Consider the following 52,779-nt stretch of genomic DNA (forward strand, 5'->3'; position numbering starts at 1 on the left):
CCCTCCGGCGCGGTGGGGGGGGTGGGGCCCCCCCGCGCTGCGCGGGGGGGGGGCTTGCCGCCGGCGGCGGCCGTCCCCTTTCACCCCCCCCCCCCCCGACTCGGCCCGGATCGGTGAGACAGACCTGCCGAGTGGGCATCGTGGGGCGGGACAGTTGCGCCGAGTCGGCATGCTCGGGGCGGGTCTCTAGACTGGTGCCCATGAGCATCGACCTCGGCACCCCACGCCTGATCACCGACGACGAGAAGGCCGTCCTTCTCGCCGAGCCGCGCGGCTACTGCGCGGGGGTGGACCGGGCCGTGATCACGGTCGAGGAGGCGTTGGACCTCTACGGTGCGCCGGTCTACGTGCGCAAGGAGATCGTGCACAACAAGCACGTCGTCGACGACCTGCGCAACCGTGGCGCGATCTTCGTCAACGAGCTCGACGAGGTGCCCTCGGGTGCGACCGTCGTCTTCTCCGCCCACGGCGTCTCCCCGGCGGTCCACGCCGACGCCGCCGTGCGTGAGCTGAAGACGATCGACGCGACCTGCCCGCTGGTCACCAAGGTCCACCTGGAGGCCAAGCGGTTCGCCCGCGAGGGCTACAGCATCCTGCTGATCGGCCACGCCGGTCACGAGGAGGTCGAGGGCACCATGGGCGAGGCGCCGGAGGCGACCACGCTCGTCGAGGGCCCCGGTGACGTACCCGGCCTCGAGGTCGCCGACCCGTCCAAGGTCGTCTGGCTCTCCCAGACCACCCTCTCGGTCGACGAGACGATGGAGACGGTCGCCGCGCTCCGGGCGAAGTTCCCCGAGCTGCTCGACCCGCCCAGCGACGACATCTGCTACGCCACCCAGAACCGCCAGCAGGCGGTCAAGGAGATCGGCGGGGCCAGCGACCTGGTCATCGTCGTCGGCTCCGGCAACTCCTCCAACTCGGTCCGCCTGGTCGAGGTCGCCCTCGAGGCCGGCGCCAAGGCCGCCTACCGCGTCGACGACGCCAGCGAGATCGACGAGTCCTGGCTCGAAGGCGTACGCAGCGTCTCGGTCACCTCCGGAGCCAGCGTGCCCGAGAAGCTGGTCGAGGGTGTCGTCGGGTTCCTCAAGGACCGTGGCTTCCCCGACGCCAAGGCGCACAAGAGCGCCGAGGAGTCGCTGATCTTCGCGCTGCCCACCGAACTCCGCAAGGACCTGAAAGCCGCTGCCGCGAGGGGTTGATCCCAGCCCGCCCGGTGGCGTTAGGGTCGAGGGGTGGCCCGATTTCTCGACGTACACCCAGACAACCCGCAGCCCCGTCTGATCAGCCAGGTCGTCGATGCCCTGCGTGACGACCAGCTGATCGCGTACCCGACCGACTCCGGTTACGCGCTCGGCTCGCGGATCGGCAACAAGGACGGTCGCGACCGGATCCTCAAGATCCGTGGTCTCGACGACCGCCACCACTTCACGTTGATCTGCAAGGACTTCGCGCAGCTCGGCACGATGGTCCACGTCGACAACAGCGCCTTCCGGGCGATCAAGCACGCGACCCCGGGGCCCTACACGTTCATCCTCCCGGCGACGCCCGAGGTGCCGCGACGACTGATGCACCCGAAGAAGAAGACCGTCGGCGTACGCATCCCCGATCACGCAGTCGTGCAGGCCCTGCTCGAGGAGCTCGGTGAGCCGCTGCTGTCCTCGACGCTGATCCTGCCCGGCGAGACCGAGCCGGAGGTCTTCGGATGGAACGTCAAGGAGGCGCTCGACCACCAGGTCGACATCGTCATCGAGGCCGGTGAGACTCCGGCCGAGCCGACCACTGTCATCGACTGGTCCGACGGCGAGCCCGAGGTCATCCGTGAGGGTGCCGGCGACGTCTCCGGGTTCCTGGCGCTGGACTGAGTTGCTGGACTGATCAGGAGGCCAGGGCGCGTTCGCGCTCGACCTCGTCGCGGGTCTCGGTGCGCTGTTTCAGCACCCGGCGGCGCATCACCAGGCAGCCCAGGCACAGGGCGTAGCCGATGAAGAGGCTGATCGCGTGGTGTCCGAGGCCGCTGACCACGGCTTGGACGAAGCCGTCCCCGGCGTCGGCGATCGATCCGGGCTGGGTCGCGGCCAGCAGGATGAAGATGCCGAGCATGATCAGCGGCGGGAGCACGCCGACCACGAAGAAGTCGCTGGGTCTGACGATCAGCGCGAGCGTCAGCGCGATCGCCACGAAGGTGAAGTCGAAGAGCAGGCCGATCTGGTCGTCGATGAGCAGATCGACGAAGGTCACCGTCAGGGAGGTGGCGGATCCGAGCGCGACAACATGGCGGCCGGACTCGCGTCCTTCCTCCCAGATAGTGCGCTGACTCATGCCGTCGCCTCCGTAGCGCAGGCGCCATCATACGGACGCGACGGCATGACGCCTATGGTCGCTCGCTGGCGCTCGCTCATGGGGTCACGATCTCTCGTATGCAGCCTGTGTATCAGAACCCACGGTAGGGCCCGGCACACCGTCATTCTCGGCGGCGCGCCGATCATCTTCCCTTACGCTGCTGAGCCGCTCCACAGCGCGTATCTCCACCGGACGCGGCGTCTCGAGCTCATCGTCGGTTACCGATAATTCATTGAAACGACGGGCGGCCACCAGGACCCGGTTGTCGAGTGACCCGATCGCCTGGTTGTAGCGGGTCACCGCGGTGTTGAGGGAGCGCCCGATCCCATCCAGGTGGCTGGACATCGTGGAGAGGCGCTGGTGCAGGTCACGGCCGAGCCGGTGGATCTCCCGGGCCTGTTCGGCGAGCGCCTCGTGGGACCATCCGTGCGCCACCGTGCGCAGGAGCGCGATCAGCGTGGTCGGTGAGGCGAGCACGACCCGGCGCTCCGCGGCGTACTCGATCAGGCCGGGTTCGGTCTCCAGCGCCGCCGAGAGGAACGACTCCGCCGGCACGAAGAGCACGACGAACTCGGGCGACTCCTCCAGGAAGCGCCAGTAGGACTTCGAGGCCAGCTGGTCCACATGCGTACGCAGCTGGGCGGTGTGTCTGCGCAGGTGAGCTCGGTAGTCGTCCTCGTTGTCCGCCGCCGCGGCGTCGAGGTAGGCGTCGAGGGGGACCTTGGAGTCGACGACCAGCTCCTTGTTGCCGGACAGGTGCACCACCAGGTCGGGTCGCAGCCGGCCGTCCTCGAGATGGACCTGCTCGGAGAAGTCGCACTTGTCCACCAGGCCGGCGAGCTCCACCGCGCGGCGCAGGTGCATCTCGCCCCAGCGGCCCCTGACCTGGGGCTTCCGCAGCGCCGTCGACAGCGACCGGGTCTCGGTCTGGAGTCGCCCGACCTCCGTCTCGAACTGCCCCTGCCAGCGAGCCCGCTCGCGGTCGAGATGCTGCATCTGGTCGCTGAGCCGGTCGAGCCCCTGCATCACCTCGGCCTGGTCCACCATCCCCGCCGCGACCGTCCCCACGCTCCGGGCGCGCGCCCACAGCACCCCGAGCACGACGCCCAGGGCAAGACCGATCACCAGTCCGAGCACGAGGATCCAGATCTCCATACATCGATCCTCGCAGGGACCACCGACAATTTGTTCGGATGGGCACGGTCGGCGGTTCGTGGTTCCATGGAGGCATGGCCCACAACGTCGAGCTGGCCGAGCGAGTGCGGGACCTGATGCCCGCCGGCACCACCGAGGTGAAGATGTTCGGTGGTCTGGCATTCATGGTGAACGGCAACATGGCGTGCGCGGTCGGTGCCGACGACCTGCTCGTACGCACCGGCAAGTCGGCCTACGAGGCCGCCATCGCCGCAGGCGCAGAGCCGATGATCATGGGTGCCCGCACGATGTCCGGCTACGTCAACGTCGCCGCCGACCTGCTCAGCGGCGACGCGCTCGCCGGCTGGGTCGAGCGCGGTGTCGCCACCGCCGAGTCACTGCCACCGAAGTAGCGCGACCACCGGAAGGTGATCGCTCCCGGTGCGGTCCAACGGTCGTACGTCCTCGACCTCGGCGCCACGGGCGAAGACGTGGTCGATGCGGATGGCCGGGAGGGCTGCCGGGAAGGTGAATCCGAAGCGGTCCTGCGGTTCGCTGACCTGGGAGATGACCGCACGGAGTGCGCGGTCGCGCGCGTCTGCGTTGAAGTCGCCGGAGACGATCACGACCTCGGTGTCGTCGGCCCGCAGAGCGTCGGCGAGAAGCTCGATGCTCCCGTTGCGTGCCCTGACGTCCAGGCCGCGGACGCCCAGCCGGATCGAGGGCAGATGCACGGCATAGACCGCGATGACGGGGGCGTCGTCGGCAGGCCTGGTCTCGACCCGCAGCCCGCGTCTCCACGACGCGTCCACGCCCGCCGGGCGCAGATCGAGAGGTGTCGCGTTCTCCAGGGGGCGCGCCGACCAGACCCCGACGGTGCCGTACGTCTCGTGGTGCGGGAGGACATCGCCGAACGCCCGGCTGTAGTCGTCGACCCGCTCCGGAACCACCTCGTTCAGCGTCACGACGTCGGGTGAGGCCGCGAGGATCTCGCGGACTGTCCCGGTGATGTCCGTGTTCGTGTCGCTCACGTTGTGCTGGACGACGACCAGGTCGGGGCGCGACGCGGGAACGTCGGAGAGCTTGGGATGGAACGTCCAGCCCCAGGCCACGGCGGGCACGAGGAACGCGACGACCGCGGCGGCCGACCGTCGCGCCAGCCCGACGAGCAGGACCAGCACCGCCACGGCGCCGAGCCAGGGCAGGAACGTCTCCACGAGGCTGCCGATGCCGAGCGCCGACGGGAGATGGGCGTGGAAGACGATCGCGCCGCCGATGGCGAGCAGGAGGATCGCGCACACCGTTCCACGGGACCAGACCGTGCTCCGGCCCTCCCGGTTCACCTCATCGCGGTCAGTCGGCGAGATCGACGATCACCGGAGCGTGGTCGGAGGGGGAGCCGGTGCCGATCGCGGGGTTGCGCTCGTCGAGGTCGACGAACGCGCCCGTCACCCGCGAGGCGAACGTCGGGGAGCCGAGGACGAAGTCGATGCGGAGCCCGCGGTTGCGCTCGAAGCGCTGCCGGTAGTAGTCGAAGTAGGTGTAGGCCTCCGGACCGGGCACGAAGGGGCGTACGACGTCCTTGAAGTCCTTCTCGATGGCGAAGAAGGCGTCGCGCTCGGCGGGGGTGAGGTGGGTCTTGCCGACGAACTGCTTGGGGTCGAAGCAGTCCTCGTCGAAGGGGCAGACGTTCCAGTCGCCGACCATGGCCGAGGGGCCGTCGTGCCAGGCCTGCGAGGCCTTCTGCAGCGCCGCGAGCCACTCCAGCTTGTAGGCGTAGTGGGGATCGTCCGGCTTGCGGCCGTTGGGGACGTAGACCGATGTCACCCGTACGTCACCACAGGTAGCGGTTAGGGCGCGCGCCTCGGCGACGTCCTTGAACGACGGCATCCCCTCGAACCCGACCTGGATGTCGGTCAGCCCGACCCGGGAGATCAGCGCGACGCCGTTCCACTGGTCGTAGCCGACCGAGGCGACCTCGTAGCCACGGGCCTCCAGCCCCATCGTCGGGATCTGGTCGGGCTTGGCCTTGGTCTCCTGCAGCGCCAGCACGTCGATCGAGTGTCGCTCGACGAAGGCCTCGACGCGGTCGATGCGGGAGCGGATGGAGTTGATGTTCCAGGTGGCGATACGCACGCCCGTCAGACTATCCAGAGGACGTATTGGACTACCGTTTGAGGCGTGGGCAGAGCGACGATCGAGATGCACGGGGTCCGTCGTCTCTACGAGCAGGCCGATCTCGCCGAGCTGATCGCCCTCGACGACATCGACCTGACCATCGAGCCCGGCACGTTCGTGAGCATCATCGGGCCCTCGGGTTGCGGCAAGTCGACGCTGTTGCGGCTGATCAGCGGTCAGGAGTCGGCCGATGCCGGGAAGATCACGGTGTGCGGTCTGACGCCGAAGGAGGCGGCCGAGGCGAAGGCCTTCGGGTTCGTGCCGCAGTCTCCGGCGCTGCTGCCCTGGCTGAGCGTGCTCGGCAACGTGACCCTGCCGCACAAGGTGAATCGCCGCAGCGACCGTGGCCGGCCGGATCTCGAGGCGATGCTGCGCGAGGTCGGCCTGGGGGAGTCGCTCCACAAGCTCCCGGCCGAGCTGTCCGGCGGCATGAAGCAGCGGACCGCGATCGTACGCGCCTTCGGGCTGCGCCCCGACGTACTCCTTCTCGACGAGCCCTTCGGTGCGCTCGACGAGTTCACCCGCGAGGCACTCCAGGAGCAGCTGCTGGAGCTGTGGGAGCAGACCCGCGCTACGGTCGTCTTCGTCACCCACTCGATCTCCGAGGCGGTCAGGCTGTCCGACAAGGTCGTGGTGATGGCCCCGCGACCGGGCCGGATCACCGACGTCATCGACATCGACCTGCCCCGGCCGCGTCACCAGGAGCTGCTCACCTCGCCCGAGTTCCACGCCTACGAGCTCGCCCTCCGGGGCAGTCTGAGGGACGCATTCAGCCACGGAGAGGTGGTCTCGTGACCCTGGACTCAGGTACGCAGCCGGCCCCTCGGCCACATCTCGTCGTCCCCACCCCCGAGCAGCTCGCCGCGCGCCGCCTGCGCCGCCGCACGCGGCTGCTCCGCCCGCGCTACTGGCTCCCGTTCGTCCTCCTCGTCGTGGTGCTCGGGCTCGCCTGGGAGGTGGGCGCGCGGCGGATGCCCTACCTGTTCGCGCCGCTCGGCGACATCGCGAGCGTGCTGACCGAGGACCCCGGCTACTTCCTGAGCAACACCCTGGTCACGCTCAGCGAGGCGCTGGTGGGGCTCGGGATCGGCTTCGTCGCCGCCTTCGCCCTCGCCGTCGTGGTGAGCGAGATCGCGGTCGTGCGGCGTGCGGTGATGCCGGTGGCCGTCGTGCTCTCGGTGACACCGCTGGTGGCGATCGCGCCGCTGCTCGTGGTCGCGCTCGGGTTCGGGATGGGGCCGAAGGTCGTCCTGACCGCGCTGGTCTGCTTCTTTCCGATCCTGATCAACGTGGCGACCGGGCTGCGGGCGGTGCCCTCGCCTGTGCTGCAGGTCTACCGCACCGTGGCCGCGAGCCGGCTGGAGGTGCTGCGCTACCTGCGGGTGCCGGCCTCGCTGCCGTACGTCTTCGCGTCCCTGCGGATCGTCTTTCCGCTGTCGATGATCGGCGCCGTCGTGGCCGAGCTCTCCGCCGCGGGGTCGGCGGACGGCCTCGGCAGCGTGATACAGGTGGCCAGCTCGCAGAACAGACTGGCTACGGTGTGGGCAGCGATCTTCGTCCTCGCGGCGCTCGGGTCGCTGCTGTTCTGGCTCGTGACGCTCGCCGAGCGTCGAGTGCTCCACTGGCACGAGTCCTGATCCTCGAGTGAAGGAGCCCTTCATGTCTCGCGTACGTCCGATCGCTGCTGCCCTCACGTCGGCGGTCGTCCTGCTCGGTGCGCTGACCGCCTGCGGGTCCTCGCAGAACTCCGCCGGCGAGCAGGGGAGCGCAGTCTCGGCCGAGCGCTGCGAGCAGAACGAGAAGGCCGGGAAGATCACCTACATGTCGGGCTACTACTGGCAGGCGTCGGCCTCGATCATGGAGGCCATCGCCGCAGATCGGCTCGGTTACTTCACCGACCTCTGCCTCGACGTCGAGCTCCAGCCGGGCTCGGGCGACGTCTCCCAGAACGCCAAGCTGATCGCCGCCGGGAAGGTGCAGGTCGGGCCGCTGTCCGAGCAGGACATCATGACCTCCAACGCGAGCGGCCTGAAGGTGCTCGGCGTCTCGTCCTACTCCAACGCGGGTCTCGACGTGCTGATGACCGGCACCTCGATCACCGACCTGAAGCAGCTCGAGGGCAAGACGCTCGGCCACAAGGGCTGGGTGCCGGTCGGCGTACAGGCGATGCTCGCCGAGGCCGGCGTGGACATGACCAAGGTGAAGCAGGTCAAGGTCGGCTACGACCCCGGCGTGCTGCCGCGCGGCCAGGTCGACGCGCTGGTCGGGTTCGTCTCCAACGAGCCCAACCAGCTGAAGGAGGCCGGCGAGGAGGTCACGGTCTGGGAGCCGACCGACTTCGAGGTGCCCGGTTCCCTCGGCGCCTACTCCGTCAACCCCGCCTGGGCCGAGAAGCACCCCACCGCCGTCGAGGACTTCCTCCGGGCCGTCTTCAAGGCCTACACCTACTGCGCCTCCGCGGACCACGTCGAGGAGTGCATCGGCTACCAGCACGACCTGGCCGGCGCCGAGTCCGACGAGAAGCACGAGACCGCCATTTGGCGCACCGAGGTCGCGGTCGCGGCCGACAACCCGCTCCCGGGCAAGTTCGGCTCGGTCGACCCCGACAACGTCGCGGCGCTGGCCGGGGTCGTCACGGCGTACGCAGGGCAGAAGGTCACGCCCGAGCAGGCCGCGTCCTGGTTCGACACCTCCTTCGCGGACGCCGTCGTCGACGACAGCGACAAGGTGATCTGGCCCGCTCCGTGATGCGACCGGTGGCAAACGTATGAGTTTCATTCGAAACTTTTGCCTGCTCAATGGGAATTTGACCGAAGTTTCTATGCCGTATGCGGGGTCGTAACGCTTGAATCTCCTGTGGCCCTCGGGGTGCCCTATCTCGGGCGGCCGCTCACATTTCCAGGAGGAAGAGCTATGCGAGTTCGTATTCCCATGATGATCGCCGCGGCTGCGGGTGCCGCAGCGCTGACTGCGTCGATGGTTCCCGCATTCGCCGAGGAGGCGCCGAGCTACCAGGAGTTCGAGGCGTCCACATACGTCGACGTCGACGGTCAGTACATCGTCAACGGCGACGAGGTCGTCTCCAACCAGGGTGACCTGCACAAGTTCTACGAGTCGATGGTCTCGACGCCGAAGCACGTCCCGGAGGACGGCCTCATCGTCAACACCGTCAGCGGCAAGGACGACAAGTGGTCGGCCTCCCAGGCGCTCAACCTGACCTACTGCGTCTCGAACAAGTTCGGCACCAACAAGGCCGGCATCGTCTCGGCGATGGACCAGGGTGCCGGCCTGTGGGAGGCGGCGAGCTCGGCGGTCGAGTTCACCTACGTCCCCGCCCAGGACGGCTCGTGCAACACCCGCAACTCCAACGTGCTCTTCTCGGTCGAGCCGGTCAGCACCTCGCAGTACATCGCGCGGGCGTTCTTCCCCTCGACCTCGAAGCGCTCGCGCAACGTGCTCATCGACGACTCGATCTTCTCGTCGGGCAACTGGGAGCCGGGTGACATCCTCGCGCACGAGCTCGGTCACGCCCTCGGGTTCCGTCACGAGCACACCCGCCCGGAGGCGGCGACCTGCTTCGAGGACAACAACTGGCGTGCGCTGACCCCGTACGACTCCTCCTCGATCATGCACTACCCGCAGTGCAACGGTGGCTCGGAGGACCTGGAGTTCCAGGCCTCCGACGCGGCCGGGGTCCGGGCGCTGTACGGCTCCTGATCCACCAGCAGTGATCCACCAGTAAGAGAGCGGCCCTCCCGGTCTTCCGGGAGGGCCGCTCTCATGGGGGTTCCTAGTAGGACAGCCCGTGACCGAGCGGGAAGAGATCGGGGATCTCCACCGGAAGCTTGCCGCTCGGGTTCACCTCGCCGTAGAGCACCCGCACCAGCGACTCGAGCTGATGGGAGGTGTAGCCGTAGGTGTCGAGCACCGTCGCGGCCTCGGGGAAGGAGGTGACGTCGTAGGGGTTGCGCATCGCGGTCACGATCACCGGGGTGTCGGTGGCGAGCAGCGCCTTGACCAGCTTGGTCTGGGCCACGGACGCCGGGGTCGGCTGACCGGTCGCCGGATTGATCTGCCAGGCGTTGTTGGTCGGCACCACCACCAGATCCTTGCCCGCGGCAGCCGCGACCGCGGCGTCGATCTGCGCGTCGGTCGGAGTGGTGCCCGACTGCAGCACCTGGGTCGTCGCGCCGCGCTTCTGCAGCCCGGCCGCGATGCCCGCCGTCGTGTCCACGCCCCAGCCCGCGACCAGGACGTTCTTCGCCCCGGGCGCCAGCGGCAGCAGGTCGTCGTCGTTCTTCACCAGCGTGGTGGTGCGGTCGGAGATCGCCTGGGCGTCGGCCTTGTGCACCGGGTCGCTGAAGACCGCCGGAGCGGCCGCCACGTCGACGTACGGACTCTCGAAGATCTTGTTCTCGAGCTTGTGCTCCAGGATCCGGTAGACCGACTCATCGAGCCGCTGGCGCGAGATGGTGCCGTCCTTGACGGCGTCGAGGACGGCCGCGTACGCCGTGTCCATCTGCGGCGGGATCAGCAGTTGGTCGGCGCCGGCGAGGAAGGCCTCGACCGGGGCGACGTCGGGCGGGTACGTCGCGCTCGCGCCCTGCATGTCGAGGGCGTCGGTCACGATCAGGCCGTCGAAGCCCATCTCCTCGCGGAGCAGGCCGGTGAGGATCGGCTCGGACATGGTGGCCGGCTCGCCGCTCGGGTCGATCGCGGGCACGGTCACGTGGGCCGTCATGATCGCGTCGATCCCGGCGTCGATCGCCGCCTTGAACGGCGGCAGGTCGATCGCCTCGAGCTCCTCGCGGCTGTGGGTCACCTCGGGCAGGCCGTAGTGGCTGTCGGTGCCGGTGTCGCCGTGCCCCGGGAAGTGCTTGGCGATCGAGGAGAGGTCACCGTCGTCGAAGCCGCCGACCTCGGCCGCGACGATGTCGGAGACCGCGGCCGAGTCGGCACCGGCGCTGCGGATGCCGATGACCGGGTTGTTGGGGTTGAGGTTGACGTCGGCGACGGGCGCGTAGTCCTGGGTGACCCCGACCGCGGCCAGCTCGGTGCCGATCACCTCGGCGGACCGGGCTGCGTCCTCGGTCGAGCCGCCTGCGCCGAGCGCCATCTGGCCGGGCATCTGGGTCGCGCCGCTGGCCGGGCCGAAGCGGGCCACGAGCGCGCCGCCCTCCTGGTCGACCGCGATGTTGAGCGGGATCTTGGGCCGCTGCTGCAGCGCGGCGCTCTGGAGGCCGTTGGAGAGCTTCGCGACCTGGGCGGCATCACCGATGTTGTCGGGCCCACGGGTCGTGAAGTAGATGACACCGCCCGGCTGGTACTTGGCGATCGCCTGCGCCGGGGTGTCCACGCCGTAGAGCCTCTGGTTGCCGGCCTTCGCCGTGTCGCTGACGTTGTTGGCGTCGCGTCCGTAGACCTCGATGACGAAGAGCTGGCCGATCTTCTGCTGCAGCGACATGTGGTGCATCAGCGAGACGATCTTGCGGTGCTGGGGCGACGCCATGTCCGCGGCGGTCGTCGCGGGCGGATCCGGCTCTGCGGCGTGGGTTGCTGCGTACGGCGTAGCAACCGCCACCGCGGCCGCGAGTCCCGCAGCCGCCAACCTTCCGCGTCTGGTCAGTGTCGTTCTGCTCATGACAACCTCCCCATCTGCGCCGCTGGTACGCGGCACGGCGATTCACTCTAGGGGCTACCAACCGGTCACGGAAGAAAATTCCCGAGTCGGCAGATGGCGGCCGGACGATTTTCGCCGGATCGGTGGACAGAACGGCCCGGCAGGGCCAGGGTGAACCTTCGTGCGCATCGTTGTCGGAGCCGCAGCGGCGGCCACTCTCGCTCTCACCACCCTCACCTTCGCGCCGGCGGCGCAGGCTGTGCAGCCAGGGGGTGCGTACGACTGGACGTCTGTGAACGTGGATACGACACAGGGGTTCCGGGCGCTGGACGCCGTCGACGCGGAGACCGCGTGGGTCGGCGGCGACGGCGGGGGAGTGTTCCGTACGACCGATGGCGGCCGGACCTGGGACGAGGTCTCGCCGCCGGGATCCGACGGGCTGCTCTTCCGCGATGTCGAGGCACGCTCGGCGAGCGAGGCGGTCGTGCTCTCGATCGGCGAGGGTGAGGCGAGCCGGATCTACAAGACCGTCGACGGCGGAGCGACCTGGACCGAGACGTTCCGGTCGGCCGAGCCGGCCGCGTTCTACAACTGCGTCGACTTCTGGCCCGGCGGCAAGCGTGGGATCGCGATGAGCGACCCGGTCGACGGCGAGTGGCGCATCATCACGACCGCCGACGGCGGCGACACCTGGACGATCGCGGACACACGCGGCCTGGAGGCGCCGGGCGAGTTCGGCTACTCGGCCAGCGGGACCTGCCTGGTCACCTCGGGCGCGCGCGACGCCTGGATCGGCGGTGGCGGCGCGGCCGCGAGGATCTACGCCACCCATGACGGCGGTCGCTCCTGGTCCGCCGCCGACTCCACGATCGCGACCGGTGAGGCCGCCGGTGTCTTCGGGCTCGGGTTCCGCAACCCTCGCCAGGGCATCGCGGTCGGTGGCGACTTCGGCCTCGAGGACGACGGCGTCGACCGCGCCGCCTACTCCACCGACGGCGGTCGCACCTGGACCAACTCCGACTCCGACCTGGGTGGATACCGTGAAGCGGTCGCCTGGGTCGGTGGCCGCACGGCGATCGCCGTCGGCCCCAACGGCAGCGACATCAGCCACGACAACGGCCGTTCCTGGAAGCCGTTCGGCGCCACCCAGACCCGCTTCCACACCGTCGACTGCGCCCAGGGCGTCTGCTGGGCCGCCGGTGCGGGAGGGCGGGTCGGGGTGCTCGCGCGCTGAGCTCAGATCTTGAGCCCAATCGTCATGGGTCCGCTCGAGGCCATCTCGTGCTCGCCGCGCTCGATGCAGAACTCGTTGCCCTCGGGGTCGTGCAGCGCGACGAAGCCGGTCCCGTCCTCCTTGCGGTGGTCGCCGAAGACGGTGGCGCCGAGCGAGAGCGCGCGCTCGACGAGCTCGTCGCGGGTGGTGTCCTCCGGCTTGATGTCGATGTGGACCCGGTTCTTCGCCGACTTCGCCTCGGGCACCGGGACGAAGAGGAACATCAGCTCCTTCGACGGGAAGCTGCGGGCGACGATCACCTCGGGGTCCTCGTCGTAGAAGAGGTGCCAGCCGGTGACCGCCGACCAGAACTCCCCGAGCTTGCGGGGGTCGGCACAGTCGAAGGTGAGATGGCGGATCTGGATAGTCATGGCCGGATCATCCACCGAAGCCCGCCCGACGCGGAACGGGTTATTCGACGAACTCCGAGACCGTACGCGGCGTGGCCGCCGTCGCCAGGGCGACGGCCGTCTCGAGCGGCACGTCCGGGATGTCGACGTGCTCATGGCCGGCCGCGGTCATCGCGGTGACCTGGGCCAAGCCGATGCGGCGGTCGAAGAACGTCTGCCTGACCCGCCAGCCGATGATGCCGTCGGTCTGCAGCGCGGTGCGTACGGCAGTGTAGGAACCCGAGCGGACGACCAGGTAGCGATCGGTCAGCGCGTGGCCGAGGTGGCGGTGGCGCAGCTCGGCACCGAGCAGCCCGAGAACGAGGGCGACGACAAGCATGGCGACCGGGATCCACCAGAGCCAGACGTCGCCGAAGACGCCGATCAGCACGGTCGGGACGAGCGCGACGAGCGTCCACACGACGGTGGCGACGACCGCCCGGAACCAGTAGCGCCGGCGTGGCCGCGGCCCGTGTCCGGTGAGCGCCGCCGAGAACGCGTCCTCGCCGAGGATGTCGGTGCCGACCTCGGAGACGACCTGCTCCGGGGCCGTCGGCAGGACCGCGGGGAAGTTGTCGTCGAGCCCGGTCGTCAGCAGGTTGAGATCGGCCCCGCCGGCCAGGCCGATCAGCGGGCCGACGGTGGAGGTGGCGCCGCGTACCTTCGCTTCTTCCACGGTCGTCGCGCGGGTGCTGGTCAGGCCGAAGCTGCGCCGCAGCGTGGTGCCCTCCCGGCCCTGCTCGCGTACGACCTGGAGGTCCCACCAGCGCACCGCGTAGCCCACGCACGACCCGATCGCCCACACCGCGGCCGCCCCGACGATCGCGATCGGCACGGCGATGAAGAGCATGCGTACGAACTCGTCGACCGGGACGCCGTTGACCTCGCCGTTGGTCACCTGGACACCGACGGACTCCCATGGGATGAGGTCGGAGAAGGCACCGAAGAGCGCGCCCAGACCGCCGAGCGCGATCGCGAGGTTCCTGAGGTTGAGCGGGGCGTACCTGATCCAGGACCAGTCGAGCCTGGCGATGATCTCGCCTTCGGGCGGGGCCGCGACGGGCGCAGTCTCCGGCGAGGAGCCTTCGGCGGAGGGCACCTCAGACGCGGATTGCCCGGATGGTGCGGGGGCCGCGTGCAGGAGCTCGCGCCGCAGCCGGGCGGCGGCGTCCTTGGTGAGCGAGTCGAGGGTGATCTGGCCCTCGTCGACCCCGGTGCCGACATTGACCTTGGTGACCCCGAGGGCGCGGTGGATGAGGGTCGAGCTCAGGTCGACGCTCCGCACCCGGTCGAGCCGGGCGGTCAGGGTGGTGCGGTTGAGCAGACCCTTGCGTACCTCCAGATGTGTGGGCGTCACCCGATAGCTCGTGGTCAGCCACGGGACCATGCCGGCCAGGGCCGCGACGACCGCGATGCCGACCGCGACCAGCAGACCGATGAACACGTTCGCCTGCCCGGCACCGAAGGCGCCGATCGCGGCCGGGATGATCGCCTGGCGCAGCGTCGAGAGCGGGCTGACGACCGCGGTCCATCCGGCCAGCCGCTGCCACTCCGCGTCCGGAACGAGAGGAGCGTCAGGGACCTCGGGAACCTCGGGAACGTCAGGGACCTCGGGTGTGCTCACGTCGCGTCCTCGGGCGTCGCCGCGGTGATCGCCACCAGCTTCGCGACGACCTCGAGCGCGAGCGCGTCGTCGAGGCAGGCGATCTGGACGGTGCCCGCCGAAGAGGCGGTGGAGACCTTGACCGTACGCAGCCCGAACCGCCGCATCAGCGGCCCCTGGGTCGAGTCGACCGTCTGCACCCGGGAGAGCGGCACGATCTCGTCGATGACGGTGATCCACCCGTGGCGTACGTGGACGGCGATGTCGGTCACCTCCCACCGGTGGATCCGGAACCGGATCGAGGGCACGAAGGTCAGTCCCGGCACCGGCGCCAGGACGAAGACCACGGCGACGAGCCAGAGGATCCAGGTCCAGAAGCCCTCGGGGACGAGCACCGCCGCCACGATCGCACCCACCGCGAGCGCCAGCCAGATCACGGCGCCGATCGCCTCCGCCGTACGCCAGTACGCCGGTGCGCGCTCGGAGACCTGATGTGCGGGTTCGCGCAGTCGCTGTGGTGCGTCGGGGGCGTTCACGGGACGCGAGCCTATTGGGTGGGGTCCCATGACCGTCGGAATTTGTGATCGGCGGTTCTGGTGCCGACCCCAGCCGTCCGCGTTTCGGCCGTGGTCGGCGTACGGATCTCGACCCGCAGTCGCGGCTTTGCACGCTCAGCCGCGCGCTCGCTCGATCTCCTCGCGTTCCCCGAAGCAGGCTTCGGGGAGGCTCGGACCTAGGATTGTCGATCGTGGCACTCACCATCGGCATCGTGGGACTTCCCAACGCGGGCAAGTCGACCCTCTTCAACGCTCTGACCAAGAACGACGTACTCGCGGCGAACTACCCGTTCGCCACCATCGAGCCCAACGTCGGTGTCGTCGGGGTTCCCGACGAGCGGCTGGCCGAGCTGGCGAAGATCTACGGGTCCCAGAAGCTGCTGCCCGCCACGGTGCAGTTCGTCGACATCGCCGGCATCGTGCGCGGCGCCTCGCAGGGTGAGGGCCTGGGCAACAAGTTCCTCTCCCACATCCGTGAGTCCGACGCGATCTGCCAGGTCACCCGGGTCTTCCGCGACGACGACGTCACCCACGTGGACGGCAAGGTCGAGCCCGCCAACGACATCTCCACCATCCAGACCGAGCTGATCCTGGCCGACCTGGAGACGGTCGAGAAGGCGATCCCGCGGTTGGAGAAGGAGTCGCGCAAGGCTCCTGACCTCAAGGCGAACCTCGCCGCAGCGGTCGAGGCCAAAGAGGCGCTCGAGGCCGGCACCCCGATCATCGCCACGAAGATCGACCGCGCGCTGATCCGCGATCTGATGCTGCTCACCGCCAAGCCCTACATCTTCGTCTTCAACTGCGACTCCGACGAGCTCGCCGACGAGGCTCTGAAGGACTCCATGCGCGAGCTGGTCGCCCCCGCCGAGGCGATCTTCCTGGACGCGAAGTTCGAGTCCGAGCTCGTCGAGCTCGACGAGGACGAGGCCCGCGAGTTCCTGGCCGACGCCGGCGTCGAGGAGCCCGGCCTGGACATCCTCGCCCGCGTCGGCTTCGACACCCTCGGCCTGCAGACCTACCTCACCGCCGGCCCCAAGGAAGTACGCGCCTGGGAGATCCCCAAGGGCGCCACCGCCCCCGAGGCCGCCGGTGTCATCCACACCGACTTCCAGAAGGGCTTCATCAAGGCCGAGATCGTCTCCTACGACGACCTCATCTCCGCCGGCTCCGTAGCCAAGGCCCGTGACCTCGGCAAGGTCCGCATGGAGGGCAAGGACTACGTCATGGCCGACGGCGACGTCGTGGAGTTCAGGTTCAACGTCTGATCAGCGGGCGCGATCGGGCGCCCGTACGTCAGATGCACTCATTCCAACACCGGAGGATTCCATGCCCAAGGGCTACTGGGTCAGCGTCTACCGCAGCATCTCGGACCCCGAGAAGCTTGCTGCCTACGGCAAGCTGGCCCCGGCGGCCGTCGAGGCAGGCGGCGGTCGGGTCCTCACCCGTGGCAGCCGGGTCGTGGCGCATGAGGCCGGAATCGCCGAGCGAACCGTCCTGATCGAGTTCGACAGCTTCGAGCAGGCCGTCGCGACGCACGAGAGTGCCGCCTACCAGGAGGCGCTGGCCGCCCTCGCCGACGGCGTCGAGCGAGACTTCCGCATCGTCGAAGGTCTCGACTGACCGAGGTTGGGCATCCTCGGTGAAGATCCATACGAGGAGTCGACCGCGCTAGGGTCTCCGCGTGGTGACTCAGTTGCACACCTACATCGATGCATGGCGGCGCCACGACGTCGACGCGGTGCTGGCCACGCTGACCGATGCCTGCGTAGTGATCGAGTCCTACGGCCCGGTCTACCGGGGCCGACCGCGCGTGGAGCAGTGGATGCACGCGTGGTTCTCTGCTGGGGGCTCCGTCGATGCCTGGGACATCACGATGCATGCCGCTGCCGGTGAGTTCCTGATGGCCGAGTGGAGCTTCGAGTGCACCTGGCGAGGCCAGGCCGGGCGATTCGAGGGATCATCCATTGCGAGGCTCCACGGCGATCGCATCGCATATCTCCGTGAGTACGCGACCACCGCCCCGCTTTATGACTGGACGGGTACGTGGCGCGATCAGCAATGAGCCGCTACTGACCGGCCTTGACTGTCCTGCGACACGTGTGAGGCTGCCGCCAGAGTCGTGTGTCATGACAGATTGGCGTTCCGAGCGCGTCCAGAGCGCGATCGCCGGTCGTAACCCGACCGTCCTGGCCGAGCTCGAGGCGGCGTACGCCGTCATCGGTGATGTTCAGTTCCTGCCCGGTTATCCTGATCGGCCTATCGCAGTCGAATGGTCGTCCTACTTGAAGTAGGATACTTGCATGGCAGCGTCTAGCGGCTCAGAGAAGCACTCGGTCTCGATGTCGTCCTCGCTCTCCGAGGAGGTGCGCGAACGAGTGGGCGCGCGCGGCTTTTCGGCGTACGTCGCGAAGGCGGTAGCCCGCCAGCTTCAGCGTGATGCGCTGGACGAGACGATCGAGCGCATGGAGGCCAAGCACGGTCCGGCCGATGAGGACCAGATCGCGGCCATCATGGGTCGGCTTGCCGAATGATCGCCGCACCCCACTCGATTCTGCTTGATTCCGAGGCGCTCTCCGCGCTCGCGCTCGATCAACCGGAGATGCTGGCCTGGGCGGTGGTGGCCCGGCGTACCGACTCGACGCTTCACGCCTCGACCGTCACGCTCGCCGAGGTCACCGACGGCACCTCGCGTGACATCGGAGTCCGTCGCGTCGCGAAGACGCTGGACCGCGAGGTCGTCACTGAACAGATCGGCTACCGGGCGGGGCGGCTGCGCGCTACTGCGGCGTCCGCACGTCGCAAGCCACGGGACCTGACCGTCGATGCGGTCGTGGCTGCGACGGCGCTCTCGCTGCGCGGCCCTGTCGTCGTGCTGACCTCCGACCCCGCTGACCTGCGGCTTCTTCTCGAAGGGACTGGCGTGAAGGTCGAGTCGATCGGATAGTTGCGCCAGCCTTCGAGCGTCCCGGGGTGACGCGGCGGCGGCCCGGATGTGACTTCTAGGATCATCAAGTGCCACGCATCGAGCTCACCACGGAAATCCCGGCGACGCTGGAACAGTGCTTCGAGCTGAGCCTGTCCGTGGACGCGCACCAGTCGTCCATGTCCGACTCGGGCGAGCGCGCCATCGCCGGTGTCACGTCGGGCGCGATGCGTCTCGGCGACTCGGTGACCTGGCACGCCCGACATTTCGGGGTCCCGTTCACGATGACCTCGGTGATCAGTCAGTACGACGCTCCGTACCGGTTCGTGGACGAGCAGGAGTCCGGCCCGTTTCGGCGGTGGTGGCACGAGCACCGATTCGACCCAGTCGCCGGTGGCACCCTGATGACGGATGTGGTGGAGCTCGAGTCGCCTGCTGGACCGGTCGGGCGGTTCGTGAACGCCCTCGTGCTGACTCGGTACATGACGAAGCTGTTGGAGCAACGGAACGCGTGGTTGGTCGACGCTCTCTCTGCGCCTGAGATCTGACGGCTCTCGTGGCGCGAGCACTCGTCGCCCCGTGCTGACGCAGTACGACGTGGGAGTCCCGAAGTCACCAGGTGACCTCAGGACTCCCACGTTGTTTGCCGGTCAAGGTCGCGGCACCTTCTGTTCCTGCTTTGACCCCGGGACGATATGGCCGTCGATGGCCAGCTCAGAGGTGTACTCGTCCATGTCGTGGGGGACCTCGAAGGCGGCGTATCCGGCTCCGTCAACCTCATAGACGTCGAGGTCCTTGGTGTAGCCCGCTGACGTGATGCGGACAGACGTCACATCGGGGTGAACGGCGTAGACCCAGACGAACGAGTCGCCGACCTCGCCACCGGAGGCGTTGAAGAGTGCCGGATTCTCCAGATAGCGGGACGTGTCGTTGACGTAGCCGCAGTCCGTTTCGACGTACTCACCGTACTCATAGCCGGTAGTGCTCCATTCGCTTCCGAGCAGGTTCTTCTTCTCCTCGACCAGTTCCACTCCGGTGACGGGCTGACCACACTCATCAGTTCGGTCGGACTCGATCAGCAGGTAGCGGCTGCCGTCCACGCTTCCGTGCATGACGATGTCCTGCGGAGGGATCTTGTCGACGTACTCCGGTCCTTGGCGGACGATCGCAGCTCCCGCGGCCGTCGCCAGCACCACGGGGATGGCGACTGCGCCGAGGCCGACCAGGATCCGCCGCCTGCGGTGCGGCTTTCGTGCGGTGTTGATCCGGCTTGCGGCGAAGTCGTCCTCGGCGAGTGTGTCCGCAACCGCGTGCAGGGTGTGTCGCAGCAGCAGGCCGAGGCTCTCCGGGTCGTGGGTGTTCTTCATGCGAGTGCCTTTCGGAGCTTGCCCAGCGCCCGCCGGTGGTCCGAGCGGACAGTTGCTGCTGGGCGGTTGAGGATGTCTGCGATCTCAGCCAGAGGAAGATCTTCGTAGTAGTGGAGGACGACGACGGCGCGTTGCGTCCACGGCAGCTGCGCGATCTGTGTCCAGGTCTCGTCAACGTCAGGCGGAAGGGTCACCAGCGGCCGATCAACGGCCTTGGCTCGGAGGCGGAACTGCCGTCGCTGGGCATCCTTGACGAGATTGACCACGGCCTTCTTGAGGTAGCGCGACGGGTTCTCGATCTGATCCCAGCGCTCGTGGGCCGAGGTGAACGCTGACTGGACCACGTCCTCGCTCATCTCGTGTGAGCCAGAGACCAGGTACGCCAGCCGCAGGAGCGTCATCCGGTACTCCCGGTAGGCCTCCTCGAACCCAACGTTGGGCATCTGCCCCTTCGTCGTCATCACACCTTCTCAGTCGTACCGGACACCCGAAACGTTGCACCTGATACTGCGCCGAATGTGGTGATCGCCAGGCACGTTCGAGTATCCGGCGGCCTTGCAGACACTTGAGCGACAGTAGGAGTGAGTCATGGTCGCGGTGGCGCCTGCGATCGTGGAGACCGAGACGACCTTGAACCGCGTCGATGAGGCGTACGCGCTGGCCTGGGCCGAAGCGCGTACGGCAGCCGACGAGGACCTGATCGACGTGCTCCGCGAGGCAGGACTCGGGCCGAGCTGGACCGAGCCGGGCCGGCCGCGGGCGGAGCTGCTGCTCGCCATCTGGCGGGCGGGCGCTACCCCGCGGTCCGCCTCGAGACAGGTCCGCGAAGCTCTCGGCGTACGGTCCGGTGCTTGACCCTGGTGGGGACCAGGAGAAGTCTGGAGAGATGACCAACCGTGTGATCGATGACTCGCGTTCGCTGCTGACTCTCGGCCGGGTGGACTCGGTGCGGGTCCAGGTCGGCTATCGGGCCAGCCCGGACGACCAGGTGGACCGGCAGTACCTGCTCGACCTGTCGGTGCCAGAGCCGGACGGCGGGGGAAGCGAGGATGTACTCGACGATCGGGAGATCCTCGCCGCGCTGGAGCCAGTCCTGTACGCCGGAGCCGACGCGCGACGGCACTACTCGCTGCACCAGCACCGATGGCACACCAGCTGGGGCGCCAGTCCGGGCGCCCTCGAGATCGGGCTGCTGGTGAACACCGGGCCTCGGACCACGGCCGTCTCCGAGGCGTCGTACGACGGTGTGGCCCGCGCCTTCCGTGACGTGATGGAGGTGGTCGGCCGGCCGGAGCGGACGCCGACCTCGCGGGAGTCGGCGGTCCAGCGCACACTGCGCGCGGCCGCGACGGCGTACGCCGTGGACCCGGACGCCCTGTCGCTCCGTGCGGAGGAGCACCACGCGGCCGACAACTCCTGGACGCTCACCCTGCGCTCCACCACGGGGGATGAGTACGACGTGGTGGTCGGTTTCGTCGAGGGGTACGCCGGTGCGGTGTCGGTGCGGCATGCACACCGGTTCGAGGCGGCCGACTCCATCGGCCCCGAGTGACGTGGAGCCAGGAAGTCGCCGCGCTACAGCCAGGGCCGGCGTCCGGGGCCGGTCGGGTGGGTGCCGGTGACGCCCATGACGACCGAGTACAGGCTGGTCTCGGCGGTGATGAAGAGGCGGTTGCGCTTGGCGCCACCCCAAGAGATGTTGGCGACGGTCTCGGGGACGTTCAGGCGGCCGATGAGGGTGCCGTCGGGGTCGTAGCAGTGCACGCCGTCGTCCATCGCGGCGACCCAGAGGCGGCCGCCGTCGTCGAAGCGGAGGTTGTCGAAGCGGGCGCCGTCGCGGACTCCGGCGTCGGCGAAGACCTCGCCGCCGGAGAGCGTGCCGTCGTCGCGTACGTCGAAGACCCAGATCTTGCCGGCACGGGTGTCGGAGACGAAGAGCTGGCGCTCGTCGGGGGAGAAGACCAGCCCGTTCGGGGCGCCGAAGCAGTCCGCGACCAGGCGGACCTCGCCGCTGGCTGGGTCGATCCGGTAGACGTTGTTGGAGCCGATCTCACTCTCGGCGCGGTAGCCCTCGTAGTCGCTGGTGATGCCGAAGTCTGGGTCGGAGAACCAGATCGAGCCGTCTGACTTCACGGTCGCGTCGTTGGGGCTGTTCAGGCGCTTGCCCTGCCAGCGCTCGGCCAGCACGGTGATCGTGCCGTCGTGCTCGGTCCGGGTGACCCGCCGGTTGCCTTGTTCGCAGGTGATCAGCCGGCCCTCGCGGTCGAGGGTGTTGCCGTTGGTGTGCCCGGCGGTGCGGCGGAAGACGCTCACGTCTCCGGTCTCCTCGTCCCAGCGCAGCATCCGGTCGTTGGGGATGTCGCTCCAGACCACCTGACGCCAGGCGGGCACGTAGATAGGCCCCTCGGCCCAACGGCACCCGGTGAAGAGGACCTCCAGCGCCTCGTCGCCGTTCATACACCGTCCGGTGCGGAACCGGTCGTCGAGCATCTCGTACAGCCCAGGGCGATCACTGCTCATGGAGTCCACTCCTCAGTATCTTCAATGCCGAATCTGAATCGGCCTGAGATGAAGACTGCAAGATCAGATATGGTCAGCGCAAGATATTTCTGAACGGAGAACCTGTGGACCAGATCGATCGCGAGCTGCTGGCCGAGCTTCAGAGCGACGCCACCCAGTCCTACGCCGCGCTGGGCCAGGCGGTCGGCCTCTCCGCGGGCGCGGCTCACGAGCGCGTACGCAAGCTGCGTGAGAGCGGCGTCATCCGGCGCACCACCGCCGACGTGGACCCGGCCGCCGTGGGCAGCTCGGTGCTGGCGTACGTCATGGTCGAATCCACGTCGTGGATGGGGGAGTCGGCGGAAGCGTTCGCCGCGATCCCGGAGATCGTGGAGGCCCACATCATCGCGGGCAGCGCCTCCGTGCTGGTGAAGGTGAGGACCGCGACCACCGAGCAGCTGCAAGACGTGCTGCGCCGGATCTACGCCATCGAGGGCGTCAGCGGAACGCAGGCGACGGTCGTCCTGGAGACCTTCTTCGAGCGGCCGCTCTCGCCGGTGGTCGCGGACCAGACCTGATCTCAGGCGGGCACCTTGTCCAGGAAGCCGCGTACGTCACGGATCCGCTGGTCGCCGTCGACGACGACCACGTCGAAGCCGATGACGACCGGCTCCTCGCCGGCCGGTCCCAGGCCCCACTGGAACCGAGCCTGCTGGTGGTGGGCATCGACGGTCCCCACGGGGGTGAAGACGAAGTCGGGGAACTGCGCGCGTACGGCCTGGATGGTCGCCCCGACGGCCTCGCGGCCCTGCACGTCGGCGAGCGGGTCCACGTAGACGCAGTCGTCGGACCAGTGCTCGGCCAGCAGCTTGGTGAGCACCGACTCGTCGGTGGCGTTCCAGGTGTCCAGGTAGCGCGTCACGATGTCGTTCATGGTGTCTTCCTTCTCTCGGATCGGGTTGCCAGGAGAAGGTTCGCCGCTGGTCGGTGCGCCGGTCGATAACCTCCGAGGTCATGGCCCTCGGGATCCGGGGTTGGCTAGCCTCGGGCCGTGATCTCAACCGCGACGTCACCGTCACCGTCGGTCGGCAGCGAGCTGCGCCGCTGGCGCGAGCTGCGGTCCTTGAGCCAGCTCGCGCTCGCCACGCAGGCCGAGGTGAGCACCCGGCACGTGAGCTACGTCGAGAACGGTCGCTCCCGGCCGACACCGGAGATGATCGTCCGTCTGGCCGAGGTGATGCGGGTGCCCATGGCCGAGCAGAACCGGCTCCTGCTCGCCGGCGGCTTCGCGCCTCGCTATCCGCACCGTGCCACCGATGACGACGCGCTCGCGCCGGTGATGGCCGGCCTCCGGAGCCTGTTGGACGCCCACGCTCCGTACCCGGCTCTGCTCCTCGACGACCACTGGGACATCGTCGATGCCAACCAGCCCGTCGACGGACTGCTCGACGGCTGCGACGCCAGCCTGCTCGAGCCTCCGCTGAACGTGATCCGGATCTGCCTGCATCCGCGAGGACTCGCCCCGCGTATCCGAAATCTGCCCGTCTGGCGAGCCCACCTGCTCCACCAGCTCGGCCGCCGCATCACCCACACCGGCGGCGACCCGGCCCTGGTCGCTCTCCGCGACGAGGTCACCGCCTACCCCTCCGGCGACGAGCCGTCCGTCCGGCCGCTGGCCGACCCGGTCGTCCCGCTGGAGATCGACGCGGGCGGCCACGCGCTGCGCTTCTTCAGCGTCGCCAGCCAGATCGAGAGCGCCTCGGACGTCACTCTCGACGGCCTCCATCTGGAGACCTTCGTCCCCGCCGACGACCGGACGCGAGAGCTGCTCAGCCGGTGACCAGTCGGATGGCGCGTGCGGCTCAGCTGTCGAGGGGCATACGTACGCCGGTGAGCTCCTCGGAGACGGTCCACAGCCGCTGCTGGGTCTGCAGGTCGTAGGAGGCGGGACTGGAGGTCACCAGCTTCGGATATCCGCGGGTCTCGCCGAGGCCGCTGGGCCCGTAGTACTGACCGCCGATGACGGCGGGGTCGGTGGCGGCACGCAGGGTGGGGAGTGCGCCGATCGCGGGCGCCTGGCCGACCAGGGGCGCGAGCCAGTCGAAGGCGACGCGGATCGGGCCGGGAGAGTTGCGGCCGAGCTCGGTGTTGGAGCCACCGGGGTGGGCTGCCACCGCGATGGTGGTGCCGTGCGAGGCCAGCCGGCGCTGGAGCTCGTAGGTGAACATCAGGTTGGCGAGCTTGGCCTGGCCGTACGCCGCGACGCGGCTGTAGGACCGCTCCCACTGCAGGTCGTCGAAGTGGATGTCGGCGCGGATGCGGTGGCCGAGGCTGCTGACCGTGACGACCCGCGAGCCGGGGACGGGGAGGAGCTGGTCCAGCAGCAGGCTGGTGAAGGCGAAGTGGCCGAGGTGGTTGGTGCCGAACTGCATCTCGAAGCCGTCCGCGGTGGTCTGCTTGGGCGTGTACATGACGCCGGCGTTGTTGATCAGCAGGTCGATGCGCGGGTGACTGGCGCGCAGGTCGGCCGCCGCGGACCGGATCGACTCCAGGGAGGCCAGGTCGAGGACCTGGACGGTGACGTCGCCGTCGATGCGCGCGGCTGCCTGCTTGCCCTTCTCCACGTCGCGTACGGCCATGACCACCTGCGCGCCGTGCTCGGCGAGCATGCGGGCGGTCTCGAAGCCGAGGCCGGTGTTGGCGCCGGTCACGATCGCCACTCGGCCGTGCTGGTCGGGGATGTGCTGATCAGTCCAGGTGCCGCTCATTGTCCGCTCCCTAAAGAACCATCGGTCTGTTACGACCAACTTAAGAGACCGATGGTCTGATGTCAAGGGACCGGCGGTCTTTAAGTTAGTCTGGGGTGGTGACATTCCAGCGGGCACGAAGCGACGAGCAGCGAGAGATCCGCCGCCGGGCGATTCTGGACACGGCGGCGGCGATGCTCGACGAGATGCCGGTGGCCGAGGTGAGTCTCAACGAGCTCAGCCGGCGGGTGGGGCTGGCCAAGTCGAACGTGCTGCGCTACTTCGAGTCGCGCGAGGCGGTGCTGCTCGAGCTGCTGGACGACTTCTTGGGAGCGTGGCTCGAGGAGCTGACCGAGGAGCTGGCTGCGGGTGTCCAGGCCGAGGCGTCACCGGAGGTGCGGGCGGACCAGCTGGCCGAGGTCCTCAGCCGGTCGCTGTCGGGGCGGATGGTGCTCTGCGACCTCTTCGGCGCGCAGGGTGGCGTCCTCGAGCACAACGTCTCGGTCGAGGTCGTCAAGCGCCACAAACGCGCCACCCACGAGCACCTCGTGACCATGCTCGAGCTCGTACGCCGCCACCTGCCCGAGCTCGGCGACGGCGCCCAGACGTTCTGCATGATGAGCCTGATCTCGGCCGGCGCGCTGGCGGCGTACGTCCCGCCGCCGCCCAGCGTCCTCGCCGCCTATGCGGACGAGCCGGAGCTCGGCGTACTGCATCTGGATCTGCGCGACGCCCTGCGCACCTCGTTCACCGCGGCGCTCCTGGGCGTGCTGCCACGCTGACCTACCCCTTGATCAGCCGCATGGTCTGGTGCGAGAGCAGCCTGTTCACCGCGGGCAGCCGGGAGATCGTCCCGACGATGAGGGCTTCGTACGCATCGGGGTCGGCGACCTGGACGCGCAGGTAGTAGTCGGGCTGGCCGAGCATGCGACGCATCTCGGTGACCTCGGGGACGGCGATGGCGGCGGTCTCGAAGTCTTCGATGGTCTTGCCGTCGTTGACGGCGATGTCGATCGCCACGATGACCTCGAACCCGCGTCCGCCGCTCTTCGGGTCGATGCTGGCGTGGTAGCCCTTGATCACGCCGTCGCGCTCCAGCCGCTGCACCCGGCGCAGGCACGGCGCCGGGGTGAGCCCGACCCGTCGGGCCAGCTCGGCGTTGCTCAGCCGGGCGTCATCCTCGAGCTCGGCAATGATTGCTCGATCCAGGTCGTCGATCGCATGATCATTGCGCACAGCGGCACTTTAGCATCGCCAATGGGCAACCCAAGGACGTCAGAACTTTCCTAGGCTTGCGGCATGCACGTGATGGAGACGGAGACGGCGCACCGGGAGCTCGCGGGGACCCGCGAGGAGGTCGCCGCCGGGTGGAGGACAGTGCTTCCCGCGTGTGTCGCCGTCGTCCCGCTCGGGCTCGCGCTCGGCGTACTCGTGGTCCAGTCGGGGCTCGCCTGGTGGTGGGCACCGGTGCTGGGCGCGGTCGTATTCGCCGGATCGATGGAGTTCCTGCTCGTCGGCCTCCTGGCCGCCGCCGCGCCGCTGGCGCAGATCGCGGTCAGCACGCTGCTGGTGAACTTCCGGCACGTCTTCTACGCCATCACGTTCCCGATGCACCGGGTGCGCGGCCGCGGGTGGAAGGCCTACAGCACCTTCGCCCTGACCGACGAGGCGTACGCGCTCACCGCGACGCCGGAGGCGGCCGAGTGGTCGCGGACCAGGATCATCAGCATCCAGGCGTTCTTCCACCTGGCGTGGGTGCTCTGCGTGGCCGCCGGCGCCGGGCTGGGATCGCTGATCCCGCCGCAGGTGGTCGGCCTCGACTTCGCGGTCACGGCGCTGTTCGTGGTGCTGGGGATGGAGGCGTACAAGGTCCGTCGGTCGGTGCCGGTCTCGGCTCTTGCTCTGGGCTGCGCGATCGTCGCGGCACTGATCTCGCGGGACAACATGCTGCTGATCGCGATGGGCATGTTCTGTGCCGCGCTGGTCTGCTCGTACGTCCTGGCTGCCCGTAGGAGCAGGCGTGGCTGATCCCTGGTACGTCCTGTCCGCCGTCCTCGTCTCCGCGGCCGTCACCTGGACCCTTCGCGCGGCTCCGTTCGCGATGCTCGCGCCGCTGCGGCACAGCGCGCTGCTGGCCTACATCGGCGACCGGATGCCCGTCGGCGTGATGGTCATCCTCGCCGCCTACACCCTCCGTGACACCGACCCCGCCGTCCTGGCCTCTGCCGGACCGGCCGCCCTCGCCCTCGCGATCACGATCGGGCTGCACCTGTGGCGAGGCAGCATGACGCTGAGCATCTTCGCCGGCACGGCTGCGTACGTCCTGATGACCTCGGTCATCGCGGCCTGATCGGCAGCGATCGGGTACTACGGTGTGCGCATGACCGTAGAGAACAGTGCCAGGAAGTCTCGTCAGCGAGGCGACGGACGGAATGGGTTCGAACGCTTCGTGGAGGTGGTCACCTCTGTGGTCAGCCATGCTCCCTTCTTCTATGTGATCGTGGGCGTCCTGCTGGCGTGGGCGGTGAGCTTCCCCTTCTGGTCCTCGAGCACCAAGTGGGAGCTGGCCGTGCACACGGGCTCCTCGGTCCTCTCGCTGCTGTTGCTGGTGCTGCTCCAGAACGCCGGGCGGCGCTCGGAGGAGGCTTCCCACGAGAAGCTCAACGTGATCGCCTCGGCCCTCTCTGATCTCATGGAGTCCCGGGCCCGCGACGACGAGGACCTTGCCGACTCGGTGCGGATCCTGCGCGAGGCCGTGGGGCTCGAAGAACGACACTGAATACTCGCGACACCACCCGCTGAGAAGGAGTGCACATGACAGAGCAGACGATTCCTGAGCCGGTCGCCGCCTTCATCGAGGCCGTCAACAGGCACGACGAGTCCGCGTTCCTCGACGCCTTCACCGAGGGTGGAGCTGTCGACGACTGGGGCCGTGTCTTCACCGGACGGGAGCAGATCAAGGGGTGGAGCGACAACGAGTTCATCGGCGCTCAGGGGACCCTCGCCGTCGAGGAGGTCGCGGCCGAGGACGGCACGGTGACCGTGATCGGGGACTGGCGCTCCACCCACGCCAACGGTCGCTCGAAGTTCGTCTTCGACGTCGACGGCGACCGGATCACCACGATGACCATTCGCGAGGGCTGACCCGCCTTGACCTCGATCCGTTGGGGGAGCGGGCGCTGGACCCATCCGCCCGTCGCCGCTGTCGAGCGCGGCTCCGACCTGCTCGTCACTGCCGCCGAGGGGAGCGACGCGTGGCGTACGACCTCCTACGGGTTCGTCCACGACAGCGAGCACGCCCTGCTCGCTCCCTTCGACCAGGACACCGCGGTCGAGGTCGAGTTCACGGCTGCCTTCTCACAGCAGTTCGACCAGGCCGGGATCTTCGTACGCGTCAGCGAGACGCACTGGGTCAAGGCGGGCGTCGAGTACGCCGACGGTCGTCCGCAGCTCGGTGCCGTCGTCACCGACGGCAGATCCGACTGGTCACTGGCGCCCGTGCCCGACTGGCGTGACCGCAGGGTCCGCATGCGGGTCAGTCGATCCGGTGACGCGCTCACCATCCGAGCCGCGGTCGACGGAGGCTCTCTTCAGCTCGTCCGACTCGTTCCCTTCGCTCCGGAGCTCGTCGCCGAGGCCGGGCCGTTCACCTGTGCTCCCACGCGGGCAGGGCTCACGATCGCCTTCCATGCCTGGCGTACGACCGCGGCGGATGCCGCCCTGCACTGATCGTCGCCCTAGTTGATGATCTCGGCCCGTTCGTCGGTCCGGATCGCAGCGAGGCGGTCGCGCCACATCTGGAGGGCCTCCGGCGTCAGCCGGGTCCAGTCGTGGACCTCGGAGACGATCCGGAGCGGTGCCGTGCTGCGGTAGGAGCGGGTCGGGTTGCCGGGGAACTTCTTGTCCGTGACGTTGGGGTCGTTCTCATATTCTCCGGTCGGCTCGACGAGATAGACCCGTGGCTCTGCGTCGCCGGGGGCGATCTCGGCGGCTAGGCCTGCGCCGTCGGGGAGCGCGGTGAAGTAGATGTGATTCATCACCACCTCGGGCTTGTAGTTCGACCGGAAGCCGGGGGTGAGTAGATCTCCTTCGCGCAGATCGGCCTTTGTGCCGTGGTAGAACGGCCCGTCGTCCAGCGGCTCAGTCATGCTGGGAGGTTACTCGGAGATTTGTGTCTGGGTTCCAGCGTGGGTGGGGCCAATACGTTGTCTGGGTTGGGAGATTTAGAAGCAGGGTGTCTGGGTTGGGTGCCATTTACCTGTCTTGCGGGCTTCCAGCAGCGGTCTGGATTTGGGTTTGGGATACCTGTCCCTGACTGGGTTTTGCGACTTTTTCCGTGGCTTGGCTTGGTCTTGTGTGGTAGGCTCGGCACAGGCGTAAACGTGAAGGCCGACCACCTCGAAAGAGGCGTACCCCTATCCACCCGAGACACAACGGGGGTGGGGTAATCCAGGGGAACCAGGGGCGTGCACGCTGAGCTGCGAGGGTAAGTAATTGTCCGTACTCCGGGCCTCCGAGACCAGCGAACCAACACACACCCGCATCAGCGGGTGTGAAGAGTTCGTACGTCGGGAGATGACCGGTTCGATGACCACGCTGCAGCAACCTCAGCACCCTGTGCTGGCGGCGGTGGCCGCGGTCACCGCTTCGCTCGAGGGGGTTGCTCAGTCGAATCCGTCGTTCATGGCCACCGATCAGAAGGCCACCGCGCTGCTCGAGATCGCCCAGGCGAAAGCGCAGCTGGCAGAGCTCGAGCTGCGGGTGCTCGCCACCGCCGATGACGTGGCCGCCGAGTCCGCGGCACGGGATGTCGCGGCGTGGCTGCATCACCACACCCACCAGCGCCCCGAGACCCTGCGTGCCGACCTCCGGCTCGCTGGGGCTTTGGATCGGACCTACCACCAGGTCGCCGCGGCCATGCGCCGTGGTGACTGCAACACGGCCCAAGCCCACGTGATCGTGAGTGCCCTCGACGACCTGCCGGCCGATCTCGACCCAGAGGTCCGGGTCAAGGCCGAAGAAGCACTGGTCGGCTATGCGACCCGGTTCGACCCCACCCAGCTCCGCCGCCTGGGCCGCCGGATCCTCGACGTCATCGCCCCCGAGATCGCCGAGGCGGAAGAGGCGAAACGGCTCGCCGCCGAGGAAGCCCACGCAAGGAAGAAGACCCGCCTGGCGATGCGGCGCCTGGGGGATGGCACCACCCGGATCTCGGCGGTGGTCCCGGACGCGGCCGCGGACCGGCTGGCCACCAACCTGGAGGCCTTCGCCTCACCCCGCCGCGAGGACGGCACCCGCACCGACACCGGCGAGTACCTGCCCTACGACCGCCGACTCGGGCGCGCGTTCTGCCAGCTGTTGGAGACCCTCGACCCATCGCGGTTGCCGATCCACGGCGGGGATGCGACCACGGTGATCGTGACCATCGACCTCGATCAGCTCCGCAAGGAAGCCGGCATCGCCCAGATCCTCGGTGGCAGCCCGATCACCGCCGCCGAAGCCCGCCGGCTGGCCTGCACCGCGAACATCATCCCCGCCGTCCTCGGCGGCGCCTCCGAGGTCCTCGACCTCGGTCGCAAGGAACGCTTCTTCACCGCCGCCCAACGCCGAGCCCTCCTCCTCAGATCAGCGACCTGCGAGGCCGAAGGCTGCGACATCCCGGGAACTTGGGCCGAGGCCCACCACTGGATCGCCTGGGCCCAAGCCGGCGCGACCGACCTCGACAACGCCGCCCTGCTCTGCTCCCATCACCACCACCGCGCCCACGACGCCGCGTACCTCCACGAACGCCTCCCCAACGGCGCCATCCGATTCACGCGACGCACCTAGATCGCGGCGGAACTCAGTCGAGCCACGAGCGCCTGCGACGTACGGTTGCGACCATGAGCGCCACCCCGATCGGGCCGAACCCTGCGGGCATCAGACCGGCGGAGCCAGCGGATGCGCCGCGGCTGAGGGAGATCGCGCTGGCGGCGTACGCGAGGTACGTGGAGCGGATCGGGCTCGAGCCTGGGCCGATGGCGGCGGACTACGAGGAGGCGATCGAGTCCGCGGAGGTCTGGGTGGCGATGGTTGATGGCGATGTTGCCGGATACGCGGTCACGAGGCATCCAGGGGACGGGGTGCTGTTGGAGAACCTCGCGGTGGCGCCTGGCCATCAGGGGCGGGGGATCGGGCGAGCACTGATTGCTCACGTCGAGTCCCGCGCGATGGCCCGCGGCGCGGCGTACGTCGAGCTCTACACGCATGAGGCGATGACCGAGAACCGGCGGCTCTACGCGCGGTTGGGATATGAGGAGACCGGGTACGTCGTCGAGGATGGATACCGCCGTGTGTTCATGACGAAGACACTCTGATGCGGGTGTCGGTGGTCGGATCCTCGGGTTCGGGTAAGTCGACGGTCGCCCGGAGGCTGGCGGAGACTCTTGGGGTCCGGTACGTCGAGCTCGACGCGCTTCATTGGCGGGCGGGATGGGTCGAGGAAGAGCACGACGTGTTCGTGGAGCGGGTCCGCGAGGCGACCTGCGGTGATGCCTGGGTCATCGACGGGAACTATCAGAGCAAGGTCGGCACCCTGGTGTGGGGGCCGGCGGAGCTCGTCGTGTGGGTGAACCCGTCGCGGTGGCGGGTGATGGTGCAGGTCACCCTGCGTACGCTGCGGAGAGCCGCGAGGCGTGAGGAGCTCTGGAACCGCAACCGCGAGGGATGGGGCGGTCTTCGTCTCTGGGATCCGAGCGACTCGGTGATCCGCTGGGCGTGGGACTCGTATGCTCCGCAGGTGAAGCGTTATGAGGCGGCGATGGCCGACCCGCGTCACTCTCACCTGCGGTTCGTCCGGCTTCGCTCGAGGCGGGACGTCGAACGGTTCCTAGAGAGCGTCGGCGTGCAGGATCTCGACGTCGAGTGCTGACAGCTGCTTGATCACGCCATCGGTCGGGGCGGCGTCGGTGATGATGCCGGTGACCTGACCCCAGGGGAGCACCCGGTAGGGGGAGGCGGTGCCGATCTTCTCCGAGGAGGCGAGGACGTACGTCTCGCCCGCACGCGCGGCCAGGGCGCGTTTCATGGCGGCGTCCTCGGCGTCGCCGGTGGTGAGGCCGGCCTCGGGGTGGACGCCGGTGACACCGATGAGGCAGAGGTCGGCGGAGACGTTCTGGGCTGCTTCGACGGCTGCGGCGCCACAGGCGACGGCGGAGTGCTTGAAGACGCGGCCGCCGAGGAGGAACAGGTCGGCGCTCGGGTGCTGCAGGAGGGCCGAGGCGACGGTCGGGCTGTTGGTGATGACGGTGCACTCCAGGTCCCGGGGAAGTGCCTCCGCGACGGCGAGCGCGGTGGTGCCTCCGTCCAGGATGAGCGTGCTGCCGGGACGTACGAGGCCTGCGGCCGTGGCCGCTACCGCCCGCTTCCCACCCGGCTCGACGCTGTGGCGGGTCGTGTAGTCGACGACCGCCGGGGAGACGGGGAGCGCACCGCCGTAGACGCGCTGGCACAGACCCTCGGCGGCCAGGTCGCGTAGATCGCGGCGGATGCTGTCCTCGGAGATGCCCAGGTCGACGGCGACGTCCTTGGCCACGATCTTGCCTGTTTCGTCCAGAATGCGCAGGAGATGGGCGCGGCGCTGTCCAACGAGCATGCACGTTCCTTTCTGTTCTTGCACAGTATTGCATGTAGCCTGGCGCCATGACGACACCGAAGCCGATGCTCATCCTCATTGCCGGCCCCTATCGTTCCGGCACCGACGGTGACCCCGCGGCCATGGCCGCCAACCTCGAGCGGCTCGAAGCGGCCGCCTGGCCGATCTTCGCCGCCGGCCACATCCCGATGATCGGTGAGTGGGTCGCGCTGCCTGTGCTGAGCTCTGCCGGCGCGGGGCCCACCGACCCTCTCGCGGAGGAGGTCCTCTATCCGACCGCGGAGCGGTTGCTTCAGCGCTGCGACGCCGTCCTGCGGCTTCCCGGGGAGTCGGCCGGAGCCGACCAGGATGTGGCGATCGCCGAGAGCCGAGGGCTTCCGGTCTACTACGACATCGCGGAGATCCCGGCGATCGAGGCGCAGCGCGCATGAGCCGCCGCCCAGGCATCGAGATCCCCGACCATCGAGGCCGCATCGGTCTCGACCGCGCCGGCCGAGAGCTGACCCGCAACCCCGACGTCGTGGTCCGAGACGTCGAGCTGACCTCGCAGGGGTGGCACGTACTCAGGCGCACCACGTTCGACTACCGCCGACGCGACGGGCGCTGGGAGACGCAGCAGCGCGAGACGTACGACCGCGGGAACGGTGCCGTCCTCCTTCCTTACGATGTCGAGCGCGGCACGGTCCTGCTGACGCGGCAGTTCAGATATCCGGTCTACGTCAACGACCATCCTGACGGGCTCCTCATCGAGGCGGCCGCGGGGCTGCTGGATGCCGACGACCCGGTCACCGCCATCCGCCGGGAGAGCGCCGAAGAGCTCGGCATCGGACTCACCGACGTCGACCACGTCTTCGACGCCTTCATGAGTCCCGGGTCGGTGACCGAACGGCTCCACTTCTTCGCGGCGGCGTACACGCCGGCGAGCCGCACCGGAGACGGGGGAGGAGTCGCCGAGGAGGGCGAGGACATCGAGGTGCTCGAGCTCGACTTCGCCGAGACGCTGGCGATGACCCGGGACGGCCGGATCATCGACGCCAAGACGGTCATGCTCCTGCAGTGGGCCGCCCTCGACGGACCTTTCGCCCGCGTCAGGAGTCGGCAGGCTTACGCGTGAAGGTCAGGTGGGTGACGCCGCTGGGCGTCGAGACCGCCTCGATGTCGTAGTCGTTCTCGGCTCCCTCCAGGCCGTCCCAGACGCGTACGCCACGACCGAGGACGATCGGCACCTGCACCAGGTGCATCAGATCGACGAGCCCGGCTGCGACGAAGTCGCGCACCACGGTCGCGCCGCCCCCGAGGCGTACGTCCTGACCGTCGGCCGCCTCGAACGCGGCCGCCAGCGCCTCGGCCGGAGGCGCATTCAGGAAGTAGAAGGTGGTGCCGCCCTCCATCTCCACGGGCGGCCGCGGCCGGTGGGTGAGGACGAAGGTCGGCGAGTGGAACGGCGGGTTGGGGCCCCACCAGCCCTTCCACTCGGGGTCGTCCTGCCACCCCGGCGGGCCGAACTTGTTGGCGCCCATGATCTCGGCACCGATGCCCTGGCTGTGCCGCTGCGCGAAGGCGTCGTCCGCACCCGCGCCGCCGGACGAGTCCCAGTAGCGAGTGGCGAACATCCATTCGTGAAGGCGCTCGCCGGCATGGCCGAACGGCGCCTCGGCCGACTGCGGCTCCCCGGTTGCGAAGCCGTCGAGCGAGATCGAAAGATTGTGGACTCTGGTGAGTGGCATGGGTTCCTCCGTGAACCATGACGACGAGTCAGCTCGGCGCCCGATCGAGCGTACTGCTCGAGGACGGAGACGACGATGCCTTTCTCCGGCGGCTGTGATGGAATCGCCAGGTGCGGCGCCACCACGGAGCGCGGCATGGCTCGGAGGGTGAGGGTGACCGGTTCGTTCTGGTGGGACCTGGCGATCGGCATCGCCGCGGCGCTCCTGCTCACCTGGCTCTGCCTCATCGTCGCGCTGCTCGTCGTCCGCCCGCGCGGCGACCTGTTGCGTGAGGCACTGCGGATCCTGCCCGATGTCGTGCGGCTGCTGCGTCGGCTCGCGACCGACAGCTCGATGCCTCGCGGCGTACGGATCAGGCTCGGGCTGCTCATGGTCTACCTCGCCCTGCCGATCGACCTGGTGCCCGACTTCATCCCGGTGCTGGGCTACGCCGACGACGCGATTATCGTCGCCGCCGTCCTGCGCGGCGTCGTCCGTCGCGCCGGGATCGACGCGGTTCGCGCCCAGTGGCCGGGCACCGACGACGGCTTCGCCGCCCTGGTCCTGATCGCGGGCCTCGACTCGAAGTAGCTCCTCGCGCCCTCCCCGATCAGCGGACGGGAGCGCTGCTTCGTCCTTGCGCCCGACCGCTGAGCTCGGCGTCGAGCGTCATTTGCGCCACCCGCATCTGCTCGGCGTGGACAGGATCTTGGAGACGCTGCCAGATCACGTCCTCGGGTACGTCCTCGACGTGGCGGACGACCCACCAGATGTTCCCGAACGGATCCTTGATCCGCCCGCCGCGCTGGCCGAACGCGTTGTCGCTGATCTCGGTCACCACCGTCGCGCCCCGCTCGACGGCCCGCGAGAAGGAAGCGTCGGGATCAGGCACCCACACCCGCAGAAGGCTGGGCATCACCGGCCATTCCGGACGCCGGTCGAAGGCCAGAACGACGGTGTCGCCGATGCGGATCTCGCCGTGGCCGATCGACCCGTCCTCGGTGGCGACGCGAGCGATCTCCTCGCCGTCGAACACCTCGGTGATGAAGTCGAGCAGCGCACCCGTGTCGTCGGAGACGACCCATGGCGCGACGGTCGTGTAACCGGCTGGGGCGTGGGGGCTTGTGGCTGTCATGTCGATCTCCTCGGGTCGGCGACTTCATGCATGACTCTAGGAGCGGATCAGGTCAGATACCGGCCTGAATACGGGGAGGCGAAGAGACGAGCAGACGTACGCTGGGTCGGTGGCCGAGCGAGTCGAACGGGAGCGCGTGGTCGCCTTCAGGCTGGCATCCCACCACCTCGACGCCCGGCGCGGAGAGCAGGGCCTGCTGGCGGCTGCGGGACGGTGCGGTATCCAGAACACTCCTCCCGGGTCGGCGCTGCTGGCGTTCCACGCACGAGTCGAGGGCGTCTCGGCTGACATGGTTGCCGAAGCCGTCGAACGTCGGGAGCTGTTGCTGACCTGGAGCATGCGGGGTGCTCCCTACTATTTCCCGACCGCCGAGGCGTACGTCTTCACGACAGGGGTGCTTCCCGTGACCGAGGAAGCGCGGAGGCATTTCCTGCTGGGCGTCCAGCCGGCGGTCGACAGACTCGGGCTGACCCTCACCGAGGCCGTCGACATCGTCGCAGCCGCCACCCGTGAGGTGCTGTCGGGACGGCAGCTCGCGATCGACGAGCTCGGAGCCGAGGTGGCCACACGGATCGCCCCCGAGCTGACGGACCGGCAGCGAGCGGTCTGGAACGAGGAGGGGCCCTACGCCGACGGGCAGCCCATCGGGGAGGCGGTCGTGCACTTCTGCGTCCGCCTGCTCGCACTGCAGCGGACCGTCTGCTTCGCGCCACGCACCGGGAACAAGGCTCCGTTCGTCCTGACGGAGGAATGGCTCGGACGTGCTGTCGAGGAGACGGATCCCGTGGCGTGCCGCCGCGAGCTGCTCCGGCGCTACCTGCGCTGCTACGGCCCGTCGACCCGAAGCGACTTCGCGACGTGGCTCGGGGTGCGAGCGGGGGACGTCGATCCGTGGTGGAGCAGTCTCGAGGACGAGTTGGTCGAGCTGGACATCGGTGGCACCGCCTGGGCCTTCGCCGCCGATCTCGACGCACTCCGAACGGCGAGGACGCCCACGGGCGTGCGGCTGCTTCCGCCCCGGGACGCCTACACCCAGCTGCGCGATCGAGACACGATCGTGGGCAGGGCCCATCACCGGGACGTCTGGAGAACCGTCGGTGACCCCGGAACGATGCTCGTCGACGGCGAGATCGTCGGCACCTGGCGTGCCCGCAAGAGCGGGCGGAGGCTGCGCGTCGACCTGAAGGCGTTCGAGGCGCTGAGCCGACGCCATCAGGACGCCCTGGTCGCGGAGGCGGAGAGCATCGCGCCGCTGCGGGAGGCGTCGTCGGTGTCGGTCGATGTTACGACCTACTGACCGCGACGGTGCTGGAATAGGGCGATGTCGTCTGCTCCCCGTGTCGTCGTCTGCGGCCCCGCGTCCTGGAACCACCTGATCGAGCTCGACCGGCTGCCCGAGCCGGTGCCACACATGCAGCTCGCGCGCCGCGCGTGGCACACGGTCGGCGGCACCTCCGCGGGCAAGGCGCTGCATCTGGCCGGGCTCGGCATCGACGTACGCCTGTGGGCGCCTGTCGGTGACGACGAGGACGGCGAGCGGCTGCGGGAGCGGCTCGAGCAGGCGGGGGTCGTCATGGAGACGATCGCGAGCGAGCAGACCGAACGGCACGTCAACCTGATGGCCGAGGCCGGGGGCCGGGTCTCCTTGTACGTCTCGACCCCCTCGATCCCGTCCGCCGAAGCGGTCGAGGCGGCGGTGAGCGCGGTCGCCGCCGCGGACCTCGCGGTGATCGACCTGAGCGAGCTCGGCCGGCTGGTGCTGGAGGCGATGCCCGCCCGACGGGCGTCGCTGTGGATGGACCTGCACGACTACGACGGCTCGTCGGCGTTTCACGAGCCCTTCCTGCGCGCCGCCGAAGGCGTGTTCATGAACGACGACGGCACCGAGGACCCGTGGGGGCTGATGGCCTCGTGTCTCGACCACGGTCCCGAGCTCGCCGTCTGCACCCTCGGCGCGAAGGGAGCGATCGCGCTCGAGGCCGACGGGACCCGGCACGAGGTGGCGGCGACACCGGCCACCGTCGTCGACACCAACGGTGCCGGCGACGCTTTCATGGCCGGCTTCCTGGCCGCGTGGCTGCGTACGGAGCCGGTGGACGTCGCCCTTCGTGCCGCCGCCGAACAGGCCAGGGTCGCGATCGAGACCGAGCACCTCCACCCGGCCCTCGCTCGGTAGGCCGTCCGCCGTCAGGCGTGAGGAGAGAGCCCGGTCAGCATCACGTCGAGGAGCAGGTCGCGGTCGGTTCCGTCGCCCAGTCGTACGGCGTGCTCGACGCCGCAGACGAGCCGCTGCAGGTGGCTGGTGGTGATGTCGGGACGCACGGCGCCATCGTGGATGGCCGCCTCGAGGGTGGTCTCGGCGAGCCCGAAGAGCTCGTCGCGGAGCGCGCGTGCGGCCGGTGAGACCTCCTCGGACAGCAGGATCGCCTGGAGACCCTCGTGCTCGACCTGGAACAGGGCGGCGCTGCGTACGAAAGTGGTGAACGCCTCGCCGGGATCGGGCATCTCGGCTGCCGTGCGTGCCCGGGCGACGAGCTGCTCGAGCGCATCGAGGTTGAGTGCCTCCACGAGGGCGTCGACCGTGGGGAAGTGGCGGTAGACCGTCGCGACGCCGACGCCGGCTGCACGCGCCAGCTCGTTGAGGCGCAGGTCGGTCACCGGTCGCGCGCGAGCCGTGTCGAGGATCTTCGCGCGGGAGCGGGCTGCGTCCGAACGTAGCGGGGACATGGGCACAGCCTACGCGATTCGGATGAGTTATCCGCTTTTGGTATACCCTGAAACGGATCATCTATCCGATTAGAGGAGCATCCATGACCTGGGACCCCATTCACCTGCCCGATCTACGTGGTCGCGTCTATGCCGTCACCGGCGCCACCGGAGGAATCGGCTACTTCGCCGCCGAGCAGCTCGCAACGGCCGGCGCCGAGGTGGTGCTCGCCTCCCGCTCGCCCGAGAAGATCGACGTCGCCGCGGCCGCGATCCGCAGACAGGTCCCGGACGCGGTCACCAGCGCGGTCGCCTTCGACCTCACCTCGCTCCCATCAGTCGAGGAGGGCGCCGAGCAGCTCGCCGCGCTGCCGCGGCTCGACGGGATCTTCCTCAACGGTGCCCCGATGCAGCTCGACCGCCGGGCCAGGACGACGGACGGCCTGCCGCTCATGACCGGAGCGCACACCGTCGCCAACTTCGGCCTCGTCGCTCGGCTCCTCTCCGCGCGGTCCACCGGGACCGCCGACCCGCTCCGGATCGTGCATGCCTCGACCGGGTTCGTGCGGCGCTTCCACCTGGACGTGTCCGACCCGCGGGCGACGCCGCGCACCGGCATCGCCGCGTACGTCAAGGCCAAGACGCTCACCGAGATCTTCGGCTACGAGCTCGACCGCCGGCTCCGCGCAGCGGGGCTGCCCGTCGCCTCGATCCTCACCCACCCCGGAGTCGGGGTCGACGCGAAGACACCCCGGCGCGCCGGGATCCGGGACGACAGCATCGGCTATCGGCGCAACCCGTACACGCCCTGGGCCCAGGGCAAGGACGCGGCGGCCTGGTCCGGGGTGCGCGCCCTGGTCGACCCGGACGCGGTCGGCGGCGACTACTTCGGTCCCGCGAAGATCGCCGGCCCTCCCGTACGCCTGACCCCGCTGCCGCACACGATCGACCCGGGGCCGGGCGTCGTCGCGCGCGTGTGGGAGGCGCTCGAGGAGATGGCCGGCGTGACCGTCGACCTGTCCTCCGCGGGAGCTACCCGTACCTCACCTGCAAACCCGTCAGGGTCGCGGGCTCAGAACGGGTAGCGCGCCGGCTCACCCCGCATGGTGATCCACCGGGTCTCGGTGAACGCCTCGATGTTGGCCTCGGCGCCGCCGAACCGGGACCCGGTGCCGGACGCGCGGACGCCACCGAACGGCGCGTTGGCCTCGTCGTTGACGGTCTGGTCGTTGATGTGGACGATGCCGGTCGGGATCTGCTCCGCGACCGCGAGGCCACGCATGACGTCCTTGGTGACGATGCCGAGGGACAGGCCGTACTCGCTGGCCGCCGCGAGCTCGATCGCGTCCTCGACGGACTCGACCTTGGTCACCGGTGCGACGGGGCCAAAGACCTCTTCCGCGTACGCCGGCGCGGTGATCGGGACGTCCGCCAGGACGGTGGGCCGGTAGAAGAGATCCTCGTACGTGCCGCCGGCCGCGATGACGGCACCGGCATCCGCCGACGCAGTGACCAGACCGTGGATCTTGTCGCGCTGGCCGGCATCGATGACGGGGCCGAGAGCGACTTCGTCGGTGGCGGGATTGCCGACCGGTAGGTGGCCGGCCTTCTCGGCGAGGGCCTCGACGAAGTCGTCGTAGATGCTGGCAGCGACCAGGTGTCGGCCGGTCGTCATGCAGATCTGGCCCTGGTGGAAGAACGAGCCCCACGCCGCCAGGTTGACGGCGGCCTCGACGTCGGCGTCATCGAGGACCAGCAGCGCGGAGTTGCCGCCGAGCTCGAGGTGGGCACGCTTGAGGTGCCTGCCCGCCAGCTCACCGATGCGGCGGCCGACGCCGGTGGAGCCGGTGAACGAGATGACCCGGACGTGAGGATCCGTGATCAGCGCTTCGCCCACGTCGGCGCCGCCGGGCAGCATCTGGAGCACTCCCGGGGGCAGGCCCGCCTCCTCGAAGATGCGGGCCATCAGCGTGCCGCCGGTCACGGCGGTGCGCGGGTCCGGCTTGAGGATGACGGCGTTGCCGAGGGCGAGGGCAGGGGCGACCGAGCGGATGCCGAGGATGATCGGCACGTTGAAGGGGGCGATGACGGTGACCACCCCAGCGGGCACGCGACGTGTCATCGACAGACGCGGCTGTTCGGACGGGATGACCTCGCCGCTCGGACGGCTCGGGAGGCCGGCGGCCTCGTAGCACTCCTCGGCCGCGACGTGGAGTGCGAACCCGGCCATACCGGGTACGGCGCCGACCTCACGGACGTTCCACCCGGTGATCTCCTCGGCATGCCGCTGCCACAGGTCGCCGGCGCGACGCAGGACGGCGGCGCGTTCCGGGTGGGGAAGTGCGGCCCACTCGAGCTGGGCCTTGGCGGCCGCGGCGGCGGCATCCGCCACGTCGGCCGCGGTGGCCAGGCCCATCCTGCCCAGCTCGGCGCCGGTGGCCGGTTCGACGACGGCGTAGTCGCCTCCTCGCCCGGGTTGCCAGGCGCCGGCCTTGAGGATGTTTCCGGACCAGTCGACGGAGTCGAGAACGGACATGGTGTGCTCCTGAATGTCGGGTGGTCAGTTGCTGGGATGTGCCGGCACGGTCAGCAGAGCCAGCATGGCGATCACGGCCGCGCCGGCGAAGGCGTAGAAGCCCCACGGATAGGCGATGCCGGCGGTGAGGAGCGCGCCGCCGAGGAACGGCCCGACGATCGCGCCGACCCGGCCGATGCCGGCGGACATGCCGAGCGCCGTGCCGCGGATCCGGGCGGGGTAGAGGTGGCTGACGAATGCGTAGACCAGCACCTGCGCGCTGAAGACGAAGATGCCCGCGGCCAGCACCGCGGCGTACACCAGGAAGCTGCTCTCCATCTTGATCGACAGCAGGGCCAGCATCAGCGCGGCCACGCCGAACCAGGTCACCACCGTCGGCTTGTTGCCCTTGGCGTCGGAGATCAGGCCCGCCAGGACGAGTCCGATCACGGCGCCGACGTTCAGGGTGAGGAGCAGGCCGAGCCCGGCGTCGAGGGAGTAGCCCGCCTCGCCCATGATCGTCGGCAGCCAGGTGTTGAGGCCGTAGACCAGCAGCAGTCCACAGAACGACGCCGCCCACAGGCCCAGGCTGACCCACAGCAGGCGGCCGCGGACGACCTCGGAGGGACGTACCTTCTCGGCCTCGACGGTCTCCAGGTAGGCCTGCGACTCCGGGAGCTTCGCCCACATCACGGGGACCGTCAGCAGGCCCGCGACGCCGCCGATCACGAACATCGCCTCCCAGCCCAGGTGCGGGATCACCCACAGGGCCAGCAGAGCGGTGAGTACGGCTCCGACGTGGTAGCCGGTCATCATCCGCGTCATGGCCGTGCCCGAGCGTCCCTGGCGGGCGTGCTCGCTCATGAACGCCAGGGCCGTCGGCAGGCAGGCGCCCAGGCCCAGACCTGCCAGGAAGCGCAGCACGATGAACACCGTGGCGTTCGGAGCAAAGGCGACGGCCAGGGTGAGCAGCGAGAACAGCGCGATGCTGCTGATCAGGGTCCGGCGACGGCCGAACCGGTCGGCGAGCGGGCCGATGGCCACGGCGCCGATGCCGACGCCGATCAGGCCGACGGTGGCGGCCGTGGTCAGCGACGCCTCGGTGAACCCGAGCGCGCCGGTCCCCGCCAACGTGGGGATGACCGCTCCTAGAACGACGAGGTCATAGCCATCGAGGGCGACAGCGAGCCAGCAGAGGACGACCGGCCACAGGCTCCGGGTATCGCCACTGACGGTGGACGATGTGGTTGCGGACACATTCATGGGGGCGAACCTACGAGCACTCGCCCTGTGATCATCGACACAGCTTCCACTCAGTGGAAGCATCGCCGAAATTTTTCCTAGCCGACTTCCTCAGAGCCGCCGGCCGATCGACTGTGCGGCGACACGGAGTGCGCCGTACAGCCTCTGTTCGCTGCCCTTGAGCGTGGGCACCACCAGGCCCAGGGAGGCGACCACCTCGTCGCGGCGATGGATCGGGACGGCGATCGAGCAGGCGCCGAGGCTCATCTCCTCGCGGGTGGTGGCGTAGCCCTTGTCGAGCACCTGCCGCAGCTGTCTGCGGAGGACGCCCGGCTGGGTGATCGTGTAGGGGGTGATCCGGGTGAGGGCGCCCAGCACCGCGTCCTGGACCTCGACCGGAGCGTGGGCGAGGAGGACCTTGCCGACGCCGGTGGTGTGCAGCGGCAGGCGCCCGCCGACCTTGCTCACCACCGGGACGGACTGGTTGCCGCGCAGCCGGTCGAGGTAGACCACCTCGAGCTCCTCGCGTACGGCGAGATGGACGGTGGCCAGGGTCGCGCCGTAGAGGTCGTGGAGGAACGGTTCGGCGACCTGGCGCAACCCGGTCTCGGCAGGGGCCAGGTGGCCGATGTCCCAGATCTTCCGGCCGATGACGTACTCGCCGGAAGGAAGACGCTCCAGGGCACCCCACCGGAAGAGCTCGCCCAGGAGCCGATGGGTCGTGGCGAGCGGAAGGTCGGCGCGGGCAGCGATGTCGCTGAGCGACATCGACCGGTGCTGCTCGTCGAAAGCGCTCAGGATCGCAAGTGCCCGGCTGGTCACGCTCGTGCCAGTCTGTCGGGTGTTCCCTGCCATTGCTGCGGAGATTACTCCTCAGCCGCCGAACGCGGGGTGGAGCGGCCTGCCGGACCCCTGGGAGCGGGCGGTCGCGGTGGCCTCGATCGGGTCGAAGGTCCACAACGCGTACGCCCCGGGGCCGACGTGCAGCGTCGAGTTCCCGATCGTCTCGGTGTGAGGCTCCTCGGCCGCCTCGTTGAGGGCGAGGATGATGTGGCGTACGCCTGCCTCCTCGGCCTGGACCGGGAGCAGGCGGATCGTGGTCATCCCGTCGAAGGCGAGGACGCCGCCGTCCTTGAGGACCCGGATGGTGATCCCGGCTGCGCGCCACAGCGGCACCATCTTCTCGATGTCGGCGGCGGTCGTGGCGATCTGGATGCCGATGACGTCGCGCAGCTGGTGGTCGAGATAGCGGTCGCGGTTGTAGCGGTCGCGGCTGACGTCGCCCTCGTAGGCGGCGGGCGGGAAGGAGAGCCGCGGGTCTTCGAGGAACTCGTCGCGATACTCCATCGCCCAGGAGAAGAAGGTGTCGTAGGTCGCGGTCGTGTAGGTGACGTCGAACCACGGGATCGGGTTGCCGCCGCCGAGGTCGGTCACCTGGGTGAACTCGACCGGGTCGGCGACCAGCTCGCGCAGGTTGTCCGTGGCGGTGGCCAGGTCACCGTCCTTGTCGGCGGACACGGCGAGCCCGGTGTCACCGGCGACCGCGTCGGGAGCGTCGCCCGGCCCGAAGAACTCCAGGTAGGTCTCCTTGCCGAGCAGGTAGCGACCCGTCCAGGTCGAGGTGCCGTCGTTGCCGGTGCTGATCCGGCGGTCGGCGAACTCGCCCAGGTAGTCGGAGTGCTCGATCGCGTCGGCCGTCTCCCGGTCGACCATCGCCCAGGCGTGGTTGAAGGCCAGGAGCGGGTCCGGACGCCCTTCCTCGGCGCGAGCAGGCTCGGTGGCGTGGGCGGGAGTCGCCAGGGCCCCCGAGGTGATGGCGAGCGAGGCGAGTGCGGCCGCGATGAGGCCCGAGAGTGGAGTCCGCATGCGTCCCAGTCTCGATGACCGAGGCGCTCCTGTCTTCGGAATTCGGCGGCTGACGGCCGGTTGCCGGCGTTCGGCTCGGGTCGGTCAGGCGCCGTGGGATGCGGTCGCCAAGGTGGCGCCGAGTCCGATCATCACAACGCCGCCACCGGCGCCGAGGCCGTCGAGACGCTTGGGCTTGCGGGCGAACCAGGCCTTGGCGCGGCTGGCAGCGAAGACCCAGCCGGAGTCGCAGGCAAAGGCCATCGCCGAGAAGATCGCACCCAGCAGGAGGATCTGCGGAACGGCCGGCGCCGAGGTGTCGATGAACTGGGGCAGGAACGCGAGGTGGAAGACGATCGTCTTCGGGTTCGTCGCGCCGACGATGACGCCGGTGCGGACCGCGCCCCACCCGCTCACTCTCGCAACCTCGCCACCGTCCAGGGCCGCGCGGGCATCGCCGCGGTGACGGATCGCCTGGATCCCGAGATAGACGACGTACGCAGCGCCGACCAGCTTCACGACCGTGAACGCCGTCGCGGACGCGGCCACGAGCGCGCCGAGCCCGATGGCCACCGCCAGGACCTGGAGGAACTGGCCGGACGCGTTGCCACCCACGGACAGCACCGCATCGCGGCGTCCGGCGGTCAGAGCCCGGCCGAGGGCGAAGAGAACGCTCGGGCCCGGGATCAGGATGAAGACGAAAGAGGCCAGCGCGAAGGCGGCGAACTGGTTCAGGGACGGCACGAGTCTGATTCTCCGGCACGGCAGGCCAGACGTACGAACCATTTCTGGCAGGCGAGACGAGGTTCGGGCGCACGGTCCCGGTCCGGATCACGCGCCATGGGTGATTCGCAAGCCGCGCTGGTCGTCTCGAATGGCTGTCATGAGCAACGTGACAGGCGCAGCCGTGACCGCCGGATCACGAGCCGTCCTGTTCACGCTCGCCTCGGCGCAGTTCCTGATGACCCTGGACAGCTCGGTCATGAACGTCTCCATCGCAACGGTGGCCGAGGATCTCGACACGACGGTCACGGGGATCCAGACGGCCATCACCCTCTACACGCTGGTGATGGCCAGCCTCATGATCACAGGCGGAAAAGTGGGCCAGCTGCTGGGCACCAAGCGGGCCTTCGCGATCGGCTGCGTCATCTACGGTGTCGGCTCATCGACGACGGCACTGGCTCCCAACCTGACCGTGCTCCTCATCGGATGGTCGTTCCTGGAGGGTGTCGGGGCCGCGCTGATCATGCCGGCGATCGTCTCGCTCGTGGCCACGAACTTCGCTCGGGCCGAACGACCGCGCGCCTATGGACTGGTGGCGGCAGCAGGCGCGATCGCAGTGGCCGCAGGACCGCTGATCGGCGGAATGCTCACCACGTACGCCTCATGGCGGTGGGTGTTCGCCGGAGAGGTCCTGATCGTGTTGGGCATCCTGCTCCTCACCAAGAGGATGACGGACGCGCCCGCAGACCCGAGCGCACGCCTCGACCTGGTGGGCACCGTGATATCGGCGCTCGGGCTCGGCCTGGTCGTGTTCGGGATCCTGCGCGCGGGGGCCTGGGGCTTCCTGATCCCGAAGGAGGGGGCGCCGTCATGGCTCGGCGTCTCACCTGTCCTCTGGCTCGTGATCGCCGGTGGACTCGTGCTCCGGGCGTTCCTGGGATGGGAGCGACGGCGCCAACAGGAGGGGAGGTCAGCGCTGATCGACCCGGCGATCCTCGACAACGGAGTGCTACGTGGCGGCCTGACGTCCTTCTTCTTCCAGTATCTCCTGCAGGCCGGCCTGTTCTTCTCGGTGCCGCTGTTCCTGTCGGTGGCCCTCGGACTGTCCGCGGTCGAGACCGGGGTGCGCATCCTTCCGCTGTCCCTCACCCTGCTGCTCGCCGCGGTCGGCATCCCGAAGCTCTTTCCAAACGCCTCGCCCCGCAGGGTGGTCAGGGTCGGGTTCGCCGCCCTCTTCGCCGGCAACGTCTCTCTGCTGGTCTCGCTCGAGGTCGGCGTAGGGCCCGAAGTCGTCACCTGGCCGATGCTGCTGGCCGGACTCGGCGTGGGAGCGCTGGCCTCGCAGCTGGGCAGTGTCACCGTCTCTGCGGTCCCAGACGAGCAGAGCCCGGAAGTCGGCGGGTTGCAGAACACGGTCACCAACCTGGGCGCGTCGATCGGCACGGCCCTTGCGGGCGCCGTGCTGATCTCTGCCCTGACCTCATCGTTCCTGACCGGGATCCAGAACAACCCCGACGTCCCCGACAGCCTCTCCTCGACCGCCGCGGTCGAACTCGCTGGAGGAATCCCCTTCGTCCCTGACGACGAGCTGGAGGACGCCTTGGCCGACGCCGGCGTGCCGGACAGTACGTCCGCCGCCATCATCGAGGAGAACACGGCCTCCCGCCTCGACGGGCTGCGGGCCGCCCTGTCGGTGCTCGCGCTGATCTCTCTCGTCGCCCTGTTCTTCGCCCGCCGAGTGCCCACCAGGCAGCCCGGTGCCGAGCCGACCGTCTCGAGCGGGGCGTGAGCAACAGCTAGCCGACGCGGGAAGCCTTGATCTGCTCCACGAGGATGTCGCCGTGCCCGGCGTGGCGGGCGAGCTCCTGGATCATGTGCGCGTAGATGAACCGCAGCGACACCGGGTTGCCGTGCCAGTCGAACTCATCGTCCAGCTCGTGTCCGGCGGCGATCTCGCGGGAGCGTTCGCAGGACGCGCGGTGGGCCGCCCGGACGGATTCGACCGTGTCCTCGGGGTCCGGCAGGAAACTCGCGTCGACGGTGTCGGGCAGCCGGATCTCCTGGCGCGGCACTCCCGCCACCCTGGCGTGGAACCACACCTTCTCCACGAAGGTCGCATGCTTCACCAGCGCCAACGGGGTGGTCAGCGACGGGACCAACCGCCGTCGCGCCTCCTCGTCGTCGAGGTCCTCGAGGATGGCGTTGATCTCGTCCCGCTGGATGTCGACCATTCCTTCGAGAAGCGCGCGCTCGTCCGCCTGTCCGATCTTCATGCGGGCAGGCTAGCCCGGACGTCTGCTCGTCCCGGCGCCCGGGCAGTAGCCTGGCCGCCATGTCGACGACGAACGACGCGGGGCCGGTCTTCGATGGCGTGAAGATCGGGCGGCCCGCGACAGGCGCGCTGCTCGCTGCGGGCTATCGCACGCTGTCAGATCTTCCGGACGACCTGGATGCTCTGCTGACGCTCCACGGCGTCGGACCCAAGGCCGTGCGCATGCTGCGCGAGGCGCTCAGCAGCGCTCCCTGACGTACGCCTCCGCCTGCCGGTGATCCCAGCCGCGTGACTCCTCGAGCCCGCGAACCAGCATCGAGACGTACGCAGCCGACGGCTGGGTGTGGGGGACGGCGTCGAAGCCGTGCGGCGCGGTGAAGGTGAGCATCGGGAGGCCGTCGCGGCGACCGACCTCGATCAGGGTCTCGTAGTGGCCCGGGCCGGCCTCGTGGCGGCCCTTCTCGAGCCCGTCGATGACGACCTTCTCGATCGGGTCGCCGACGGTGGGCAGCCGGTCCATCTCCTGGGCGGCGATGTCGGCGAACTGCTCGGCGGTCATCCGGAAGGCCCGGGCAGCAGTCCACGACCCGGCCGCGTCGTGGTCGTAGAACGCCACCCCACCGGTCCACGTCGTCGACTCACCCGTGAAATAGAGTCGCCCGGGGAGATCGACAGCGGCGTCGTCGACGGGCATGGCCGGCGTACGGGCCCCGACGTACGACCGCCGCGCACCCTCCGGTTGGCCACCGAGGAGATAGGCGCGGAGACGGTCGCGGCACATGTTGGATCCATAGCTGACGTACCAGACCTCAGAACTCATCGCGGCGCAGCCTACCGAGGGCGCGGGAGCGAGCAGCCGGCGACCTAGAGAGCGGCGAGCACGCCGTCGGCGTACTTCTCCAGCTTCGCCTCGCCGATCCCGCTGATCGTGCCGAGCTCCTCGCGGCTGGCCGGCAGCCGGGTGGCGATCTCGCGGAGCGTGGCGTCATGGAAGACGACGTACGCCGGCACGCCCTGCTCCTTGGCGACCTCGCCGCGCCATGCCCGCAGCCGCTCGAAGACCTCGGCGGCCTCGGGCGAGAGGTCGGCGGCGGCCACCTTCGGCTTCCGCTCCCCGGAGCTGCGACGGGCCTGCCGCGGCGGCTCCTTGCGGAGCATCAGCTGCTGCTCGCCGCGCAGCACCGGGCCGGCGGGCTCGGCCACCGAGAAGACGCCGTAGCGGGTGTCGACCGCGAGCATCTCCCGGGCCAGCAGCTGCCGGATGACGGAGTGCCAGTCGCTCTCGGCGATGTCGGTGCCGATCCCGAAGACCGAGAGCTCGTGGTGGCGGAACTGGCGGACCTTCTCGGTCTCCTTGCCCCGCAGGATGTCGACGATCTGCCCGGCCCCGAAGCGCTGTCCGTTGCGCTCGCGGTCGAGCCGGATGACGGTGGAGAGCACCTTCTGGGCGGGCACGGTGCCGTCCCAGGACTCCGGCGCGGCCAGGCAGGTGTCGCAGTTGCCGCACGGCTCGGCGGCCTGGCCGAAGTAGCGCAGCAGCTGCACCCGGCGGCAGTCGACGGTCTCGCACAGCGCGAGCATCGCGTTGAGGTGCTGGCCTAGCCGGTGCTTGTGGGCGCGGTCGCCCTCGGAGGTCTCGATCATCTGCCGCTGCTGGACGACATCGGCGAGCCCGTAGGCCAGCCACGCGGTCGACGGCTGCCCGTCACGCCCGGCCCGGCCGGTCTCCTGGTAGTAGCCCTCGACCGACTTGGGCAGGTCGAGATGAGCCACGAAACGTACGTCCGGCTTGTCGATCCCCATCCCGAAGGCGATCGTGGCGACCATGACGATGCCGTCCTCGCGCAGGAAGCGGGACTGGTTCTGAGCGCGGGTCCTGGCGTCGAGACCCGCGTGGTAGGGGAGCGCCGGGATCCCGGCGCCGACCAGGGTCGCGGCAGTGCGCTCGACCGAGTTGCGCGAGAGGCAGTAGACGATGCCGGCCTCGCCGGGATGCTCGGTGCGGATCAGGTCGAGGAGCTGCTTGGCCGGCTTGTCCTTCGGGGCGATCCGGTACTGGATGTTGGGCCGGTCGAAGGAGGCCACGAAGTGACGGGCGTCCTCCAGGTTGAGCCGGGAGGCGATCTCGCGCCGAGTCTCGGCGGTGGCGGTCGCGGTCAGCGCGATCCGCGGCACCTCCGGCCAGCGCTCGTGCAGGTGGGAGAGCTGCAGGTAGTCGGGCCGGAAGTCGTGACCCCACTGGGAGACACAGTGGGCCTCGTCGATCGCGAACAGCGAGATCTTCGCCTGGTCGAGCAGCCGGCCGGTCTCGGGCACCCGCAGCCGCTCCGGGGCCAGGTAGAGCATGTCGAGCTCACCGGCGAGCAGCGCCTTCTCCACCTGCTGCCGCTCGTGGGGCATCTGGGTGGAGTTGAGGAAGCCGGCGCGTACGCCGAGCGCGGAGAGCGCGTCGACCTGGTCCTGCATCAGCGCGATCAGCGGTGAGATGACCACCCCGGTCCCGGCCCTCACCAGGGACGGGATCTGGTAGCACAGCGACTTCCCGCCACCGGTCGGCATCAGAACGAGCGCATCGCCGCCGCCGGCGACGTGCGCGATGATCTCCGCCTGCTCGCCGCGGAACTCGTCGTAGCCGAAGACGCGGCGCAGGACATCCAGCTCGGGAGTCAGCGCATTCACGCGAGTGACCCTATCGGCCGCCACCGACGGTCTCCTCAGACAGAGACCTTCTCCCGCTTGACCGTGGCGCCGTCGGCTTCGTCGGCGCCGTGGGCGCGCTCGAGCGCGGCACCCTCGACGTCCACGTTCGGCAGGATGCGGTCGAGCCACTTCGGCAGCCACCAGGCGGAGCGGCCGAGCAGGTGCATCAGCGCCGGCATCAGCAGCATCCGGACGATGAACGCGTCCAGCAGCACCCCGAGCGCGAGCCCGAAGCCCATCGAGCGGATCATCACCGACTCGGCGAAGATGAACCCGCCGAAGACGGAGACCATGATCAGGCCGGCCGCGATCACGACCGAACGCCCGGCCCGGAAGCCCTGGGCGACGGCGATGCGGGCCGGGGCGCCGTGGACGTACGCCTCACGCATGCCGGAGGCCAGGAACAGCTGGTAGTCCATCGCCAGGCCGAAGAGGATCCCGACCAGCAGGATCGGCAGGAAGCTCAGGATGGGGCCGGTGCTGTCGAGACCGATCCACTCCGCGCCGATGCCCTTCTGGAAGACCGCGACCACGACGCCGTACGTCGCCAGCAGCGAGAGCACGAAGCCACCGGTCGCGATGAGCGGGACCAGGATCGAGCGGAAGACCAGGATCAGGATCAGCAGCGAGAGGCCGACGACGACGGCGAGGTAGGGGAGGAGTACGTCGTTGAGCCCCTGCGACACGTCGATCGCGACCGCGGTGGCGCCGGCGACGCCGAGCGTGATGTCCCCGTTGACCGCCGGCATCTCCCGGATCGCGTTGACCAGCTCGTTGGTCGAGACGCTGTTGGGGCCCTCCTCGGGGACAACCTGGAACGCCGCCGTGCGACCGTCCTCGGAGACCGCGGCCGGGGCCACGGCGCGTACGTCATCGAGGTCCGCCAGCGCCCTGGCGACCGTCAGCTGGGCCCGCTGGATGCCGGCCTCGTTGAGGCCGTCGGGCAGCTCGGCGGCGACCAGCAGGGGGCCGTTGGCGCCGGCGCCGAAGCTGTCCTCGGTGATCGTATAGGCGGTCTTGGCCAGCGAGCCCTCGGGCTCGGAGCCGCCGTCGGGGAGGCCGAGGCGCATGTCGAGGGCGGGGACCGCGAGAGCGAGCAGGGCGACCACGGAGGCGACGACCGTGACCAGCGCCCGCCAGGTGGGCATCGGCGTGGCGTGGGCCTCGGCGGCGTCCTGCTCGGCGACCTTCTTCCGGGCGCGCTTGGAGACGATGCGGCCACCGACGAGGCCGAGGATGGCCGGAGTCAGCGTGATCGCGACCAGGACGGCGATCGCGACGCAGGCCGCGCCGACCGAGCCCATCAGGCCGAGGAACGGGATCCCGGTCATGTTGAGGGCGACCAGCGCGACGATCACGGTGGAGCCGGCGAAGACGACCGCCGTGCCGGCGGTGCCGTTGGCGAGCGCGATCGACTCCTTCACGTCGGCGCCGTGGAGCAGCTGCTTGCGGTGCCGGTTGAGGATGAAGAGCGAGTAGTCGATGCCGACCGCCAGGCCGAGCATCAGACCCAGGATCGGGGTCATCGACGCCATCTGCACGACGCCGGAGAGGGAGAGCGCGCCGAGCGCGCCGATGCCGACTCCGGTCAGCGCGGTGACCAGCGGGACGCCGGCGCCGAGGATCGTGCCGAGCATGACCAGGAGGACGATCGCGGCGACGCCGACGCCGACGATCTCACCGGGACCCATCGGGTTGGGCGCCTCCTGGGAGATGTCGGAGGAGACGCCGATCTCGACGCCGTCGATCGGGTTGTCGGTGAAGTGGTCGACCGTGGCCTTCTTGGTCTCCTCCGACATCTCCAGCCGGCCGACGGAGTAGGCGACGTTGACGAGGGCGGCCGAACCGTCCGCGGAGACCATCCGGATCTCCTCGGAGAGCTCGAGCAGCTCGGCGCCGTTCTCGGCCTTGGCGGTGTTGGCCTCGAGGTCGGCGGCACTGTCGTCGAGCTTGGACTGCTGCTTGTCGAGGGCGGCCTGCTGGGCGTCGATCTGGGTGGTCGGCATCCCGGCGGCCTGCAGCTGGGCGCGGGCCGTGTCGATGTCGGCCTGCGCCTTGTCGAGCCTGGCCTGGGCGCTGTCGAGCCGGGTCCGGCCGGCCTCGAGCCGGGCCTGGCCCTCGGTGACCTTCTCGGCCTGCGCCTTGCGCTGGGCCTCGGTCTGGAACGGGTCGGTGACCGCGGCGACGTCGGGGAGGTCCTCGGCGCTGCTGATCAGCGCCCGGATCTCCTGCTTCTGGGTCGCGCTGAGCGGGGTGCCGTCCTCGGTCCGGAAGGCGATCGTGCCGGAGCCGCCGGCCAGGTCGGGCAGCCCCTCCTGGAGCTCGTCGACCACCTCGGACGACGGCAGGCCCGGGATGTCGAAGCTGGTGGTGAGCTCGCCGGACCAGGCGACGTACGCCCCGGCGGCGCCGGACAGCGCCAGCACCCAGGCAAGGATCACAAGCCAGGCGCGGCGCGCGGCCGACTTGCCCAATCGGTACAACAGCTCCGCCATGACGGCATCCCTCCGGTAATACGCAACGGTGCGTCCAGTTAATCACCTGTGCGCCGATGGACAAGGGCTGCTGAGCGAGTGATGTGTCACACCTGTGCCGTGGCCAGGAGATGCCACGGGCTCTTAGGATGCCGTTCATGCCAGCGTCAGCAGGAGTGCGCCGAAGGGGTGCCGTACGCAGCGAGGAGGCTCGCATGGCGGTCCTCGACGCGACCGGGCGGCTCTTCGCCAGCCAGGGCTATGACCACCTCACCATCGAGGGAATCGCGGCCGAGGCCGGTGTCTCCAAGCAGACGATCTACCGCTGGTGGTCCTCGAAGAGCGCGGTCGTCGCCGACGCCATGATCGAGGACCTGCTGCTGCCGGACCACCCGGTCGTACCAGACACAGGGGACATCCGCGCCGACCTGATCGCCTGGATGCAGAGCCTCATCGACCTCGTCGCCCAGCCCGGCAACGACGGCCTCGTCCGCTCGCTCGTCGCGGCCGCCTGCGAGAACCCCGACATCGGCACGCGCCTCAACGACGCGCTCGGCATCACCGCCACCGTCTCGACCCGTATCGAGGCGGCCGTCGAGGCCGGCCAGCTGCCCGCCGACCTGCCGGTCAAGGAGTTCGTACGCGCCTTGGTCGGTGGCTTCGTGCTCCACTCCCTCGAGCGCACGGAGCCCGCTCCGGACGTCGCCGAGCGCCTGGTTCGCGCGCTCTTGCACTGAACTTCTCTTTACCCAAGAAAGAGGGGTACGGACCTTCGCGGCCCGGCTACGGTGGAACGCATGCCGAAGGTGCCGCCGCCCGTCTACGTCGCCGTGGGCCTCGCCGCCCAGCATCTGCTCGCTCGGGGCCGCCGACCCACGCTCGTGCGGTCCGTCGCGGCCGGTCTCCTCACGGCCGGCTCGGTCTATGTCGCCGGCGGAGCCGCCCGGGCGTTCAAGCACAAGGACACCACGTTCAACCCGCTCGAGCCCGAGGGTGCGACCGCGGTCGTCACCGACGGGCCGTTCCGCTACACCCGCAACCCGATGTACGTCGGCATGGCCGGTCTCCTCACCGCCCACGCCGTTCTCCGCGGTGGCTGGCTGCCGCTCGTCCCCGTCGCGGCCTTCGTCGCCGTCATCGATCGCACCCAGATCCCCGCCGAGGAGCGCGCCCTGTCATGGAGCTTCGGCGAGGCGTA

66 protein-coding genes (1 of these 66 only partly in view) are annotated in these 52,779 nt (G+C 69.2%); 38 read left to right on the forward strand and 28 right to left on the reverse strand.

Annotation, left to right across the window (positions count from 1 at the left end; all coding sequences use genetic code 11):
• Nucleotides 1-200: 200 nt before the first annotated feature.
• Together ABT304_RS28190 and ABT304_RS28195 are read left to right on the forward strand one after the other, a co-directional pair.
• The gene (locus ABT304_RS28190; RefSeq protein ID WP_350720369.1) at nt 201-1,199 is read left to right on the forward strand and encodes a 4-hydroxy-3-methylbut-2-enyl diphosphate reductase; all 999 of its coding nucleotides are present in this window, start codon (nt 201-203) and stop codon (nt 1,197-1,199) included.
• Between the two features lie 33 nt (nt 1,200-1,232).
• Nucleotides 1,233-1,862, forward strand: coding sequence for an L-threonylcarbamoyladenylate synthase (locus ABT304_RS28195; protein WP_350720371.1), 630 nt, complete (start codon nt 1,233-1,235; stop codon nt 1,860-1,862).
• 13 nt (nt 1,863-1,875) lie between these two features.
• On the opposite strand, the gene ABT304_RS28200 is transcribed toward ABT304_RS28195, so the two are convergent.
• A complete protein-coding gene (locus tag ABT304_RS28200) occupies nt 1,876-2,319 on the reverse strand; it encodes a DUF6542 domain-containing protein (RefSeq protein ID WP_350720373.1) in 444 nt (147 codons plus the stop codon).
• An 84-nt stretch (nt 2,320-2,403) separates the two neighbouring features.
• Entirely contained in the window at nt 2,404-3,495 is a 1,092-nt protein-coding gene (locus tag ABT304_RS28205) for a DNA recombination protein RmuC (protein WP_160024862.1), read from the reverse strand.
• Nucleotides 3,496-3,569: 74 nt separating this feature from the next.
• On the opposite strand from ABT304_RS28205, the gene ABT304_RS28210 reads away from it, so the two are divergent.
• Entirely contained in the window at nt 3,570-3,887 is a 318-nt protein-coding gene (locus ABT304_RS28210) for a TfoX/Sxy family protein (RefSeq protein WP_350720375.1), read from the forward strand.
• Here the strand turns inward: ABT304_RS28210 and ABT304_RS28215 are convergent.
• A complete protein-coding gene (locus ABT304_RS28215) occupies nt 3,870-4,775 on the reverse strand; it encodes an endonuclease/exonuclease/phosphatase family protein (RefSeq protein ID WP_350720377.1) in 906 nt (301 codons plus the stop codon). The two genes, ABT304_RS28210 and ABT304_RS28215, sit on opposite strands and share 18 nt — an antisense overlap.
• Nucleotides 4,776-4,827: 52 nt before the next feature.
• Entirely contained in the window at nt 4,828-5,610 is a 783-nt protein-coding gene (locus tag ABT304_RS28220; protein WP_350720379.1) for an exodeoxyribonuclease III, read from the reverse strand.
• A gap of 45 nt (nt 5,611-5,655) precedes the next feature.
• Between ABT304_RS28220 and ABT304_RS28225 the strand changes: the two genes are divergently transcribed.
• The 4 genes from ABT304_RS28225 (at nt 5,656) to ABT304_RS28240 (ending at nt 9,369) form a co-directional block, all read left to right on the forward strand.
• A complete protein-coding gene (locus ABT304_RS28225; protein ID WP_350720381.1) occupies nt 5,656-6,447 on the forward strand; it encodes an ABC transporter ATP-binding protein in 792 nt (263 codons plus the stop codon).
• Nucleotides 6,444-7,289, forward strand: coding sequence for an ABC transporter permease (locus tag ABT304_RS28230; protein WP_350720383.1), 846 nt, complete (start codon nt 6,444-6,446; stop codon nt 7,287-7,289). The genes ABT304_RS28225 and ABT304_RS28230 overlap by 4 nt, the downstream gene beginning before the upstream one ends.
• Nucleotides 7,290-7,311: 22 nt before the next feature.
• Nucleotides 7,312-8,400, forward strand: a complete 1,089-nt coding sequence (locus ABT304_RS28235) for an ABC transporter substrate-binding protein (RefSeq protein ID WP_350720385.1) — start codon at nt 7,312-7,314, stop codon at nt 8,398-8,400.
• Nucleotides 8,401-8,565: 165 nt separating this feature from the next.
• Complete coding sequence (locus tag ABT304_RS28240) at nt 8,566-9,369, forward strand: M57 family metalloprotease (protein ID WP_350720387.1); 804 nt, start codon at nt 8,566-8,568, stop codon at nt 9,367-9,369.
• Between the two features lie 73 nt (nt 9,370-9,442).
• Here the strand turns inward: ABT304_RS28240 and ABT304_RS28245 are convergent, their stop codons facing one another.
• Nucleotides 9,443-11,293, reverse strand: coding sequence for a glycoside hydrolase family 3 protein (locus tag ABT304_RS28245; RefSeq protein WP_350720389.1), 1,851 nt, complete (start codon nt 11,291-11,293; stop codon nt 9,443-9,445).
• Between the two features lie 160 nt (nt 11,294-11,453).
• Here ABT304_RS28245 and ABT304_RS28250 point away from each other — a divergent pair, with 160 nt between their 5' ends.
• Entirely contained in the window at nt 11,454-12,506 is a 1,053-nt protein-coding gene (locus ABT304_RS28250) for a WD40/YVTN/BNR-like repeat-containing protein (RefSeq protein WP_350720391.1), read from the forward strand.
• Nucleotides 12,507-12,508: 2 nt separating this feature from the next.
• Here ABT304_RS28250 and ABT304_RS28255 read toward each other — a convergent pair whose 3' ends face one another.
• From ABT304_RS28255 to ABT304_RS28265, 3 genes are read right to left on the reverse strand one after another with little or no spacing between them, the layout of a single operon-like run.
• Nucleotides 12,509-12,916 (reverse strand): VOC family protein, encoded by a 408-nt coding sequence (locus ABT304_RS28255; protein WP_350720393.1) that lies wholly within the window; start codon nt 12,914-12,916, stop codon nt 12,509-12,511.
• Between the two features lie 40 nt (nt 12,917-12,956).
• On the reverse strand, nt 12,957-14,558 hold the full coding sequence (locus ABT304_RS28260) for a PH domain-containing protein (protein WP_350720395.1): 1,602 nt from the start codon (nt 14,556-14,558) through the stop codon (nt 12,957-12,959).
• Complete coding sequence (locus ABT304_RS28265; protein WP_350720397.1) at nt 14,555-15,073, reverse strand: PH domain-containing protein; 519 nt, start codon at nt 15,071-15,073, stop codon at nt 14,555-14,557. Before ABT304_RS28265 ends, ABT304_RS28260 begins: the two co-directional genes overlap by 4 nt.
• A gap of 212 nt (nt 15,074-15,285) precedes the next feature.
• Here ABT304_RS28265 and ychF point away from each other — a divergent pair, with 212 nt between their 5' ends.
• The 7 genes from ychF (at nt 15,286) to ABT304_RS28300 (ending at nt 18,565) form a co-directional block, all read left to right on the forward strand.
• On the forward strand, nt 15,286-16,359 hold the full coding sequence (gene ychF / locus ABT304_RS28270) for a redox-regulated ATPase YchF (RefSeq protein ID WP_141803377.1): 1,074 nt from the start codon (nt 15,286-15,288) through the stop codon (nt 16,357-16,359).
• A gap of 61 nt (nt 16,360-16,420) precedes the next feature.
• Nucleotides 16,421-16,714 (forward strand): DUF1330 domain-containing protein, encoded by a 294-nt coding sequence (locus tag ABT304_RS28275; protein ID WP_350720400.1) that lies wholly within the window; start codon nt 16,421-16,423, stop codon nt 16,712-16,714.
• A 73-nt stretch (nt 16,715-16,787) separates the two neighbouring features.
• Complete coding sequence (locus tag ABT304_RS28280; RefSeq protein WP_350720402.1) at nt 16,788-17,156, forward strand: nuclear transport factor 2 family protein; 369 nt, start codon at nt 16,788-16,790, stop codon at nt 17,154-17,156.
• 64 nt (nt 17,157-17,220) lie between these two features.
• A complete protein-coding gene (locus ABT304_RS28285; RefSeq protein ID WP_350720404.1) occupies nt 17,221-17,385 on the forward strand; it encodes a hypothetical protein in 165 nt (54 codons plus the stop codon).
• A 9-nt stretch (nt 17,386-17,394) separates the two neighbouring features.
• Nucleotides 17,395-17,625 (forward strand): hypothetical protein, encoded by a 231-nt coding sequence (locus tag ABT304_RS28290; RefSeq protein WP_350720406.1) that lies wholly within the window; start codon nt 17,395-17,397, stop codon nt 17,623-17,625.
• Nucleotides 17,622-18,038 (forward strand): type II toxin-antitoxin system VapC family toxin, encoded by a 417-nt coding sequence (locus tag ABT304_RS28295; protein WP_350720408.1) that lies wholly within the window; start codon nt 17,622-17,624, stop codon nt 18,036-18,038. The genes ABT304_RS28290 and ABT304_RS28295 overlap by 4 nt, the downstream gene beginning before the upstream one ends.
• Nucleotides 18,039-18,106: 68 nt before the next feature.
• On the forward strand, nt 18,107-18,565 hold the full coding sequence (locus tag ABT304_RS28300; RefSeq protein WP_350720410.1) for an SRPBCC family protein: 459 nt from the start codon (nt 18,107-18,109) through the stop codon (nt 18,563-18,565).
• Nucleotides 18,566-18,667: 102 nt separating this feature from the next.
• On the opposite strand, the gene ABT304_RS28305 is transcribed toward ABT304_RS28300, so the two are convergent.
• Entirely contained in the window at nt 18,668-19,384 is a 717-nt protein-coding gene (locus ABT304_RS28305) for a hypothetical protein (RefSeq protein ID WP_350720412.1), read from the reverse strand.
• Nucleotides 19,381-19,845 (reverse strand): RNA polymerase sigma factor, encoded by a 465-nt coding sequence (locus ABT304_RS28310; RefSeq protein ID WP_350720414.1) that lies wholly within the window; start codon nt 19,843-19,845, stop codon nt 19,381-19,383. The genes ABT304_RS28305 and ABT304_RS28310 overlap by 4 nt, the downstream gene beginning before the upstream one ends.
• 127 nt (nt 19,846-19,972) lie before the next feature.
• Here ABT304_RS28310 and ABT304_RS28315 point away from each other — a divergent pair, with 127 nt between their 5' ends.
• Both ABT304_RS28315 and ABT304_RS28320 read left to right on the forward strand, forming a co-directional pair.
• On the forward strand, nt 19,973-20,239 hold the full coding sequence (locus ABT304_RS28315; protein WP_350720416.1) for a hypothetical protein: 267 nt from the start codon (nt 19,973-19,975) through the stop codon (nt 20,237-20,239).
• Nucleotides 20,240-20,270: 31 nt separating this feature from the next.
• Nucleotides 20,271-20,936 carry a hypothetical protein gene (locus tag ABT304_RS28320; RefSeq protein ID WP_350720418.1) on the forward strand — a complete coding sequence of 222 codons (666 nt, stop codon included), beginning with the start codon at nt 20,271-20,273 and terminating at the stop codon, nt 20,934-20,936.
• 23 nt (nt 20,937-20,959) lie between these two features.
• On the opposite strand, the gene ABT304_RS28325 is transcribed toward ABT304_RS28320, so the two are convergent.
• Nucleotides 20,960-21,904 carry an SMP-30/gluconolactonase/LRE family protein gene (locus tag ABT304_RS28325; RefSeq protein ID WP_350720420.1) on the reverse strand — a complete coding sequence of 315 codons (945 nt, stop codon included), beginning with the start codon at nt 21,902-21,904 and terminating at the stop codon, nt 20,960-20,962.
• A gap of 104 nt (nt 21,905-22,008) precedes the next feature.
• Between ABT304_RS28325 and ABT304_RS28330 the strand changes: the two genes are divergently transcribed.
• Nucleotides 22,009-22,461 (forward strand): Lrp/AsnC family transcriptional regulator, encoded by a 453-nt coding sequence (locus ABT304_RS28330; RefSeq protein WP_350720422.1) that lies wholly within the window; start codon nt 22,009-22,011, stop codon nt 22,459-22,461.
• Nucleotides 22,462-22,463: 2 nt separating this feature from the next.
• Here the strand turns inward: ABT304_RS28330 and ABT304_RS28335 are convergent, their stop codons facing one another.
• A complete protein-coding gene (locus ABT304_RS28335; RefSeq protein ID WP_350720424.1) occupies nt 22,464-22,817 on the reverse strand; it encodes a nuclear transport factor 2 family protein in 354 nt (117 codons plus the stop codon).
• Between the two features lie 117 nt (nt 22,818-22,934).
• Here ABT304_RS28335 and ABT304_RS28340 point away from each other — a divergent pair, with 117 nt between their 5' ends.
• A complete protein-coding gene (locus tag ABT304_RS28340) occupies nt 22,935-23,723 on the forward strand; it encodes a helix-turn-helix domain-containing protein (RefSeq protein ID WP_350720426.1) in 789 nt (262 codons plus the stop codon).
• Nucleotides 23,724-23,745: 22 nt separating this feature from the next.
• Here ABT304_RS28340 and ABT304_RS28345 read toward each other — a convergent pair whose 3' ends face one another.
• Complete coding sequence (locus ABT304_RS28345) at nt 23,746-24,651, reverse strand: SDR family NAD(P)-dependent oxidoreductase (RefSeq protein WP_350720428.1); 906 nt, start codon at nt 24,649-24,651, stop codon at nt 23,746-23,748.
• A gap of 98 nt (nt 24,652-24,749) precedes the next feature.
• Here ABT304_RS28345 and ABT304_RS28350 point away from each other — a divergent pair, with 98 nt between their 5' ends.
• Nucleotides 24,750-25,412 (forward strand): TetR/AcrR family transcriptional regulator, encoded by a 663-nt coding sequence (locus ABT304_RS28350; protein ID WP_350720430.1) that lies wholly within the window; start codon nt 24,750-24,752, stop codon nt 25,410-25,412.
• A gap of 1 nt (nt 25,413) precedes the next feature.
• Here the strand turns inward: ABT304_RS28350 and ABT304_RS28355 are convergent, their stop codons facing one another.
• The gene (locus ABT304_RS28355; protein WP_350720431.1) at nt 25,414-25,866 is read right to left on the reverse strand and encodes an Lrp/AsnC family transcriptional regulator; all 453 of its coding nucleotides are present in this window, start codon (nt 25,864-25,866) and stop codon (nt 25,414-25,416) included.
• Nucleotides 25,867-25,929: 63 nt separating this feature from the next.
• Between ABT304_RS28355 and ABT304_RS28360 the strand changes: the two genes are divergently transcribed.
• The 5 genes from ABT304_RS28360 to ABT304_RS28380 are packed head-to-tail and all read left to right on the forward strand — an operon-like array spanning nt 25,930 to nt 28,359.
• Nucleotides 25,930-26,658 carry an AzlC family ABC transporter permease gene (locus ABT304_RS28360; protein WP_350720433.1) on the forward strand — a complete coding sequence of 243 codons (729 nt, stop codon included), beginning with the start codon at nt 25,930-25,932 and terminating at the stop codon, nt 26,656-26,658.
• Nucleotides 26,651-26,980 carry a branched-chain amino acid transporter permease gene (locus ABT304_RS28365; RefSeq protein ID WP_350720435.1) on the forward strand — a complete coding sequence of 110 codons (330 nt, stop codon included), beginning with the start codon at nt 26,651-26,653 and terminating at the stop codon, nt 26,978-26,980. Before ABT304_RS28360 ends, ABT304_RS28365 begins: the two co-directional genes overlap by 8 nt.
• A gap of 30 nt (nt 26,981-27,010) precedes the next feature.
• The gene (locus ABT304_RS28370) at nt 27,011-27,409 is read left to right on the forward strand and encodes a low affinity iron permease family protein (protein WP_350720437.1); all 399 of its coding nucleotides are present in this window, start codon (nt 27,011-27,013) and stop codon (nt 27,407-27,409) included.
• Nucleotides 27,410-27,444: 35 nt separating this feature from the next.
• Nucleotides 27,445-27,774: a nuclear transport factor 2 family protein gene (locus ABT304_RS28375; protein ID WP_350720439.1), complete on the forward strand. Its 330-nt coding sequence runs from the start codon at nt 27,445-27,447 to the stop codon at nt 27,772-27,774.
• 6 nt (nt 27,775-27,780) lie between these two features.
• Nucleotides 27,781-28,359: a DUF1349 domain-containing protein gene (locus ABT304_RS28380; RefSeq protein WP_350720440.1), complete on the forward strand. Its 579-nt coding sequence runs from the start codon at nt 27,781-27,783 to the stop codon at nt 28,357-28,359.
• 8 nt (nt 28,360-28,367) lie between these two features.
• Here the strand turns inward: ABT304_RS28380 and arr are convergent, their stop codons facing one another.
• A complete protein-coding gene (gene arr / locus ABT304_RS28385) occupies nt 28,368-28,778 on the reverse strand; it encodes an NAD(+)--rifampin ADP-ribosyltransferase (protein ID WP_350720442.1) in 411 nt (136 codons plus the stop codon).
• Nucleotides 28,779-29,217: 439 nt separating this feature from the next.
• Here arr and ABT304_RS28390 point away from each other — a divergent pair, with 439 nt between their 5' ends.
• The 3 genes from ABT304_RS28390 to ABT304_RS28400 are packed head-to-tail and all read left to right on the forward strand — an operon-like array spanning nt 29,218 to nt 31,540.
• Entirely contained in the window at nt 29,218-30,459 is a 1,242-nt protein-coding gene (locus ABT304_RS28390; RefSeq protein ID WP_350720443.1) for an HNH endonuclease signature motif containing protein, read from the forward strand.
• A 53-nt stretch (nt 30,460-30,512) separates the two neighbouring features.
• Nucleotides 30,513-30,986, forward strand: a complete 474-nt coding sequence (locus ABT304_RS28395; protein WP_350720445.1) for a GNAT family N-acetyltransferase — start codon at nt 30,513-30,515, stop codon at nt 30,984-30,986.
• A 5-nt stretch (nt 30,987-30,991) separates the two neighbouring features.
• Nucleotides 30,992-31,540, forward strand: coding sequence for an AAA family ATPase (locus ABT304_RS28400; RefSeq protein WP_350720447.1), 549 nt, complete (start codon nt 30,992-30,994; stop codon nt 31,538-31,540).
• Here the strand turns inward: ABT304_RS28400 and ABT304_RS28405 are convergent.
• Complete coding sequence (locus tag ABT304_RS28405; protein WP_350720449.1) at nt 31,499-32,263, reverse strand: DeoR/GlpR family DNA-binding transcription regulator; 765 nt, start codon at nt 32,261-32,263, stop codon at nt 31,499-31,501. The two genes, ABT304_RS28400 and ABT304_RS28405, sit on opposite strands and share 42 nt — an antisense overlap.
• A gap of 47 nt (nt 32,264-32,310) precedes the next feature.
• Between ABT304_RS28405 and ABT304_RS28410 the strand changes: the two genes are divergently transcribed.
• A complete protein-coding gene (locus ABT304_RS28410) occupies nt 32,311-32,694 on the forward strand; it encodes a DUF4406 domain-containing protein (RefSeq protein ID WP_350720451.1) in 384 nt (127 codons plus the stop codon).
• Nucleotides 32,691-33,377 (forward strand): NUDIX domain-containing protein, encoded by a 687-nt coding sequence (locus ABT304_RS28415; protein ID WP_350720453.1) that lies wholly within the window; start codon nt 32,691-32,693, stop codon nt 33,375-33,377. Before ABT304_RS28410 ends, ABT304_RS28415 begins: the two co-directional genes overlap by 4 nt.
• Here ABT304_RS28415 and ABT304_RS28420 read toward each other — a convergent pair.
• Entirely contained in the window at nt 33,352-33,990 is a 639-nt protein-coding gene (locus ABT304_RS28420) for a dihydrofolate reductase family protein (RefSeq protein WP_350720455.1), read from the reverse strand. The two genes, ABT304_RS28415 and ABT304_RS28420, sit on opposite strands and share 26 nt — an antisense overlap.
• Nucleotides 33,991-34,125: 135 nt before the next feature.
• On the opposite strand from ABT304_RS28420, the gene ABT304_RS28425 reads away from it, so the two are divergent.
• Nucleotides 34,126-34,560 (forward strand): YkvA family protein, encoded by a 435-nt coding sequence (locus ABT304_RS28425; protein ID WP_350720456.1) that lies wholly within the window; start codon nt 34,126-34,128, stop codon nt 34,558-34,560.
• 19 nt (nt 34,561-34,579) lie between these two features.
• Here ABT304_RS28425 and ABT304_RS28430 read toward each other — a convergent pair whose 3' ends face one another.
• On the reverse strand, nt 34,580-35,104 hold the full coding sequence (locus ABT304_RS28430; protein WP_350720458.1) for a VOC family protein: 525 nt from the start codon (nt 35,102-35,104) through the stop codon (nt 34,580-34,582).
• A gap of 109 nt (nt 35,105-35,213) precedes the next feature.
• On the opposite strand from ABT304_RS28430, the gene ABT304_RS28435 reads away from it, so the two are divergent.
• Nucleotides 35,214-36,401: a winged helix DNA-binding domain-containing protein gene (locus ABT304_RS28435; RefSeq protein ID WP_350720460.1), complete on the forward strand. Its 1,188-nt coding sequence runs from the start codon at nt 35,214-35,216 to the stop codon at nt 36,399-36,401.
• A 24-nt stretch (nt 36,402-36,425) separates the two neighbouring features.
• The gene (locus tag ABT304_RS28440) at nt 36,426-37,280 is read left to right on the forward strand and encodes a carbohydrate kinase family protein (protein WP_350720462.1); all 855 of its coding nucleotides are present in this window, start codon (nt 36,426-36,428) and stop codon (nt 37,278-37,280) included.
• Nucleotides 37,281-37,291: 11 nt separating this feature from the next.
• On the opposite strand, the gene ABT304_RS28445 is transcribed toward ABT304_RS28440, so the two are convergent.
• Nucleotides 37,292-37,831: a TetR/AcrR family transcriptional regulator gene (locus tag ABT304_RS28445; RefSeq protein ID WP_350720464.1), complete on the reverse strand. Its 540-nt coding sequence runs from the start codon at nt 37,829-37,831 to the stop codon at nt 37,292-37,294.
• 83 nt (nt 37,832-37,914) lie between these two features.
• Here ABT304_RS28445 and ABT304_RS28450 point away from each other — a divergent pair, with 83 nt between their 5' ends.
• Nucleotides 37,915-38,895 carry an SDR family NAD(P)-dependent oxidoreductase gene (locus tag ABT304_RS28450; protein WP_350720466.1) on the forward strand — a complete coding sequence of 327 codons (981 nt, stop codon included), beginning with the start codon at nt 37,915-37,917 and terminating at the stop codon, nt 38,893-38,895.
• Here ABT304_RS28450 and ABT304_RS28455 read toward each other — a convergent pair.
• The 5 genes from ABT304_RS28455 to ABT304_RS28475 all read right to left on the reverse strand — a co-directional run bounded on the left by ABT304_RS28455 (nt 38,883) and on the right by ABT304_RS28475 (nt 44,156).
• Nucleotides 38,883-40,346, reverse strand: coding sequence for a benzaldehyde dehydrogenase (locus ABT304_RS28455; RefSeq protein ID WP_350720468.1), 1,464 nt, complete (start codon nt 40,344-40,346; stop codon nt 38,883-38,885). The two genes, ABT304_RS28450 and ABT304_RS28455, sit on opposite strands and share 13 nt — an antisense overlap.
• A gap of 24 nt (nt 40,347-40,370) precedes the next feature.
• Nucleotides 40,371-41,588, reverse strand: coding sequence for an MFS transporter (locus tag ABT304_RS28460; protein ID WP_350720470.1), 1,218 nt, complete (start codon nt 41,586-41,588; stop codon nt 40,371-40,373).
• Between the two features lie 90 nt (nt 41,589-41,678).
• Nucleotides 41,679-42,389 carry an IclR family transcriptional regulator gene (locus ABT304_RS28465; protein ID WP_350720472.1) on the reverse strand — a complete coding sequence of 237 codons (711 nt, stop codon included), beginning with the start codon at nt 42,387-42,389 and terminating at the stop codon, nt 41,679-41,681.
• A 51-nt stretch (nt 42,390-42,440) separates the two neighbouring features.
• Nucleotides 42,441-43,433 carry a DUF5829 family protein gene (locus tag ABT304_RS28470; protein ID WP_350720474.1) on the reverse strand — a complete coding sequence of 331 codons (993 nt, stop codon included), beginning with the start codon at nt 43,431-43,433 and terminating at the stop codon, nt 42,441-42,443.
• Between the two features lie 84 nt (nt 43,434-43,517).
• Nucleotides 43,518-44,156, reverse strand: coding sequence for a LysE family translocator (locus ABT304_RS28475; protein ID WP_350720476.1), 639 nt, complete (start codon nt 44,154-44,156; stop codon nt 43,518-43,520).
• A gap of 139 nt (nt 44,157-44,295) precedes the next feature.
• Between ABT304_RS28475 and ABT304_RS28480 the strand changes: the two genes are divergently transcribed.
• A complete protein-coding gene (locus tag ABT304_RS28480; RefSeq protein ID WP_350720478.1) occupies nt 44,296-45,924 on the forward strand; it encodes an MFS transporter in 1,629 nt (542 codons plus the stop codon).
• Between the two features lie 7 nt (nt 45,925-45,931).
• On the opposite strand, the gene ABT304_RS28485 is transcribed toward ABT304_RS28480, so the two are convergent.
• The gene (locus ABT304_RS28485; RefSeq protein ID WP_350720480.1) at nt 45,932-46,408 is read right to left on the reverse strand and encodes a DinB family protein; all 477 of its coding nucleotides are present in this window, start codon (nt 46,406-46,408) and stop codon (nt 45,932-45,934) included.
• Nucleotides 46,409-46,467: 59 nt separating this feature from the next.
• Here ABT304_RS28485 and ABT304_RS28490 point away from each other — a divergent pair, with 59 nt between their 5' ends.
• Nucleotides 46,468-46,662 (forward strand): helix-hairpin-helix domain-containing protein, encoded by a 195-nt coding sequence (locus ABT304_RS28490; RefSeq protein ID WP_350720482.1) that lies wholly within the window; start codon nt 46,468-46,470, stop codon nt 46,660-46,662.
• Here the strand turns inward: ABT304_RS28490 and ABT304_RS28495 are convergent.
• Genes ABT304_RS28495 through ABT304_RS28505 form a run of 3 tightly spaced genes read right to left on the reverse strand, consistent with a single transcriptional unit; the run spans nt 46,646 to nt 51,602 of the window.
• Entirely contained in the window at nt 46,646-47,227 is a 582-nt protein-coding gene (locus ABT304_RS28495) for a histone deacetylase (protein WP_350720484.1), read from the reverse strand. The genes ABT304_RS28490 and ABT304_RS28495 overlap by 17 nt on opposite strands.
• A gap of 44 nt (nt 47,228-47,271) precedes the next feature.
• Nucleotides 47,272-49,086 carry a DNA helicase RecQ gene (gene recQ / locus ABT304_RS28500; RefSeq protein ID WP_350720485.1) on the reverse strand — a complete coding sequence of 605 codons (1,815 nt, stop codon included), beginning with the start codon at nt 49,084-49,086 and terminating at the stop codon, nt 47,272-47,274.
• Between the two features lie 35 nt (nt 49,087-49,121).
• Complete coding sequence (locus ABT304_RS28505; RefSeq protein WP_350720486.1) at nt 49,122-51,602, reverse strand: MMPL family transporter; 2,481 nt, start codon at nt 51,600-51,602, stop codon at nt 49,122-49,124.
• 137 nt (nt 51,603-51,739) lie between these two features.
• Here ABT304_RS28505 and ABT304_RS28510 point away from each other — a divergent pair, with 137 nt between their 5' ends.
• Entirely contained in the window at nt 51,740-52,318 is a 579-nt protein-coding gene (locus ABT304_RS28510; RefSeq protein ID WP_350720488.1) for a TetR/AcrR family transcriptional regulator, read from the forward strand.
• 60 nt (nt 52,319-52,378) lie between these two features.
• Nucleotides 52,379-52,779 carry the 5' portion of a methyltransferase family protein gene (locus tag ABT304_RS28515; RefSeq protein ID WP_350720490.1) on the forward strand. It continues 64 nt past the right edge of the window, so 401 of the gene's 465 nt are visible here — the first part of the coding sequence; it begins with the start codon at nt 52,379-52,381; its stop codon lies off the right edge, out of view.

Source organism: Nocardioides sp. NPDC000445 (assembly GCF_040300245.1).
GTDB lineage: Bacteria > Actinomycetota > Actinomycetes > Propionibacteriales > Nocardioidaceae > Nocardioides.

Bases quoted from the DNA above. Each gene is read 5' to 3' on its own strand.
- ABT304_RS28370 (WP_350720437.1), top strand. From the start codon at position 27,011: ATGACCGTAGAGAACAGTGCCAGGAAGTCTCGTCAGCGAGGCGACGGA.
- ABT304_RS28255 (WP_350720393.1), bottom strand. From the start codon at position 12,916: ATGACTATCCAGATCCGCCATCTCACCTTCGACTGTGCCGACCCCCGC.
- ABT304_RS28390 (WP_350720443.1), top strand. From the start codon at position 29,218: ATGACCACGCTGCAGCAACCTCAGCACCCTGTGCTGGCGGCGGTGGCC.
- ABT304_RS28320 (WP_350720418.1), top strand. From the start codon at position 20,271: ATGACCAACCGTGTGATCGATGACTCGCGTTCGCTGCTGACTCTCGGC.
- ABT304_RS28205 (WP_160024862.1), bottom strand. From the start codon at position 3,495: ATGGAGATCTGGATCCTCGTGCTCGGACTGGTGATCGGTCTTGCCCTG.
- ABT304_RS28495 (WP_350720484.1), bottom strand. From the start codon at position 47,227: ATGAGTTCTGAGGTCTGGTACGTCAGCTATGGATCCAACATGTGCCGC.
- ABT304_RS28375 (WP_350720439.1), top strand. From the start codon at position 27,445: ATGACAGAGCAGACGATTCCTGAGCCGGTCGCCGCCTTCATCGAGGCC.
- ABT304_RS28275 (WP_350720400.1), top strand. From the start codon at position 16,421: ATGCCCAAGGGCTACTGGGTCAGCGTCTACCGCAGCATCTCGGACCCC.
- ABT304_RS28295 (WP_350720408.1), top strand. From the start codon at position 17,622: ATGATCGCCGCACCCCACTCGATTCTGCTTGATTCCGAGGCGCTCTCC.
- ABT304_RS28490 (WP_350720482.1), top strand. From the start codon at position 46,468: ATGTCGACGACGAACGACGCGGGGCCGGTCTTCGATGGCGTGAAGATC.
- ABT304_RS28440 (WP_350720462.1), top strand. From the start codon at position 36,426: ATGTCGTCTGCTCCCCGTGTCGTCGTCTGCGGCCCCGCGTCCTGGAAC.
- ABT304_RS28410 (WP_350720451.1), top strand. From the start codon at position 32,311: ATGACGACACCGAAGCCGATGCTCATCCTCATTGCCGGCCCCTATCGT.
- ABT304_RS28460 (WP_350720470.1), bottom strand. From the start codon at position 41,588: ATGAATGTGTCCGCAACCACATCGTCCACCGTCAGTGGCGATACCCGG.
- ABT304_RS28315 (WP_350720416.1), top strand. From the start codon at position 19,973: ATGGTCGCGGTGGCGCCTGCGATCGTGGAGACCGAGACGACCTTGAAC.
- ABT304_RS28290 (WP_350720406.1), top strand. From the start codon at position 17,395: ATGGCAGCGTCTAGCGGCTCAGAGAAGCACTCGGTCTCGATGTCGTCC.
- ABT304_RS28210 (WP_350720375.1), top strand. From the start codon at position 3,570: ATGGCCCACAACGTCGAGCTGGCCGAGCGAGTGCGGGACCTGATGCCC.
- ABT304_RS28395 (WP_350720445.1), top strand. From the start codon at position 30,513: ATGAGCGCCACCCCGATCGGGCCGAACCCTGCGGGCATCAGACCGGCG.
- ABT304_RS28305 (WP_350720412.1), bottom strand. From the start codon at position 19,384: ATGAAGAACACCCACGACCCGGAGAGCCTCGGCCTGCTGCTGCGACAC.
- ABT304_RS28425 (WP_350720456.1), top strand. From the start codon at position 34,126: ATGGCTCGGAGGGTGAGGGTGACCGGTTCGTTCTGGTGGGACCTGGCG.
- ABT304_RS28480 (WP_350720478.1), top strand. From the start codon at position 44,296: ATGAGCAACGTGACAGGCGCAGCCGTGACCGCCGGATCACGAGCCGTC.
- ABT304_RS28485 (WP_350720480.1), bottom strand. From the start codon at position 46,408: ATGAAGATCGGACAGGCGGACGAGCGCGCGCTTCTCGAAGGAATGGTC.
- ABT304_RS28445 (WP_350720464.1), bottom strand. From the start codon at position 37,831: ATGTCCCCGCTACGTTCGGACGCAGCCCGCTCCCGCGCGAAGATCCTC.
- ABT304_RS28450 (WP_350720466.1), top strand. From the start codon at position 37,915: ATGACCTGGGACCCCATTCACCTGCCCGATCTACGTGGTCGCGTCTAT.
- ABT304_RS28470 (WP_350720474.1), bottom strand. From the start codon at position 43,433: ATGCGGACTCCACTCTCGGGCCTCATCGCGGCCGCACTCGCCTCGCTC.
- ABT304_RS28240 (WP_350720387.1), top strand. From the start codon at position 8,566: ATGCGAGTTCGTATTCCCATGATGATCGCCGCGGCTGCGGGTGCCGCA.
- ABT304_RS28335 (WP_350720424.1), bottom strand. From the start codon at position 22,817: ATGAACGACATCGTGACGCGCTACCTGGACACCTGGAACGCCACCGAC.
- ABT304_RS28505 (WP_350720486.1), bottom strand. From the start codon at position 51,602: ATGGCGGAGCTGTTGTACCGATTGGGCAAGTCGGCCGCGCGCCGCGCC.
- ABT304_RS28190 (WP_350720369.1), top strand. From the start codon at position 201: ATGAGCATCGACCTCGGCACCCCACGCCTGATCACCGACGACGAGAAG.
- ABT304_RS28360 (WP_350720433.1), top strand. From the start codon at position 25,930: ATGCACGTGATGGAGACGGAGACGGCGCACCGGGAGCTCGCGGGGACC.
- ABT304_RS28285 (WP_350720404.1), top strand. From the start codon at position 17,221: ATGACAGATTGGCGTTCCGAGCGCGTCCAGAGCGCGATCGCCGGTCGT.
- ABT304_RS28245 (WP_350720389.1), bottom strand. From the start codon at position 11,293: ATGAGCAGAACGACACTGACCAGACGCGGAAGGTTGGCGGCTGCGGGA.
- ABT304_RS28430 (WP_350720458.1), bottom strand. From the start codon at position 35,104: ATGACAGCCACAAGCCCCCACGCCCCAGCCGGTTACACGACCGTCGCG.
- ABT304_RS28310 (WP_350720414.1), bottom strand. From the start codon at position 19,845: ATGACGACGAAGGGGCAGATGCCCAACGTTGGGTTCGAGGAGGCCTAC.
- ABT304_RS28200 (WP_350720373.1), bottom strand. From the start codon at position 2,319: ATGAGTCAGCGCACTATCTGGGAGGAAGGACGCGAGTCCGGCCGCCAT.
- ABT304_RS28405 (WP_350720449.1), bottom strand. From the start codon at position 32,263: ATGCTCGTTGGACAGCGCCGCGCCCATCTCCTGCGCATTCTGGACGAA.
- ABT304_RS28345 (WP_350720428.1), bottom strand. From the start codon at position 24,651: ATGAGCGGCACCTGGACTGATCAGCACATCCCCGACCAGCACGGCCGA.
- ABT304_RS28415 (WP_350720453.1), top strand. From the start codon at position 32,691: ATGAGCCGCCGCCCAGGCATCGAGATCCCCGACCATCGAGGCCGCATC.
- ABT304_RS28325 (WP_350720420.1), bottom strand. From the start codon at position 21,904: ATGAGCAGTGATCGCCCTGGGCTGTACGAGATGCTCGACGACCGGTTC.
- ABT304_RS28455 (WP_350720468.1), bottom strand. From the start codon at position 40,346: ATGTCCGTTCTCGACTCCGTCGACTGGTCCGGAAACATCCTCAAGGCC.
- ABT304_RS28235 (WP_350720385.1), top strand. From the start codon at position 7,312: ATGTCTCGCGTACGTCCGATCGCTGCTGCCCTCACGTCGGCGGTCGTC.
- ABT304_RS28510 (WP_350720488.1), top strand. From the start codon at position 51,740: ATGCCAGCGTCAGCAGGAGTGCGCCGAAGGGGTGCCGTACGCAGCGAG.
- ABT304_RS28420 (WP_350720455.1), bottom strand. From the start codon at position 33,990: ATGCCACTCACCAGAGTCCACAATCTTTCGATCTCGCTCGACGGCTTC.
- arr (WP_350720442.1), bottom strand. From the start codon at position 28,778: ATGACTGAGCCGCTGGACGACGGGCCGTTCTACCACGGCACAAAGGCC.